A 57,671-nucleotide genomic window follows, 5' to 3' on the forward strand; every position below is an offset into this window, starting at 1 on the left:
ACTGCACTGGTTACGGTGTGGGAGAGTAGGACATCGCCGGACAAAAATTGAAGACAGTAATGGCGGCCCCCGCCCGACGAAGAAACTTTCGATCGGGCGGCGCGGGCCGCCATTACTGCGTTTGCGGGCCGGTTCGGGGCGACCACAGCGCGAGGGGAGGTTTACTTCGTCCGCCAGCAGGTCGTCCACAACCCCCCACCCCTTGTTCGTGATCATGCAAAGTGTCCCCGGGGACACTTTGCATGATCACGAACGAAGAAGGGGAGAGGAGGGAGGGGAGAGACGGCGGGGTTCCTTGTCTTCCAGCAAGTTTTGATGAGGTAGTACCGGCTTCACCCGGTAGCGTGAAGCTGTGGAGTTGGTGATCGCCCGTAACCCCGACCCGGACAGCCGCTTGCCCTACCTGCTACGTCTTCCCCTGGGCGAGGGACTGGTGTTCGCCACGAAAGATACGTGGCCTCGTACCAGTGGGCTGTACTGCCACCCGTTACCGCTGGAAGCCTGGCCGCTCGACGGCACTCTGGACGAGGTCGAGAAGGTGAAGCTGCGGGTCTGTGACCGGCGGGGAGCAGCCATCGACATCGTCGCCGACCGTGCCCGCGAGAGCCGCACCCAGATCGTGTTCACCCACGCCCGTGGCCGGCAGATGGTGTTCTGGCAGTCACCGCGCACGCGCAAGCAGTCCCGGCCCGATGTGCGTACCCCGACAGCCCGCGCGGCCGGGATCAGCGAACTCGAGATCCTGGTCGACGCCCACGAGAAGTACCCGTACAAGTTCCCGCAGCAGGCGGTCACGACTACCCGGCAGGCACTCACCTGCGGCGACTATGCCATCACGCTGAACGACCGGCTGATCGCGGCGGTCGAGCGCAAGACGATGGCCGATCTGATCGGAAGCCTGACCGGCGGACGCCTCCGGTACGCCCTTGCCGACCTGGCCGCACTCCCGCGGGCTGCGGTGGTGGTCGAGGAACCCTACTCGAAGGTCTTTGCCCAGGACCGGGTGCGGCCGGCGCTGGTGGCCGACGGCATCGCGGAGCTGCAGATCGCCTGGCCCGGTGTGCCGATCGTCTTCTGCGACACCCGGAAACTGGCCGAGGAATGGACGTATCGCTGGCTCAGCGCAGCCCGGGTCTGGGCCGAGCAAGAGGCTGCCCTGAACCCGGGACCCGCGCCGGAATCGGAACGGGAATCGCAGTCTGATGAGCCGGAGCCGTCCACGAAGGCACTGCGCGCCTGGGCCCGTGGCCAGGGGATGGACGTACCCGATCGAGGCCGGCTGCGCCCCGAGGTCCTGGCCGCGTGGCTTGCCGCCCGGAGCCCGGCGCCCTGACCAGGACGAAATTCCGGAGACCGGACGCCCGGGCGACCAGTAGCGTTGATCCGTGACCGAATTGCACACCTCCAGGCTGATACTCCGTGACGTCGCGCGCACTGATGCTGCCAACGTGCACGGTTACGCAAGTGACCCCGAGGTCTGCCGGTACGTGGCCTGGGGTCCGAACACCCCTGAGGACAGTGAGGCGTTCGTGCGGCAGGAGCTCGCCGTGCTGGCTGATCCGGGGCGCACCTCGTTCAACAAGCTGGTGACGATCGCCGAGACGGGTGAGGTGATCGGCGCGGTCGAGTTGCGCATCCTCAGCACGGCGCACCGACGGGGCGAGTTCGGGTATGTGCTGCGCCGTGACGAGTGGGGCAAGGGCTATGCCACCGAGGCGTCGCGGGCCTTGGTGCGCTGGGGCTTCGAGCGCTTCGGCCTCGAAAGGATCTCGGCGACCTGCGATCCGGAGAACAAGGCCTCGGAGAACGTGCTGCAGAAGGTCGGTCTGCAGTACGAAGGGCGCATGCGTCGTCACCTGAAGGTCCGCGACCGCTGGCGGGACTCGCTGATGTTCGCGATCCTGTCAGACGACGACCAGCCGGCCGGCTGAGCCGACCGGCTGAGGATCGGGGAAGTTCCGTGCGGTCACAGCGCACGGAACTTCCCCGATCAGGTTTATCCACACCCCGTCCCGGAGCCTCTCCGGGACCGGCATCCTGAAGAGATGCGGGAGCCGTGGGTTGCCCTGAGCGAGATTCAGCAGGGGGTGGTGGCCCGGTCGCAGTTGCTCGGCCAGGGCCTGTCCGCCCGACAAGTTCGGCGCCATGTCGACAACGGTCGATGGCAGGTGTTGTGGCCCGGTGTGTACGTCACTCATTCGGGGCCGGTGCCCGAACTGACGAGAGTGTGGGGCGCTGTCCTGTACGGCGGGCCCGGTGCGGTGGCCGGACCGCATGCGACGCTCGGGCTGGCCCGCCTCTGGCCTGGACATCGCGGCCCTATCGATGTTTGCGTGCCCCATGAACGCCGAGTACAGGCACGCGCGGGCCTGACGATTCATCGAGTGCGTGACCTGGCCCGGCGCGCACGACGCACGCTGAACCCGCCTCAGCTGCGCATCGAGCACGCGGTGCTCGACGTCGCGGATGCGGCCGCTTCCCCGGAAACTGTCTGCGACGTTGTGCTGAGAACGCTGCAGCGTCGGCTCGTCACGACTTCGCTGGTCGCAGATGGACTGGCCGCACGCCCACGGCATCGGTGGCGCCGGCTCGTCACCGAGTTGCTCGCGGAGTTCGCCGACGGAGTCCACTCCCCACTGGAGCGCCGATATCTACGGGAGGTGGAACGCGCCCATCGGCTGCCCCGAGGCGTGCGCAATCAGCTCGAACTCAGCATCGACGGTCGGCGGCGGTATCGCGACGTGCGCTATGAGAAGTGGCTGCTGGTGGTGGAACTGGACGGCCGGGAGGCGCATCCGGTGGACGAAGCATTCAGGGACCTGCGCCGGGACAACGCTGTGGTCGCCGGGGGAGAGGTGGTGTTGCGTTATGGATGGCGTGATGTCACGGCCCACTCCTGTGAGGTGGCGGCTCAGGTAGCCGCCGTCCTGGCGGTGGCCGGCTGGCGAGGAAGCCCGTCCCTCTGTGGTGCCTCGTGCCGGGTCAGGCAAGATCGGGGAAGATCGGTGCGGTGATAGCGCACGGATCTTCCCCGATCCGTCTGCTGATCCGCCGGGAGCGCTGATCACGTCAGCGGCGGCGGCACGGTCGAGCTCTCGATGATCGAGAACCCCCGCCCGCGCAGCCGCCGCTTCTCGTCGGCCAGATGGGTGAGCAGTCGGTCGCGGGTGCCGCGGGAGTGGGAGACCACCAGCCGGGAGGCGAGTTCCGGGTCCCGGGCGACCATCGCGTCCACCATGCGCAGGTGTTCGTCGCGGGCCTGCAGACGCGACTGGGCGGTGCGGACCTCCAGCCAGCGGGTGCGGCTGAGGCGGGTGAGCACGTCGCGCATGCCGTCGGCCAGGAAGGCATTGCGGGACAGCCGGGCCAGCGCCACGTGGAAGTCGCCGCCGTCGCGCAGACCGGTCTCCTCGTCGTCGTTGTCACGGTGGGCCGCGGCGAGATCGCGCAGGGCGTCGAGCTCTTCGGCCTCGGCGCGCTCGACGGCCAGCACCACGGCCGCGGACTCCACCGCCTCGCGGTACTCCATCACCGCGCGTACCTCGGCCAGGTCGATGGGCGTGACCTGCCATCCCCGGCCCTCGCGCCGGGTGAGGCCCTCGTTGGCCAGGCTCATCAGAGCGGCCCGGATCGGGGTGCGCGAGGCGTTCAGCATCGATTCCAGCCCGCGCTCGCTCAGCTTCTCACCGGGCATGAGCTCCAGCGACAGGATGGCTGCGCGCAGGGTCGTGTAGGGCGTGGCGTCGGCTGTTGCCACGGCGAACTCCTTTGGTATACCAATTGGGTACACCTAAACGGTACCGCAAGAAGGAGCTCCGATGGCCACCCCTCTGCCCACCGAGACCGTGCCCCGCGCTGCCTGGCGCATGCTCGGTCTCGGCGTGGCCGCGCAGGCCGCCGGAACGCTGCTGGTCAGCACGCCCGCCTACCTGATTCCTCTGCTGCACGTCGAACGCGGGCTACCCCTGGCCCAGGCCGGACTGCTCGCCGCCGCACCCACTTTCGGGCTGGTGCTCACGCTGGTGCTGTGGGGCGCCCTGGCCGACCGGGTGGGCGAGCGCTGGGTGATCGCCGGCGGTCTGGCGCTGACCGCGGTGTTCGCCCTGGCCGCGGCCCCGGTGAACGGGCTGTGGTCGCTGGCGGCACTGCTGGTGCTGGCGGGGGCCGCGTCGGGGAGTACGAACTCGAGCACCGGCAAGGTCGTCGTGGGCTGGTTCCCGCGCTCGCGACGGGGGCTGGCGATGGGCATCCGGCAGATGTCGCAACCGTTGGGTGTGGCCGTGGCCGCGCTGGTCGTGCCGCCCCTGGCCGGGCGGTACGGCACCTGGGCCCCGCTGACGCTGGCGGGGGTGCTGACGGGGGTGCTGGCGGTGGCGTGTGCGGTGGGGATCGCGAATGCGCCGAATCCGGTGCGTCAGCAGAGATCTTTCGAGCAGAGGACGATGCCGGCACCCGTCAGCGGGCGGGAACCGAGCGGAAATGCGTCCTCAAGCAAGAAAACCCAGCTGCACCCACCCGCGTCCACCGTCGACGAGAACCGGGACCTGCTCGCCAACCCCTACCGGAACAGCCGTTTCCTGACGCGGATCCACCTGGTGTCGATCCTGCTGGTGGTGCCGCAGTTCACGCTGTCGACCTTCGGGCTGGTCTGGCTGACCGCCGGGCAGGGCTGGAACGCGACGGCCGCGGGGGTGCTGATCGCCGCGGCGCAGTTCTCCGGGGCGATCGGGCGGATCCTGATCGGCTCGGTGAGCGACCGGGTGGGCAGCCGGGTCGGAGTGCTGCGGGTGGTTGCGGTGAGTGGGTTCGTGGTGATGCTGGCGCTGGCGGCAAGTGGTTCTCTGGACCGGGGTTTCGTGACCGGGGCGGCGATGGTCGCGGCGACGGCGGTGAGTGTGGCCGACAACGGTCTGGCCTTCACCTCGGTCGCGGAGGCGGCGGGGCCCGCCTGGTCGGGACGGGCTCTGGGCCTGCAGAACACGGGTCAGTTCGCGGCGGCCTCCCTGGTCGGGCCGGCCGTCGGAGGGCTGATCGCGCTGGTCGGCTATCCGGTGGCCTTCGCGGTGGTCGCGTTGGCCCCGTTGCTGTCGATCCCGGTGGTGCCGGCCCAGGACCAGCACCGGGCCGGTTGACGCATTTCTTCAAGGTTCTGCCCGGCCGGTGCCCTAGCTTGGGGCGCATGGCAGAGATACGGAGCGATTTCGAGGTCACCAGCTGGGACGCGGAGGTCTACCTGGAGCCTTCGGAGGGTGAAACCGGGCCGTCGATGAGTCAGGCCCTGGTCGGGAAGACCTTCACCGGGGTGATGGCCGGCACCAGTGTGGCGCGTGTGCTCACGGCGGGGGCGGCGACCGGACAGGGGTACATCGCCAGCGAGCGCTTCGAGGGCACGATCGACGGCCGCGCGGGCACTCTCGTCTATCAGCACGGCGGGATCATGGACGGCGACGACGGTTCTACTTTCGGCACCCTGATCCCGGGTTGTGGCACGGGTGAACTCGAGGGACTACGGGGCTCGATCCGCTTCTGGCACGACGACCAGGGTGCCACGGTGACGTTGCTCCTCGAGTGATGCCTGATTGGTCCCCGACTGATCCTGACGTGTTTAGGCTGACCGCATGCTGGTGCGTCGCGCGTACGTCGAGAATGCCGATCCGGAACGGTGGCCCTACACGATTCCGGCGGTCGGGGACCTGGCCGAACACGGCCTGACGTTCCGGAAACCGATCACGTTTCTGGTGGGGGAGAACGGCTCGGGCAAGTCCACGGTGGCGGAGGCGCTCGCGGAGGCGTTCGGGCTGGATCCGTACGGTGGCAAGGCGGGGACGAAATATGCCAGCAGCCGGGAGAAGTCACAGCTCGGTCAGGTGCTGAAGCTGACCACGTCGCTGGCCGGGCAGAACATGATGAAGGGCCCGCGCAAGGAGCGCAGCGGATTCTTCCTGCGGGCGGAGACCGCGATGACGATGATGTCGACCTACAGCGACGTGCCGGGGTACTGGTCCGGGCAGACCGACGAGATGAGCCACGGTGAAGGCTTTCTCACCGTACTCGAGGCAATGTTCGCCCGGAAGGGCTTCTATGTGCTCGACGAGCCGGAGTCCGCGTTGTCGTTCAACTCGTCACTGCGGCTCGTCGAGCTGTTCCACCGGCTGGGGCGAGCAGGTGCCCAGGTGGTCTGCGCCACGCACTCGCCGATCCTGGCCTCGACGCCGGGAGCGGCGATCTACGAGTTCAGTGCGAACGGCCTCACCGAGGTGGCCTGGGACGACCTGATGGTGGTCGACCACTGGCGGCGGTACCTGAATGATCCGCAGGCGTACCTGAGACACCTGCTCTAGATGGCTCCAGGTGGTTCTAGGGAGCACCCTGCCAGGTGATGGGCCGGTCGAGCGTCTCCGGGTGTTTTCTCTGCGCGTAGACCAGGTACTCCTGCACGTGCTCACCCATCGCCTCGGACGCCTCGTCGGGCCGGGACCCGGCGATCGCCTCGTAGATGCGGTGATGCGCGCGCAGCACGACCTGGCGGCGCCGCTGCGGTTGCTCGGTGCTGCGGGTGACGTCCATGGAGCCGGCCATCGCCTCGACCAGGAACCCGAACAGCGAATTGTCGCTGGCCCAGGCGATGCCCTGGTGGAAGCGCCGGTTCGAGTCCAGGTAGGCCTCCGTGTCGTGCAGGCCCGCCTCCATGTCGACGAGCGTCTGTTCCAGTCCGGCCAGCCCTTCGGGCGTGATGCGCTCGGCCGCCAGCCGGGCCATCAGGGGCTCGAAGGCCGAACGGGCCTCGGCCACGACCCGGTACCGGGCGCTGTCGAACTGCAGCACCAGGGCCAGGGTGGTGGCCAGGTTCTCGGCCGTCGGCTTCTGGATGACGGGCCCGCCACCCGGGCCGGGTTTGAACGAGAGCACCCCCTGCAACTCGAGGAATCTCAGGGATTCCCGCAGCGTGCCGCGACCGGCGTCGTACGAGTCCATCATCAGGCGCTCCGGCGGGAGTTTCTCCCCAGGGCCCAGCCCCTGCTGTTCGATGTCCCGCACGATGCGCTGCGCCAGGAGCAGCGCAGTCTTCTGCGGCTTCGTCGAATTGCTGTTCACCACGATTGGTATGGGCTCCTTCCCCGATCGGTGGATCGTACTGCTTCCGTACCGATTGCCGGTTCTGGGTGCATGGTGCAGATTCCGTGCGGTGCGCCCCTGTACTGGCGAAAATGACTGAACCGACGGCCACCTCGCGCCGGACGGAGCGGTGCTCTAGAACCGGTGGATGAACGGGATCGGCTACGACAACCTCAGCGGGCGGCCACCGGGGGCGCTGCTGACCGCACTGACCCGGATGTCGCGTCGCGTGCGCTCGGTGCAGGACCAGGTGGTGCCGTTCGCCCGGGCCTGGGGCGAACGCAACGCCCGGGAACTGGCCCAGGGGACCGGGCCGTTGTGGGTGGCTCTGGGCGACAGTATGACGCAGGGGATCGGTGCGCCCGCACCCGAGCTCGGGTACATCGGGCAGCCGGCTGCTGACCGGCCTGATTTTCGGCTGCTCAACCTGTCTTTCAGCGGGGCCCGGACGCACGACGTGATCGGCAGGCAGTGGCCCGCCGCGCTCGAGGTAGCGCGTGCGCACGATCTGCCGATCGGCCTGGTCACCCTGCTCATCGGCTCGAACGACTTGCTGCGGGCCGATTTCCGGGCAGCCCTGCGGACCGACTTCCCGCGGTTGCTGGACCTGCTGCCGCCCGGTTCGGTGGTGGGCACCCTGCCGAACCCACGCCCAGCGGCCCACCGGCTGAACGCGGCCGTCGACGCCGCCGCCTGCGCGGGCCGGGTACGGGTGGCTGAGCTACGGCATACGGGTACCGGCTGGGCCTGGCGCGGGCGGCTCGCGCCCGATCTCTTCCGTCCGAACGAGCACGGGTACGCGGTGCTGGCGGGGGCGTTCGCGCGGGCGATCAGAGGTCTTCCGGGGCCGTGACAAGACTGTCGGTGCGGCCCCCTACTGTGGGGGCCGATCGAGCGGGACACGTGGTTTTTCCGGAAGGGTGAACATATGGGTGGCGGTGGCTGGCCCCTGCTGCGCCGGGCGCCGGGGCGCATGCTGCGCAGCGGTTCACTCGCGGTGATGATCACGGTGAGTGTGGCCCTGCTGGCCGGGCTGGTGGCGGCCGGGCCGTTGTTCGGCCGGGCGACCGCGGCCGGTTCGCTGGAGCGCAAGCTCGCGACCGTGCCGTCGAACACCCAGCTCACCCGCCAGGCAGCGCTCGGGGTCACGGTGCTCGGGCCGTTCGCGTCGGCGGCCGAACCCCGGGTCACGAACATGGTGGACGAGGTGCCCTGGCTGGGCGAGCCGATCACCTCGACCTGGGCGTCGGCGTGGCAGCTCGACGACGCGCAGCCGACGCCGTTCCTGGCCGTCGGCCAGAGGCGACGCGAAGCCGTGCTCTGGTACCGCACCGGCGCGGTCGAGGCGCTCGACGTGGTCCAGGGCAAGCGTGGGGCCCAGGGCATCTGGCTGCCCGACAACGTGGCGACGAGCCTGCGTCTGGAACCGGGCGACACGTTCCGCGCCGGAAAGACCATCCAGGGCGGAGACATCCTGGGCTGTGCCGGTAACGGCACCGTGGCGCAGGTGCCGGGGATACCGGCCAACACCTCGGCCCCGGTGAAGCTGGCGGGCACCTACCGCACCGGCGCCGACGGCGCGCTGCCCACCGGTTCGTACTTCTCGTCCATCGCGTCCCTGTTACCGGGCGACCCGCTGGGCTGCCCGACGCCGGCCACGCTGATGATCGGCGACCGGGAGAGCGTCGAGACCGCGCTCGCCGCCGCACAGGAGACGCCGACCTGGACGTACTCCGCGTCGCTCGTCCCCGCTGGGCGCACCCCGCAGCACCTGGAACAGGCGGCCGCCGCGGCGCAGCTGCTGAAGGTGGCAGGGGCCGACCCGAGCAGCGAGCTGACCGGGCTGCTCACGGGCGAAGGGGCGATCGGCCGGGTCGAGACGGCCCTGCCCGAGCTGCAGACCCAGGCCGAGGCCGATGCCCGCACCGCCGCCGAACAGGGTCGAGGCATTGCCTACGCCGGTGGGGCACTCGGGCTGGCCGCGGTCGTGGTGGCGTTGCAGGCCCTGGCCCAGCGCCGCCGCCGCGAGACGGAACTGCTGCTCGGCCTGGGCACGCCCGTGCCGGTGGTGATCGGTGCCGGGGCACTGGAACTGTTGCTGCCGGCCGTGCTCGGCGCGGCCGTCGGCGGGGCCGGGGCCTGGCTGGCGTTCTGGCAGTTCGGTCCGCAGAGCGAACTGGGGCCCGGCGCCGTGCGGGCCACGGTGCTCGCGGCCGGGTTCGTCGCGGTGCTGACCCTGGTCGCCCATGCCCTGGTGACCCTGCTGCAGACCCGCACGATCGCGCGGAACCTGGCCGGGCTGAAGGTGTCCCGGGGCGGAGGGCCCTGGCTGCCCCTGCTCACCGGTGCCACCGTGCTGGCGGTGGGCGCCACGCTGAGCCGTGACGGCAACAGCTCGTACACCGACCCGCTGGCGGCCGTGCTGCCGATCCTGGTGCTGGCCTGCGGGTGCGCGCTGGTGGTGCGTCTGGCCGTGACGGTCGCGGGTCTGTTCGGGCGGTGGCGGGCCGGTTCCCCGGCCCGGGCTTCCCGCGGGCGTGCCCCGACGTCGCCCGACCGGCTGGTGCTGCGGGGGCTGCGGAACACCGGGGTGGCGGTGGCCGACCTGGTGGTGGTGCTCGCCATCGGGATCGGCGTGCTGGCCTACGGTCTGGTGTCGGCGAACGCCGTGCACGCCTCCGCGCTGGACAAGGCCTCGGTGATGGCCGGGGCGAACAGCGCGGCCCGCATTCCGCATTCCTACGACCTCGGTGGGGGAGAGGGCCCCACACCGGATCTGCCCGCCGGGCGTTCCGTGGTCTGGAGGGCCACTGGTCAGCTGCGGCCCGACTACGTCACGGTCGACGTGCTCGTGGTCGACCCCGCGGGCCTGCGCCGGGCCGCCAGCTGGGGTGAGGGGCCGGAGCTGGCGGAAGCACGGACCGCGCTAGGCCTTCTGGAGTCAGAGGGGACGGGCGGCTCAGGCGGTGAAGCCTCGGGCCGCACAGTTTCGGGCAGCGCCGTTTCGGAGAGCGGTAGCACGAGCGCCGATGCGCGGAACGCGACGGTTCCGGCCGTCCTGGTCGGGGTGGACGCGAACAGCGCCGGGGCGACGGGCAGCGGCGGCACCGTGCTCATGGGGGCCGACGAGATCAAGATCGGTGTGCGCGGTTCGGTGAAGACATTCCCCGGCACCGGGCGGCCGACGATCCTCTTCGACGCAACCTCACTGTTCGCCTCGTTCGACGCCCGCAACCCCAACCTCGACCCGGCGCGGAAGGGGATCAGCGAGAGACAGGGCACGTTCGCGACCTGGGTGTGGTCCCAGGAGTCGCCCACCTCGCTCGACCGTTATCTGGCGGACCGGAACATCACGGTGACGAGCTCCCGGTCGCTGGAGGAGTCGCTGGCCACGCCGGTGCTCACGTCCAGCGGCTGGGCGGCGAGCTATCAGGTGGTCCTCGGGGCCGCGGCCGCCGCCCTGGCCGGGCTGTCGGTCGTGGTGGCCGTGGACCGGCGGGTCGCCCGCGCGGCCCCGGTCGACCTGGTGCTGCGGCGGTTCGGCCTGCGCCGCTCCCGCCTGATCCGTTTGCGGGCCACGGAACTCGCGCTCACCTGCCTGGGGGCGCTGGCCGCCCTCGCACCCCCGTTCGCCCTGATGCTCGTGTTGCTACCCCGTCTGGTCGAGCCCGGGCCCGACCTGGCCCCGGCCATGGGCATCCGGGTGCCGCTCGGGCCACTGGCGCTCAGCGCTCTGGCGGCTGCCGTCGTCACCGTGGTCGCCGTCATGGTCGCCGCCCGGCGCTCGGCCACCCTGAAACCTGCCGAGGTGCTGCGCGATGACCAGTGACGACATCACCGCCGGGTTCCGTAGCGTGGTGCGGATCTACCAGGCGGTCTCGGGTGAGGTGCACGCCCTGCGGGGTGTCGACGTGGACTTCCCGCGCGGCAGCCTGACCGCCATCGCCGGGCCCTCCGGCGGTGGGAAGAGCACACTGCTGTCGATCCTGTCCCTGCGCGACCGGGCGAGCGCGGGCACCGTGACGATGTTCGGCACCGACGTCACCCGCGCTCGCGGATCGGTACTGAACGGATTGCGCCGCAACGGTATTGCCTGGGTTCCGCAGCGTCCGGCGCACGGGTTGTTCCCGCACCTGACCGCGATGGAAAATCTGCGGCAGGTCGCGCGCACCCGGGGCCGCACGCAGGGTCTGGCGCCGGGGGCGGTGCTGGAGATGCTGGCCCTGTCGCACCGGGCCGACGCCCGCCCGGCCCGGCTCTCCGGCGGTGAGCAGCAGCGCCTGGCCGTCGCCGCCGCGCTGACCCACGCCCCCGACCTGGTGGTGGCCGACGAGCCGACCGCCGAGCTGGACGACGACAACGCCGGCCGGGTCATCGCGGCCCTGAGGTCGATCGCCGCCGCGGGCACCACCTGCGTGCTCTCGACCCACGACTCCCGCGCCCTGCGTCTTCTCCCGCGGGTGCTGCACCTGCGGCACGGGGTGCTCTCGGCCGAACGCTCGGGCACGGAGCTGCACGAGGAGTCGGGCCGGGCGCGCACCGCCGACGCGGTCATCGACGGCGCCGGGCGACTCCAGCTGCCGCCCGAGGCCCTCCAGCTCTTCCCGGGCCGGCGGGCGAGGGTGCGCATCGAAGAGGGACGGGTGATTCTGCAGGCGCCGGAGACGGTTGTGCCGGGGGACGGAGCGGAGGGGGCGTCATGCTGACCGTGGAGAACGTCGGGCACGGGGTGCTCGACGGGGTCGACCTGACGGCCGGGCCCGGCCTGCTGGTCGCGCTGACCGGGCACTCGGGCTCGGGCAAGTCCACGTTGTGTCATCTGATCGCCGGGTTCGAGCGGCCGGAGCGGGGCCTGGTGCTGCTCGACGGCACCCCCACGGCCGACCTGACCGACTGGGCCCGGATCGCGGTCGTGCCGCAGCGCCTGGCCCTGCTGGCCGAGCTCGACGGGGTGGAGAACCTGGTGCTGCCCGCGCTCGCCGCCGGTCACCCGGCCGCCCCCGACCGGGCCGCCGAGCTGCTCGACCGGCTCGGGGTCGGGGTGCTGGCGGGCCGTCCGGTCGGTGGGGGATCGATCGGGGAACAGCAGCGCGTCGCGGTGGCCCGGGCCCTGCTGCCCGGTGCCCAGCTCGTCGTCCTCGACGAGCCGACCGGTCACCAGGACGACGAGAACGCCCGCCGCGTCATCGATACCGTGCTCGACCAGGTCGGTCAGGGCACGCTGGTCGTCACCTCGACCCACGACCCGAGAATGCTGGAACACGCGTCCCTGACCCTCGCCCTGGGCACCGGCTCCTGAGCTACTAGGCCAGGTCGAGCTCGTCCTCCCGCACGTCGATGTTCTTCGACGTCGGGCGGTAGGCGGCCATCCACTCGCGCAGCATCTCGACCCGGGAGCGGTTGGCGTCGTCGCCCAGCACGATCGGCGGGTCGTTGTAGGCCACCGCGTCGGACGAGCGTCGCAGCTTGATGTAGAGGTTGGACGCCTCGATGGCGTAGCGCTCCATGTCGTCCTGCAGCGCACCGATCACCGTGATGTTGCGGTCGCGGCCGATCCGTTCGAACAGAGCCACGGCCTCGCGGCGGTGCTGCTTGCCCAGGTTGCGGCCGAGCTCGTCGAGGATGAGCAGCAGCGGCCGGTCGTTACCGCCGGCCAGGGCCGAGGCGCAGACCAGTTTGACGGCCTTCTCGTCCATCTGCGCGGTGTTGGCCCGCAGGTTGTAGCTGGACATGCGCTGGTTCTCGGCCCGGCGCCAGCGGGGCGTCAGACTCCAGCGCCACGGCTTGTCCGGCTCGGTCGGCGGCTCCGGCTCCGGGTAGTCCAGCCCGGCGCCGTACCCGCCGTACTCCCGGTCCAGCCGGTCGAACTCGTCCGCGACCAGCTTCAGCTTGGCCTTGATGCCCTGGGCCAGGACGGAACGGTGGGCGCGGGTGGTCTGCTCGGACTCGGACAGGCCGGCCCGGGCGGCCTCCAGGTCGGCGCGGCGCTGGGCCCGCTGCTGGTCGATCATCGCCTGGTCGTGCGCGTCCTGCTGCGCGGTGACGTCCAGGTGGGTGCGCAGGGCCCGCATCAGGTCGGGGATGAGAGGCACCTGGGCCTCCAGGGTGCTGCGCCGCCAGTTCTGCTCGAACACCAGCTCGCGCAGTTCGGCCGGGTAGTCCTGGGCCGCCGTGCTGTCGGGGAAGCAGCGTCGCAGAACGTCTTCCAGATGGTTGGAGACCAGGTTGTTCCACTCCGTGGTGCTGCGCCGCTGCTCGTCCTCGGGCAGTGTCAGCAGGTGGTCCCCGGCCTTGCCGGAGGTCGCGCCCCAGGCCACGGCCCGGGCGTCGACGTCGACCGCCTGCAGCTCGGCCTCCAGCTTCTCGGCGATCTCCTCGGACTTCTTCACCTCGGCCCGGCTGCGGGTCACCTCGCCCCGCAGCGTGTTGATCTTGTCCAGCCGGGTCTGCCGGTCGACGGCGGCCCGGGTGTGCGCGGCCTCCGCATCCTCCAGCGGGCCGAGCAGTTCCTCCAGGGCTTCCTGCAGCTCACCGGCCTGCTCCCGCAGCCGCTCGATGTCGACCTCGGCGTCCTCGACCTGCTGGGCCGCCTTGGCGCCCTCCAGCCGGGAACTGGCCGTGACCAGCTTGGCCCGGGCCCGTTCCAGGGCCGTGCCGATCTGCTCGAGCATCTCGACGGTCAGGGCATGCTGCTCGCGCGCCGCCTTCACCCGGGCGTCCCGCCCGGTCAGCGGGCGCTCGAAGCCGGCCACGACGATCACACCGGCCGTGTCGTCCACGTGCTGATGCCGTGAACCGGCCCGCGATTCAAGGGCCTTCAGGAAGGTGGCGAGACCGAACTCGTCGGTGGTGCTGCGCGGGAGATCGTCGGACGGCTGACCGTCGGCCAGCACGATCATCGAGCCCGGTTCACCGGCCAGGGCGTCGCGGGCGGCGTCGGCCTGACCGGCCGGCACCGCGACCGCGTGACGGTAGGGCACCAGCCGGGGCTCCCAGACCGCCCGCTCCTTCTCGCCCAGATCCAGCACGTCGACCACGCTGGCGACCGGGATCCCGGCCTTCTGCAGCAGTTTCAGCTGCTGCGCGGCCACGTCATCACCGGCCTCGGCGGCCTTCACCTGCTGCGCGGCCGACGCCACCGCGTCTTCGGCGGCACCGCGGCGGGAGATCACGGCCTCCAGCGCCTCCTGGGCCGCGGCCACCTCCTCGCGGGCCCGGGCCACGTCCCGGCCGTCGGCCGCGCGGGCCGCCTCTTTCAGGTCACGCAGTTTCGCGCTGAGTTCCTCGACCTGCCGCAGGTTCATCCGGGCCTGGGTGTCGGCGTTGCTCCGACGCTCCCGCAGCTCGTTGCGTAGCCGCTCGGTCTCCCGGAAGGTCTCCTGCAGGCCGTCGTCGTTGCCGAGTTCCTCCATCCGGGCCTCGTTCTCGGCCAGCTGCACGCGTGCCTGGGCCTGTCCGCCGCGCACGTCGCCGAGGTTGGTGCGCAACTGGGCCAGCTGTTCCAGGCCGTCCACCACGTGCCGGGCCGATCGCGAGCGCCAGGCCTCGCGCGCCTCGCCGAGAATGTCCCGGGCCCGGTCGCGGCGCTTGATCCCGGCCTCGACGCCCTCCATCTCGCGCTGCCAGGTGGACAGGTCGTGCTCGGCCTCGGCCACGTCGGTGCGCCGGGCGTGCTCACCCGAGCGCAGCGCCTGCTCCTGCTCCAGCTCGCGGTCCAGCCCGGTGAGGGTCGCCACGGCGTCGAACATCCGCCACGGCGACAGCTCGTTCAGGGGCTGGGCCAGGAGGTTCGCCGCCGGCGACGCGCGCACCGACGTGGACAGGAACGAGACACAGCGCACCTGGCCGCCATACAGCACCCGGGCCAGCCGGCCGGCGTGGAAGTCGTCCCGCCCGTTGGAGTGCGGCAGCCGGTTCCACAGCGCCTCGACCCCGGCCGCGCGCTCGGCGTCGTTCGCGCCGTAGGGCACGTGCAGCCCGCGCACCCAGCGCAGACTCAGGTACGGCGACTTGCGGTTGATCCGCAGCCAGACCGTCAGCGCGCCGGCCTCCAGTTCGTCCTGGGTCTGCGACGCCGGGTCGGCGAACACCCCGATCACGAAACCGTGGTCGGCATTGGCCCACTTGGCCTCCTGGGCCGCCAGTTCCGCCGTGAACAGCAGCTCAGCCGCACCCGGGGCACCACCGGCCAGTCGCCACTGCTCGTCCGCGTGCAGCAGGCTGAGCGCCGCGATGAACGACGACTTCCCCGCGCCGTTGGAGTCTTTCGGTCCCTGCCCGGCCACGGTGATGAGCCCGCCGTTGGTCAGCGGCACCGGGTGCGCCGACAGCCGCGAGATGTCGACCATCTGCACGCCGACCAGCACCCGGGGGCCGACGATGTCGGTCGGGTCGTTGCGGTCGATCATCGGTGGCGTGCTCACGAGTTCTCCTGCGTTTCAGCTGTTTCAGGTTCAGCGGGACCGGGTTTGAGGACGCCGTCCTCGGACGGGCGCGCTCGTCTCGCCCGGATCGCGGCGGCCAGGGGGGTGTCCGCACCGGCCGCGAGAATGAGCTCTTCCTGGAGGCGGCGACGGGCCGCGGGGGTCAGTCGCGCGAGCTGCGGTCCGGGCAGGTAGGACGCTCCCGCGTTGGTGTTGCTGCTCCCGCGGGCCTGGTGCGGACGCCGGTCGGGTGCTATCTGCACCAGCCCGGACGCGCGCAGTCGGGCCAGCCCGGTGCGGACCGCGGTGCGCGGGAGCCGGGAGTAGCGGTTCAGTTCCTCCACCGAGGTCGGCTGGTTCGAGATCCAGGTGTCCTGGTCGATCAGGCCCTGGCTGCGCGGGATCGCCACCGAGTGGATGAGGATCAGCACGAACACGGCCCGGTCGACCAGGGGCAGAGACGCCAGCATCTCCTCGGACAGCTCCCGCGCGATGTCGTCGCGGTAGCCCGACGTCCACAGGTGCGGGCCGACCTTGACCAGCGTGCGGCCCAGCGGGTGCAGCATCTGCTGCAGCGCCCGGCGCAGCGTGGCGTCGCGCAGGGCCAGCATCTGCGACTCGTGCAGCGGTTGCCAGCTGTGCTCGACGGCGGCGTAGGCGGCCAGCACCTCGTCCCGGTGCCGCTCGGACAGGTCGGCCACGGCCGAGGTGAAGGCGGGATGCATCTCCATCTCGCTCACGCCGGATCACCCTCTTCCCCAGGGCGCACCGAGGTGAGGGCCTCACCGACGTGCTCAACCGCGTCCTTCATCTCGGCGTCGGCCTCACCTTCGTGATCAGCCGGCGCCGGGGAAAGGTTCGCAACATCACGAACAGAGGTCTCGGGCTCTTCGGGAGAGTCCTCCTCGGGCTCTTCCGGGGGCGGCAGGCTGCGGTAGAGCTCACGCAGCACGGTGAGGTCGGCGTTGACCCAGGTGCCGCAGCGCGGGCCCAGACGCACGACGCGGCGGTCGTCGTCCCACAGCACCCAGCCGCCGCCGTTCAGACGGCGGATCGCGCCGGTCGCGGCGCGGTTCAGCACCGATTCCTCCCGGTCGCCGAACGTGCGGTAGACCGACAGCACGGTCTCCCAGTCGACCTCCCGTCCCGGCCAGATCGGGGCCTCCGGATCGGTCCAGCAGCAACGGACGACGGCGGCCAGCATCCGCGCGGTGTCGTTGGGCTGCTCGATCGTGGGCCCGTTGAAACCCATTTCGTCGAGTACCCAGGGCCCGGCGGTGCCGGGGTGCGCGGGGAGCAGCCAGACCTCGTTGGCCTGGGGCTCGAGCAGACGGAGAAAACCGTCGGGAGCGGGGGTGCCGGCCTGGTGCCGGGCGGGGCCGAGCGCGCGGGCGCGTGCCCACCACAGGGCGGTGTCAGCGGTGTTCACGCGTTCCCCGACCCCACGACCCGGCCGAACATCCCGCCCGACACCCACGGCACCGCCGCCTCGGGATCGACCCGGAAGCCGTCCGCCCAGGTCAGTTCCGCGTCCACCTCGGGGGAGTGGTGGGAGGCGACCAGCAGGGAAAGGGTGCGGCGCCCGTCCATCCAGTCCTGTGCGTCGTCGAGCAGCTGCGCCACCCCGACCCGGTCGCGGTGGGCGAGCACCCGGTCGGTGAACTCGCGCAGGTCCCCGTCGCCGGCGACCGGGCGGTCGGTGGGGGCGTCGGTGTCACCGGTGGGACGCGGCGGTGGCATCCGGACCGGGCCCGAGCTCGAGGCGTTCTCCACGGCCAGGGCCATGGTCTGCGGTGAGAACCAGGGGGCGACGGCGTCGAAGACCTGCCCGTCGAGCACCCCGGCCAGAGTCTGTGCGTCGGAGGTCCGGGCGAAGCTGCGCCAGGTCTCCACCGGCAGCAGACCCAGCGCCCGGGTGGAACCGGCCTGCTCGATCAGCCGGGCCGCGGCGGACTCGCTGGAGTCGGCGTAGGCGGCCAGGGCGGTGCGCAACTGGGCGCACTCGCGATCGAGTTCGGGCCACCGGTGCAGGGCCTGGGCGTGCACGTCCTCGGCCTGGCTGATCAGGGCGCGGTTGCCCCACAGCAGCTCGGCGTGCTCGCGTAGTTCCTCGACCGGGCTGGTGGTGGTGAGGCTCGAGAGCTGGTTGGCCATCAGGCGGAACACGCGCGAGAGCCGGTTCACCGAACCACGGCCGTCGTCGGCCACAGCTCCCGGGGAGCGGATGCTCAGACCTTCCAGAGCCAGCAGCTGGTGCAGCTCGCCCTGGCCACCGGCGGCGGCCAGGCGGCGCAGGAACAGCAACATCACGTAGGGCGCGAACGCCGCCCGGTGGAATCGCTCGCCCGGATGATCGACGACGCGGGTGATGGCGCCGTAGCCCCGCAGGACCTCGAACCGGCGGGTCACGGAGGCGGGATCGTGGCGCCGGCAGGCCGCGACGGCCGACTCCAGGGTCAGGCCCTCGTTCCCGGCATCGGCGAACGCCGCGAGGATCGCCTCGTCGATGTCGAGCAGGTCGACGTCGTTGATCATCGCGCCGTGCTCACGGGCCAGGACGGAGAAGACCTGACGGTAGATGCGCAGGACACCGGCCTCGGGAGCCAATTCCTCCAGGGAGAGTGTGGTGGGGCCGTCAGTCACCCGCCGACCCTACGGCAGGCGGTGGCCGGGCCGGAAAAGCGCGGGATGCGGCGCACGAGGGGGAAGGTCGGATCACCGGGCTCCGGAGGGTCGCTTTCCGGGGCCCGGCGATCGGACCGGTGCGGGGAGAGCTCAGCGCAGGTTGGGGCGGCGCCGGCGCCGCCAGCCGGTGCGCGGGAAGTCGCAGTCCGCGGCGGAGTGCACCTGCAGGAAGTGGGCCCCGTCGGTGTGCAGCGGGCAGGCGACCTCGGGGTCGGGAACGACGAGACCGCAGGCGGCCTTGGCACAGGCGCAGCTCGCCTCACGGAACGGGAACATGCCGGGGCGCGAGAGGCCGACGTGCCAGACCTGCTCGACGGGGACGGCGGGGGGTGCACCGGGGGGAGAGACGTCGTGCTCGGCGGGCACGGTGATCATCGAGGTCTTGTTCGTGGTGGTGGCGCGTCGTCGAGCCGGGTAAGGCATGGCCAGAGACATGAATGAACCCTTCGCGCTTGCTGCACTGGGGACCGTCGCCCGCATTGATCGCTGCGAGCCAGAAGAGCGTTACACCTCGCTTGACTTGGATTTTGTATCAAATTACGGCAGGCCTGACGAAAGACGAACTGAATTTCACCCTCGGCGACGAGGATGTCACCAGTCGTATGGTTTCGGACTCGGACCGTATGCAGGACGGCGAACTCGCCTGTCCGATGGTTAAGAGAGTCCCAAAATCCCTGGCCGAGCGGTCCCGCGGCGATCCGGACCGGGGTGCAGCGTCGGTTCGGGTGCCTGCGGTTCGGGTGTCTACTGCTCGAGGCCGGCGAACCCGGTCTGCCAGGCGGAGAGGGCCCGGTCCAGATAGCTGATGAGATCGGCGTCGCGGCGGGCGACCCACTGGTCGAAGGCGGCCCGGCACACCCCGAGCGCGCTGAACCCGATGGCCTGGGGGATCAGGTCGTCGGGCTGCTGGCCGAGGCGGCGGGCGGCGAACTCGGCCAGGGCCCCGGCCCAGCTGTCGTAGTGCATCGTCGAGGCGGCGTTGAGGGCCGGCACGTTGGTGACGACCTCCATGCGGGCCCGCAGGCTGGCGACATCGTCCACCCCGTAGTGGTTGGCCGTCAGCACGGCCTGCTTGATCGACTCGGTGAGGGACTGCCCGGCCGGGGCCTCGGAGAGCAGCCGGTGCAGGGTCTGCACCTCGGCGTCGAACTCCGACCAGAGCACGTCGGCCTTGGTGTCGAAGTAGCGGAAGAACGTGCGCCGGCTGACCCCCGCCCGGTCGGCGATCTGCTCGACCGTGGTGGCCTCGAAACCGTGCTCGGTGAACAGTTCCAGGGCGATGCGCTCGAGGGCGTTGCGGCTGGTGGCGCGGGGGCGGCCACTGCGGGGTTCAGATCGTGCCGGAGACCCCGTTGACATCTGTGCCGCACACTCCCTCGTGGTCGTGGCACGCCGTACGTGCCCTGCGGGGCCATCTAACCACCGGGGTGCTTGGTCAGGGGTGTCACTGCAGGTCCCGGCCCGAGTGGGACGGAACCTCTCCGCGCGGGCGGCCGGCCGGACCCCGGAGCCTGCCGTCAGCCACCCTTGACGCTTACGGCACGCAGTGTCATAAACTCGCCCGGACAAAGTCGTTAACCGTGGACGAGAGGTCGTTTCGATGAACAACACGAGCGCTCCCCAGAACGTCGTCGAGGGTGTCGAGGGCCAGAACGCCACGAACGTCGAGGAACTGCTGGTCGAAGAGGTCTCCATCGACGGGATGTGCGGCGTCTACTGATCGGCGCGAGGCCGTGACGACGCAGACCAACCGCATGTCGGTGCCGCCCCCGGCACCGGCCCCGGGCCTCGACCTGGACCTGCTGGACAGAGCGTGGGAGCTGCACCCCAGTGTCTCCGTGCGGCCGGAACCCTTCGGGGCCCTGATGTACCACTTCGGGAACCGGCGCCTGTCGTTCCTGAAGACCCGTCAACTACTGGACGTCGTCAATGGTCTGGCCGCTGCCCCGGACGCGCGGTCCGCGTGTCTGGCGGCGGGGGTCGACCCGGCCCAGCTCCCGGTCCTGGGCCGGGCCCTGGCCGCGCTCGCGGCGGGTGACCTGATCCGCCCGAGAACGACCTCGCCCGCGGAGGACACCGCATGACTGTGCTCGCATCGGCCACCCCGGCCGGTTTCACCCCGAATCCGTCGGGCCCGCCTCCTTCTCCGGGTCGCCTGGTCGACAAGTTCGCCCTCGGGCTGGACGCGCCGATCTGCCTGACCTGGGAACTGACCTACGCCTGCAACCTCGCCTGCGTGCACTGCCTGTCGAGTTCCGGCCGGCGTGATCCCCGCGAGCTGTCCACCGCCGAGGCCGAAGCGGTCATCGACGAACTGGAACGGATGCAGGTCTTCTACGTCAACATCGGCGGCGGCGAGCCGACCGTGCGGCCGGACTTCTGGCACCTGGTCGACTACGCGACCGAGCACCACGTCGGCGTGAAGTTCTCGACCAACGGCGTACGCATCAACCAGGAAGTCGCGGAGCGTCTGGCGACGTCCGACTACGTCGATGTGCAGATCTCGCTCGACGGCGCGACCGCCGAGGTGAACGACCACGTGCGCGGTACCGGCAGCTACGACACCGCGATGCGGGCCATGCAGAACATGTATGACGCCGGCTTCACCGGGTTCAAGCTGTCCGTCGTGGTCACCCGCCAGAACGTCGACCAGCTCGACGAGTTCAAGGCGATCGCCGACCGGTACCGGGCCCAGCTGCGGCTGACCCGGCTGCGTCCCTCGGGCCGGGGCGCCGATGTCTGGGACGAGCTGCACCTGCTCGCCCCTCAGCAGAAGCAGCTGTACGACTGGCTGGTGGCCAACGGCGACCAGGTGCTCACCGGTGACTCGTTCTTCCACCTCGCTGCGTTCGGTGGCGCCCTCCCGGGGCTGAACCTCTGCGGTGCGGGCCGGGTCGTGTGCCTGATCGACCCGGTGGGCGACGTGTACGCCTGCCCGTTCGCGATCCACGACGAGTTCAAGGCCGGGAACGTCCGTGACGAGGGCGGTTTCAAGAGCGTCTGGCAGACGTCGGACCTGTTCCGGGAACTGCGTCAGCCGCAGGACGGCGGCGCGTGCACGTCCTGCAGCTTCTTCGATTCCTGCCGGGGCGGCTGCATGGCGGCCAAGTTCTTCACCGGTCTGCCGCTGGACGGGCCGGACCCCGAGTGCGTGCGCGGTTTCGGTGAGAGCGCGCTGAGCGCGGTGGAGGGCGTCGTCCCGAAGCCGAGCCTGGACCACTCGCACAAGAACCCGCTGCGCAGTCAGCAGAAGAACACGAAGAAGCCGGTGGCGCTGACCCTCGGCGTGCGCCCGGCCATCGGGGTGGTCTCCGCCCCACCGGCCCGGGGGTGCGACGAGAACCCGCTCGCCGGGTTCGATCCTGGGATCGAGACCGGATCGGGCAGGAGCTGACGGGACGGGGAGGGTTTGCCTGATCACGAAAGATTCTGCTGGTGATCAGGCGATCCCTCCCCGAGGGTCGCGGGGACCCGGCCACATCGTCCTCCATCGACCCTGAAACCATGGTGACCGTGAGCACTGACACCCCCGACGTAGCGCAGACCCGTCACCGGGTCGCCTCCCACCTGGTCGGCCGCGAGCACGAGCTCGAGCTGATCCTGTCCGCCGTGGCGGCCGGCCGGGACCTCGTGCTCGAGGGTCCGCCCGGCACCGGCAAGACCACCCTGCTGCGCGCGATCGCCGACGAGTGGGGCATCCCGCTGTTCTACGTCGAGGGCAACGCCGACCTCACACCGGCCAAACTCATCGGGCACCACAACCCCGCGCGGGTGCTGAAAGAGGACTACACGGAAGACAATTTCGTGCCCGGTCCGCTGCTCGAGGCAATGCGGCAGGGCGGCTTCCTCTACCTGGAGGAGTTCAACCGGGCCCCCGACGACACCCTGAACACATTGCTGGCCGCGCTGGCCGAACGACGGATCACGGTGCCGCGGGTGGGGCAGGTGCGGGCCGTGCCGACCTTCCGGCTGATCGCGTCGATGAACCCGTACGACAACGTCGGCACCACGCGGCTGTCCACGTCGATCACCGACCGGCTGTGCCGTCTGGCGGTCGGCTACCAGGCCGAGGACGCCGAGATCGGCATCGTCGACCTGCGCACCGAGGCCGGTGGCAAGCTCGGTGACCTGCTGGTGCGCGACGCGGTCTGGGTGAACCGGGCCACACGCCGCCACCCGCACCTGCGCCAGGGCAGCAGCGTGCGCGGCGCCATCGACATCGTGCTCGTGGCCAACCAGCTGGCGGCCATGCGCGGCGTCGGCGCGGCAGCCGACGCCACCACCCGCCTGGACCCTGAGAGTGCCTACCCGCAGGTGGTTCTCGATTCGATGACGGTGGCGCTGTCGGGCCGGATCCACCTCGACGAGGCGGCCGACACCACCCCCGAGCGCGTCGTGCGGGAGATCTGGGAAGACCGGTTCATCCTCACCCCGGCCGCGGCCCAGCCGGGTTGAAGAGAAGACGCGGCGGACTCCCCGGTCGGGAAGCCGGGTGACCCGCGCAGGCCGCGCCCGAAGCGTCCTCTCCGGCGTCGTCCCAAAGCCCTGACCGCCGAGCCGATGGTGTTCAGTATCGGCGAGAGCGGTGGCGGGCCGGTGCTCCAGGCCCTGGGACGGGGGACGAAGGCGTCGGCGAAGGCCTTCGCCCAGGGTTCCGGAGGGCCGGGGGAGACGGACGACGCCGGCAGGGTGGTGCCGCTGGAGCAGGACGGCGATCCGGTGGAGAACGAGGTCAAGCAGCGCGCCCGGCAGATCGCGGCCCGCCTGTCGCTGCACCGGCCGCCCCACGGCACCGGGCGCCGGCGCGGTACCGGCGAACTCGTCAGCGTGCGCTACCGCGAGGGTGCCGACGACATCGATCTCGACCGCACGCTGGAAGTGCTGGCGGAGAAGCCCTTTCCGCAGGACGAGGACATCGTCGTGCGGGAACGGGTGCGCCGTCGGCGGTCGGTCGAGCTGGTGGTGGACGTGTCCGGTTCGATGCGGGGCGAACGCATCCGCACGGCCGCGGCGACGGTCGGAGCGCTGGCCGGGGAACTGGGCAACGACGACGTGGGCGTGATCGCGTTCTGGTCGGACTGCTCGATCCTGCTGCCGATGGGCAAACCCTTCCTGGCTCAGACTCTGCTCGACGACCTGCTGAAACTGCCCGCCCGGGGGCTGACCAACGTCGGGTTCCCGCTGCAGCTGGCGGCGGCCGAGCTGTCACGCCGTCCGAATCCGGAGGCCCGGGTGCTGCTGCTGTCGGACTGCGTGCACAACGCCGGCCCCGACCCCCGCGGCCCGGCGGCGTTATTGCCCCGGCTCGACGTGCTGCTCGACGCCTCGGGGGAGAAGGACGAGGAACTGGGACGCGAGCTGGCCGCGGTCGGGCGGGGAAAGATGTTCGTGGTGCGTGACCACCGCCAGGTGGCGCCGGCGCTGTCGTCGATCTTCCGGTCGTAGGGGATCCTCCCTTTCCTCCGTTCGTGATCACGGAAGGGTTGGGGGTGCTCTCGGACCTGCTGGGTGTCGGGGAAGTGACGCGGCGTAGGGTCTGGATCCGTGCCGTACTTCGACCTGGCTGCCATGACCAGCCCGCAGATCGCCGAGCACGCGGCTGCGGACGGCATCGTCGTCATCCCCATCGGCTCCACCGAACAGCACGGCCCGCACCTGCCGCTGGGCACCGACCGGGACGTGGCGCTCGCCGTCGCCCGGCGCCTGGCCGAGCGGATGCCGCAGGTCGCGCTCGGGCCGGCCGTCGCCTACGGGTCGAGCGGTGAGCACGCCGGGTTCGCGGGCACGATCTCGATCGGCCAGGACGCGCTGGAGTTCATGCTGCTGGAGCTGGGCCGGTCGGCGGGGGAGACCTACCGGCGCCAGGTGTTCGTCAACGCGCACGGCGGCAACGCGGTGCCGGCGGTGAAGGCCGTGCGGAAGCTGCGGGCCGAGTCGCGCGACGTGCTGCTGTGGATGGCCACCGTGGACGGGGACGCGCACGCCGGGCGCACCGAGACCTCGATGCAGCTGGCTCTGCAGCCGCACCTGGTCCACCGGCGCCTGGCCGAGCGGGGCAACACCACGCCGGTGCGGGAACTGATCGACCGGATGCGGGCCGGCGGGGTGCGGGCCGTCAGCCCCAACGGTGTCCTCGGTGACCCGGAGGGGGCGACTGCCGAGGAGGGTGAACGGCTGATTCAGCGCCTCGTCGACGGATTGCACACGCAGGTCCTGGCCTGGGACCCGCCCTACGGCAAACTGGGAGCCTAGAGTTGGGCCCGTGACGACGACGGGAGTGCCAGTGGGTTTCCGGGTCGAGCTTGACCCGGAGGTGGTGATCAAACCGGACGGAACGGTTTTCGGCGGTTCGCCGGCCCGGCTGTTCCGCCTCAACCCGGCCGGCCAGGAAGCGTTCTCGCAGCTGAGATCGGGCGTCGTGGGAAGTCCCGCGGCCTCGGCCCTGGCGCGTCGCTTCGCCGACGCCGGCGTGGTGCATCCCGTGCGCCAGGGACTTCCGGACGACGACGGCCGGCGTCCGGGGCGGCAGGGCGTGGTCACGGTGATCGTCCCCGTCCGCGACCGGGCCCCCGAGCTCGACCGCTGCCTGAGCGGTCTGGCCGCGTCGTCGCAGCAGGCGGTGGCCGAAGTGATCGTGGTGGACGACGCCTCGCTCGACCCGCAGGCCGTCGCCGCGGTGGCCCGCACGCACGGCGCCCGGCTGCTGGTCCGCACCGTCAACGGTGGCCCGGGCCCGGCCCGCAACCTCGCCCTGGAGTCGGTGAGCACCCCGCTGGTCGCCTTCCTGGACTCGGACTGCCTGCCGTCCGCCAGCTGGATCGACGACCTGGTGGGGCATTTCGACGACCCTCTGCTGGCCGGGGTGGCTCCCCGGATCGTTGCCGGCGGGCATGCGGGCGACACCCTCGCCGAGCGCTTCTCGCAGGCCCGGCCGGTGCTCGACCTGGGCGGACTGCCGGCCCGGGTGGCACCGCTCAGCCGGGTGTCCTACCTGCCCACCGCGGCCTTGATCCTGCGCCGATCCGCGCTCGAGGAGATCGAGGGGCCAACCGGTTTCGACGAGGATCTGCGGTACGGCGAAGACGTGGACCTGGTCTGGCGGCTGCTCGAGGCCGGCTGGCGGGTGCGGTACGACCCCACCGTGGAGATCGGCCACGAGGAACCGGCCGGGTGGAAGTCACTGCTGCGCAGGCGCTTCGCCTACGGCACCTCGGCGGCGAAGCTCGAGGAACGGCATCCGGGCAAGGTGGCGCCGCTGGTGATGGTGGCCGCGCCGGTCTCGACCGTGACGGCGTTGCTGGCCCGGCGCCCGCTGCTGGCCGCCGCCACGTTCGCGGCCGGCTACGCCGATGCCCACCACGCCCTGACCCAGGCCGGCACCACCAGCGACGACCTGCTCAAGCCCTTGGCCATCGGCGTGCGCGAGACGTTCTTCGGCATGGGCCGCTGGTCGTCCCAGTTCGCCCTGCCACTCCTGCCCCTGCTGCTCGCGCTCCCCGGCCGTCACCGCAAGGGCCGCGCGCTCGCGGCGCTGGTCCTGGTGCTGGCCTCCCCGGTCCGCGAATGGCTGAGGCTGCGTCCGGAGGGTATCGACCCGGTGCGCTGGAGCATCGCCGTGCTGCTCGACGACGCGGCCTACGGCGCGGGGGTCTGGGCCGGCAGCGTCCAGGCCCGCCACCTGCGCGCGGTGCGGCCGAGCTGGAAGTGGCGCCTGCTGGGATCGGTCACCTCAACCCCCACCCCCAAACCTTCGTGATCATGCAAAACCTCCCCAGCGTTCTAGAACTCTGAAGGCGACAGTTCTAGAACTCCGGGGAGTGGGGGCACCTCCCGGCCGAAGGCTGGGGGATTTGCATGATCACGGCGAAGATCTTGGTTTGTTGATCTCACGCACACGGTCTGGGGGTCAGCTGAGCTCTTCGGCCCGGTCGCGGACCTGCTTGGCCTCGTGGTGGCGGCCGAGCTTCTCGTAGACGTCACCGGCGGCGTTGAGCACCTGGCCGAGGACGTCGGGGTGGTCGGCCAGGATCTCGATCGCCTGCTCCATCAGGGGCAGGGACTCGGCGGGGCGGTCGTGGTTGAACAGGACCCCGGCGGCCAGCATCAGCGCGCGCCCGCCCGGGACTTCCTCCTCGATCGTGATGAACTCCTGCGCGGCCTGTTTCGCGACCCGCACGGCCTCGTCCGGGTGTTCCCCGGCGATCGCCCGGGCCAGGGAGTCGAGCAGGTCGGCGTGCTCGAACGCGGCGGCCGGGTGGTCGTCGGCGGCGGCCTGGGCGGCGCGTTCGACCGCCTCCCGCAGCACCTCGGCGGCCCGGTCGTCCTCGTCGGCGAGACTCAGTGACCGGCCGTGCATGTGCATGGCCCGCACGAGCCACATCGGGTCGTCCTCCTCGAGGTGGCGGGCCGACTCGACCGCACCGGCCATCACCGCGATGCCGTCCTCGTCACCGGCGTCGGTCATCAGCTCGCCCAGCGCCAGCGCCGCCCGGGTGGCCAGCAGCCAGTCCTCGTCCTGGGAGGCCAGGGCGACCGCGTCGCGGTAGGCCTCCAGTGCGTCCTGGTACTCCTGCATCGCCACGCAGCCCTGGCCGATGCGGCGCAGGGTCTCGGCCCGCTCGGAGTCGGGGGCGCCGGTCGCGATCTGGCGGCGCAGCACCTCGCGGGCCTCTTCCACGCCCTCCTCGGCGCGGCCCAGGGCCTGCAGCAGGGAGCCGAGTTCCAGCCGGGCGCTGAGCTCCTGCGGCAGCTCGGCCAGCGCGGCCTCGCGGATCGCGATCCGCCAGCGCTCGATGGCCAGGTCGGCCTTGGACGCGTCCTGGGCCAGATGGGCGCCGAGAATCGCGGTGGTCGAGGCCCATTCGCGGGCACCCAGGCGCAGGCCGATGGCCAGGCTGGCATCGGCGGCGGCCAGGCCGGCGTCGAACTGGTCGTCGGCCCCCAGCAGCTGGGCCTTGGTGCGCAGCAGCGCCGCGCGCCGGCCGCGACCGCGGCCCTTCTCCAGGTCGGGGTCGGTGAGCGCGGTCTCGGTCAGGGCCAGGGCGGCGTCCAGACCTTCGTTGCCGGCCACCTCGAAGATGCTCGCGAGAATCTCGTCGCTCTCGCCCGCAGCCTCCAGACGCGCCTTCAGCCCGGCGATCTCGGCGATCTGGGCGGCTGTCAGCGGCTCCCCGCCGGGGGCGTCGCCGAGCGACTCGACAGCGGTCAGCACCTGGCGGGCCTGGCCGCGCTCGTCCATCGACAGGAGGTCGGAGACCAGGATCAGGCGCCCGTCCAGGTCGTCCGGCAGCGCGGCGGGCGCGGCGTCGGTGCTGACCCGGGTGGCGCCGATCGGCAGGTCGTACGACGTTCCGGCGAGCTCGTCGTCGGCGGCCAGGCGGGACTCGTACCAGCCGTTGCCGTTGCGTTCGTCGAACTGCGCGCCGAGGGCGGCGGCCGCCTGACGGGCCGCGTCTTTCAGATCGGTCACGGTCCAGGGCCCGTCGTGCTCCCCGAGGATCGGGACCAACTGGGCGTCGGAGGCGGCCGCGACGGTCTGGGCGCCGGCCCCCGCGCGCTGCGCCGCACCGAGCAGGACCGAGGCCGCGGACAGCGCGTCGAAGTGGGCCTGGGCGTTCAGCCCGTCATGCACCAGCCAGTTCAGGTGCCGTTCGAGGATCTCCAGGCCGCGGGCCTCGTTGCCGGTGACGGCGCAGAACCGCAGGTGCTGGGCGATCATCGTGAGGTGGTCGGCGTTGGTGCGGGCCATCCGGTAGCCGCGCAGATGCATCTGCCGGGCCTCGTCCAGCCGGCCCGCGCGCAGCGCCGGCAGCAGGGCCTGGGCGATCGTGTTCTCCGGCTCGTCGCCGCAGGTCATGCCCTGCTCGAGGATCTCGTCGGCGAGCGCCAGCCCGTCCGCGTCCTTGCCGATGGCGTAGTGGTACTCCGCCTCCTCGGCCCGCACGCAGGTCTCGCAGTGGCTGTAGTTGTCGCGGGGGGTGCGCTTCAGCTCGCCGAGCCAGGTGCCGGCCTCGTCGAGACGGCCCTGCCCGACGGCAGCCTGGAAACGGGCCTGCAGCACGCCGGAGAGACCGACGCCCTCCTTCAGGTACTGCTGCTGCATGGCCTCGATCGCCGAGTCCACGTCGGCGATCGAGAACAGCGGGCTGCCCATCAGCGAGCTGACCACGTGTTTGTGGTACCAGAGCAGGTCGAAACCGCCGACCTGCAGGGGGAACTTCTCCGGGTCGGCGGCGTTGCGGCCCACGCACCAGGCGAACGCCGACAGCTGCGCGTCGGTGTCGCCGAGCATGCTCGCCGAGGGAAGGAGCCGCAGCCGGGCGGTATAGCCCTGCTCGTCCAGCCCGTGTTCGTCGGCCAGCGCGATCGCCTCGTCGATCAGGGCGCGCTCGGCCGGCCCGAAGGGCGTGACGTCGATCTCCTCGAAGAGGGTCTCGATGCGGTCCTCGACGCTGTCCATTTCCCTGGAAACTCCTTGACTGTGAAGGTGACGGTGGGTGCTCGGCCGGTATCAGCCGAGGTCGTCGATGAATTGCAGGTCGCCGAAGTGATCCTGCCTTACCCGCCCGACCCGGGCCGCAGCCGCCCGGGCGGCGGCCGGTCGTTCGAGCCTGTCGTACACCGAGACCAGGCTGATCAGGCACTCCAGCAGCACTTGCGGCCGGTCGTCGAGCAGCGGCTCGGCCTCCAGCAGCAGGGGCAGGGCCTGAGCGGGGCGGGCGGCGCCGTCGAGCAGGTGGGCGGCCAGCAGCAGGGAGCGCCCGGCCTGCCCGGCGGCCTGCACGGCGAGGAAGGCCGAGGCGGCCTCACGGGCCAGCCCGACTGCCTCGTCCACCCGCTCCGGCCCGGCGTCGCCGACCGTGCGGGCCAGGGAGTCGAGGATCTCGGCGTGCTCGTGGACCACGGCCGGGTCGAGGGTGGCGAACGGGTCGGATGCCTCGCGCAGGGCCTCGCGCAGGACCATCTCGGCCTGTTCGACCCCGGCGATCTGGGCCAGGGCCTGGCCCAGCAGGTGTTCGGCCCGCACCAGGGTGAGGGGGTTGCCGCGGGTCTGCCGCGCCGATTCCACCACGCCGGCCAGCACGTTCAGTGAGTCCTGGTCGCGCCGGGCGAAGAGCAGCTCGCCCAGGGCCAGGCCGTAGCGGGTGGTCGCGGCCCAGTCGCCGGCGGTGGAGGCGAGGGCGACCGCGTCGCGGTAGCTGTCGCGGGCCCCTTCCCGGTCGGCCGGGTCGGACTGGGCGGCCAGGGCCTGACCGAGCAGGAAGTAGGCCTCGGCCAGCTCACCGGCCGGGGCCCCGGCGGCCCGCAGCAGCGCCAGGGCCTCCTCGATCTCCACCGTGCCCTCGTCCGCCTCGCCGGCGCGGCACAGGGCGGCTCCCAGTTCGAGCCGGAAGGCACTCTCGCCCGGCAGTTCTCCGGCGGCGGCCTCGCGCACGGCGGTGCGGCAGTATTCGACCGCCGCGTCGTTGTCGCCCAGGGTGGTGGCCGTCAGCGCCGCCAGGCGCGCGGTGGTGACGGACTGGTCGCGGTCACCGAGGGCGAGGCTGATCTGCAGGGCCTCGGCGGCGCAGGCCAGGGCCAGCACCGGCTCGTCCGAGGCCAGGCGCTCGGCCTCCGACTTCAGGTGAGCCGCGCGCGTCCGCAATTCGGTCTCCTCGCCCACCGGGGGCCCCGCGCTGACCTGGGGGGCGGACCGGGTGGCCAGGGGCACGTCGTAGTAGCTGTTCAGCAGGTCCAGGTCGCGCGCGAGCATCCGGGTCTGGAAGTCGTTGCCGTTGCGGGCGTCGAACTGCGCCGCCAGCCGCCCTGCCCGATCCCGCACGGTGACCGTGAGATCGCGCACGGTCCAGCCGGTTTCGCGTTCGCCGAGAATGCGGGTGAGGCCGATGGCCGACGCGGTGCGCACGATCTGGTCGCCGGCGCCGGCCCGTACGGCGGCGGCCAGCAGGACCCCGGCCGCCGAGAGCACGTCCAGGTGGCCCCGTGCGTTCAGGCCGTCGTGGGTCAGCCAGCGCAGGTGCTGCTCGAGGATCTCCAGGCCGCGGGCCTCGTTACCGGTGACGGCACAGAACCGCAGGTGCTGGGCGATCATCCGGAGGTTGTCCGGGTTGGAACGGGCTTCCCGGTAGCCGCGCAGGTGAGCCCGGCGGGCGTCGTTCAGGCGCCCGGCGCGCAGCATCGGCAGCAACGCGTTCGCCAGGGTGTTGGCCGGTTCGCTGGCGCAGACCAGGTCGCGGGTGAGGATCTCGTCGGCCAGCCGCAGCCCGGCCTCGTCGTGGCCGCACGCGTAGCGGAACTCGGCCTCCTCGGCCCGGGAACAGGCCTCGCAGTGGCTGTACGCGTCGCGCGGGGTGCGCCGCAGGTCGGCCAGCAACTCGCCCGCCCGTTCCAGACGGCCCTGCCCGGTCGCGGCCTGGAACCGGGCCTGCCAGACCGCGGAGAGCCCCACGCCCGCCAGACGGTAGGCGGACTCCATCGCCTCGATCGCGAAGTTCACGTCGGCGCGGGAGAACAGCGGGCTGCCCATCAGGGCCCCGACCACGTGCTTGTGGAACCAGAGCAGGTCGAACTCGCCGACCCGCAGCGGGAACCGCTGCGGGTCGGCCTGGTGCCGGCCCACGCACCAGGCGAACGCCGACAGCTGCGCGTCGGTGTCACCGGTGCGGTTGGCCGACGCCAGCAGGCGCAGCCGGGCGGCGTACCCCAGCTCGTCCAGCGTGTACTCGTCGGCCAGCGCGATCGCCGCATCGATCAGGACCCGCTCGGCGGGGCCGGACGGGGCGGAGTCGATCTCTGAGAGCAGATCCGCGATCTGCTCCGGCAAACCCCTGTCCATGCCCGTGCCGCTCCCGGTGAGTTCGTCGTCGTCGTCGAAGAAGAGAGCCTGGCCTGTCTGGCGTGGTCTGGCGTGGTCTGGCGTGGTGCGTGTTACTCGCTCTTCGGCTTCTCCGCTTCCTTGAACCCGCGCATCTGCTCCGACAATTCCTCGGCCGCCTTCGCGTCTTCGGTGCGGCCCAGCTGGGCGTAGGTCGCGGCCAGGATGTCGAGGCAGCCCACCAGGTGCTCGGGCTCGGCGGACAGTACCGCGGTGGCCCGTTCCAGGAGCGGCACGGCCTCGGCCGGGCGGTCGGCGGAGGTCAGCAGCCGCGCACCCAGGGTGAGCGAACGGCCGGCGTCGACCTTGCCGCCGATGTTGGAGTACGTGTCGGCGGAGTTCTGTGCGCACTCCACCGCCTCGTCCAGCCGCTCCGGCCAGGCACCGCTGATCAGCACGGCCAGCCCGTGCAGCACCGCGGCGCGGGCGGCGCTGACGGCAGCGTGCTCGGACGCCGGCGGGGTGGAGGACAGCTGCAGCGCCTCCTTGAGGGTCTCCTCGGCCCCCTCGACGTCACCGGCCCGGCCGCGGGCCCGGCCCACGCGGTTCAGCGAGTCGATCAGGCCGAGCAGGTCACCGTGCGGCTGACGGGGCGGCTCGACGATGACGATCGGCTCACCGGCGGCGGCCTCGGTCAGCGCCAGCCGGTACAGGTCGGCGGCCTCCTGGTAGCGGTGCAACTCCAGGGTGGCCTGCGCGGCGGTGCGCGAGAGCTGCACGCAGAACCCGTGGGCGCCCAGGTCCAGACCGATACGCAGGGCGTCCTCGGCCGTGTTGAGCATGTCTTCCAGTCGCCCGGCGCCGGCCAGGATCCAGGCCTTGGCCCGCAGCAGCGCCGCCACCTGGCCCCGGTTCAGGCCCTCGGCGGCCAGCGCATCGTCGACGACCTGGACCACCTTCAGCGGCTCCATGTCGTCGGGCACCGCGACCACGGGGGTGAGGGCCTCGTCGAGCTCCGGAGGGTTCTCGCGGCGGGCCCGGGCGGCCGCGAGGCGCTCGTTCTGCTCGTCGGTGAAGGTGGCCTTCAGCAACATGCGGCGCGTCGCGATCAGGTCGAGCAGCTGCCCGGCCAGACCGAACTCCTCGAGGACGAGGAGGCACTCCACACGGTCGAGAAGGACGTCGGTGTCGATGGACCGGGGGGACTTACCGGCGGGCGGCCCGTCGGTCCGGTTCTGGCTCTGCGTCGTGTTCATTGATCAGTTCTCCCCGGGGGCATCCGGCATGTCGCCGAGATCAGCGCCCAGCCCGGCACTCAGGTGCACGATGTCGGTCAGAGCGTCGGTGAGCGAGGCCCGCTCGACCGCGCGGAGGGGGCGGTGTGCAGCCAGCAGGGCCTGCACATGTACCACCCGTACGGTACGGGCGAGCAGGAGATCATCATCGCTCTCGGCCAGTGCCCGAACCAGCCGATTACGCCAGTTCAGGCAGAGCTGGCCGGCAGCTCCGACATTCTCACCCTCACCATCTATCTGGTGCTGCGATCTTTGTGAATCCTGAGCGTCGTCGATGCGTTGCAGGATCGACGCCCACATGCCGCTCCCGGCCTCTTTGGCCCGCTGGCGCTGCAGCCGGCGAAGAACCCCGGCGTCGGCGATGTGCAGTGCGGGGAGGGTGTCGGGAGCGAACGACCGCACGAGAACCGTGCAGTCGAGATCTTTCAGCGCGGCCTCGGCCCGGGCCTGCAGGCGCTGCGCGGACGGGCGCTCGGCCAGCGGCGGCACGTCGAGCGAGGCCAGCTCGTCGGTGATCGTGACGGTCTCGACCACCGTGCCGGGGATCAGCTCGGGCAGCCGCCGCAGGATGTCGGAGTCGTAGACGTAGCCGCCGTTGATCACCGGCGCGTCCGGCCGGGCGATGGCCGCGATCTGGCGGAACTCGTCCACCGTCTCGGCGAAGCGCAGGGGGGCACCGCGGCGCAGCAGCTCACGGTAGGTGGTCTGGCCGTTGCTGGTCTCGATCGGCAGCCAGGGCACGATGAAGCCGGCCAGCTCGTCGTCGTGCAGCACCAGCGAGCGCAGCGCCAGGTGGTGCACGCCCAGGAAGGTGCTCAGGCGCACCGGGTCGCGGTTGGCCAGGGTGGCCACCCAGCGGCGCAGCGCGGCGCCCAGTTCGGCCCGGGTCTCCTCGAGCGCGTCGTCCTGGATCAGCGACTCCCGGCTGGCCGTGGGGCGCAGCCCGGAGGTGTCGACCACGCAGCGGGCGAAGAACGCCCATTCGGGCAGCAGGTCGTCGGTGCGTTCCGACAGCAGCATGCCGCGCAGGTAGACCCGGGTGGCCTGGCGGGCGCCGGGGGAGGGGGCGAACGGGAGGACGAACGCGGTGCCCCGGGTGCCGGTGGCGGGCACGTGCAGGGGGATGGCGTCGAGGGGGTCGGCGCCGATCAGCTCGCGCCCCAGCGCCATCAGCTCGGGGGTGGCGTGGGTGAAGGGCTGTGCGAAGAGCGGTTCGCCGCTGACGATCTGCTCACCGCCGCCGGGCAGGTCGACCCGCACCGGCACCGGCAGGTAGGCACCGTAACGGGAAGCCAGATCGAGGACGCCGGTGGGCGAGGTCAGCTCGCCGTCACCGGCCCGCGGGCGCAGGCGCACCTGCGTGCCGACCGCCAGGCCGCCCGCGGCTTCGACCTCGGACTCCAAAAGCTCTCTGACCGTAAATGTTCCGTCGGCGCTGCCGACCCACTCGACCGGCGGCTCGCCGCCGGCGCTGCGGGACAGCACCCGGATGTCGTCGCTCACCATGAAGCAGCTGAGCAGGCCGATGCCGAACTGGCCGAGCCGGTCGGTGCGGGGCAGGTCGAGCACGTCGCGCTTGGAGCTGCGCCCGACCGTGGCCAGCAGCTCGCCGACCTCCGCCGCGGTCAGGCCGATTCCGTTGTCGGTGAAGACCAGTTCGCCGCCCGGGGTGTGGGCCGGGGTGATCCGGATGGCTCCCGGAGGCGTCCCCGGCATCCCCTCACGCGCCGTGATCGCATCGACACCGTTCTGCAGCAGTTCGCGCAGGTAGACCTGTGGGCCGGAGTAGATGCTGCGGCTCAGCAGGTCGACGATTCCCCGCAGGTCGACCTGGAACGGCCGGGAGGCGGGCGGCGTCGCCTCGGCCGGGGTTGGCTCGGGGATGGCAGGCACCTGCGAAAGCCTAGGGGGTCGCAGGGGTTTGTCCGAAACCGCCGGGGGTGTGAAATCCGCGGGTTTTCTCTCACTGATCCGTGACCGGTCCTCACGCAGCGCTCCCGGGCGGTGAAATGCCCCCGGAAACCTGTGCTTCCGGGGGCACCTCGAGCAGCGGATCAGGCGGGCCCGACCGCCTTCGGCGCCGGGGTGGCCCCGAGGGAGCGGGTGAAGCCGGCGGGGACGATCAGGTCGTCGGGGGTCAGGTCGTGGATCGAGGAGTGACCGAGACCCAGCACAGCGGAGTCGATACCGCCGCGCAGGATGTCGATGACGTTCTCGACACCGGCCTGGCCGTTGGCCGCGAGGCCCCACAGGTACGCGCGGCCGATCATCACGGCCCGGGCGCCCAGGGCGAGCGCCTTGACCACGTCGGAGCCGCGGCGGATGCCGCCGTCGAGGACCACCTCGATGTCGTGCCCGACGGCCTCGGCGATCGCGGGCAGCGCCCGGATCGACGCCGGGGTGGCGTCCAGGTTGTTACCGCCGTGGTTGGAGACCGAGATCGCGGTGACCCCGGCGTCCACGGCGCGCCGGGCGTCGTCCACCCGCATGACGCCCTTGAGCATGAACTCCCCGCCCCACTGCTCACGCAGCCAGGCGATGTCGTCCCAGGTGGGCAGCGGGGTGCCGTACCACTCGCCGTAGGCGCCGAAGAAGGTCGGCGCCGGGCCGCCGTCCGGCGGGGCCAGGTTCGGCGTGGTCAGGTCGGGGATCTTCCGGGTGCGGCCGAACTGGTACAGCCACTTCGGCCGGATCAGCACCTCGGGGGCGAACCTGATCGCCGTCCTCAGGTCGATCTTCGAGGGGATCTCCGGGGAGCCCCAGTCCCGGCCCATCGAGAACGACCAGTCGGTGGTCAGGATCAGGCCCTTGGCCCCGGCCGCCCGGGCGCGCTCCATGCGCTGCACCAGGACCTCCCGGGTACCGACCCAGTACATCTGGAAGAACGTCTTGTCGTTGACCGCGGCCACGTCCTCGATCGACCGGCTGGCGAACGAGCTCAGCCCCATCGTGATGCCCCGCGCGGCCGCGGCGCGGGCGACGGCGACCTCACCCTCGGGGTGCACGGCCTGCACCCCGGTCGGGGAGATCATCACCGGCAGGGCCAGGTCCTGACCCATGACCGACGTGCTCAGCTCGCGGGTCTGCGACAGCCCGGCGACGTGCGGGGCGAAACCGAGCTCGCCGAAGGCGTTCATGTTGTCGTCAACGGTCAGACCGCGCTCGGAACCGCCGACCAGCGCCATGTACACGGAGCGGGGAAGCCGCTTCTGGGCACGCCGGTGCGCCTCGGCGACCGTCTCGAACCACGGGTTGGCCATCTGTGTTCTCTCCTCTTCGAGAGGCGGAACGGAAAAGCGCTGATCACGTGATCGACCGCTGGAACTGCCCGCCGGACCCGGAACGTCATATTGGCACGTAGTGACAATATAGCGGGTGTGATCCTTCACCGGTCGCCCGCAGGCTCTGCCGTTAGGGTTCAGGCGTGCTGAACCCCTGGGCTCGCAACCCCTGGTTCGAGAGCGTCGAGGAGGCCCGGCGCAGGGCCGCCCGGCGCCTGCCCACCCCCGTCTACCAGGCACTTCTCGCCGGTTCCGAGCGCGGGCTCACCCTCCAGGACAATCAGCGGGCCTTCGCCGAGCTGGGATTCGCCCCGCACGTCGCCGGCCTGGCCCGGACCCGTTCGCTCGGCGTCACCGTGATGGGGCAGCCGCTGTCGATGCCGGTGCTGATCTCCCCGACCGGTGTGCAGGCCGTGCACCCCGAGGGGGAGATCGCGGTCGCCCGGGCCGCGGCCGCCCGCGGGGTCGCGATGGGGCTCTCGTCGTTCGCGAGCAAACCGCTCCAGGACGTGGTCGCGGCCAACCCCGCCACGTTCTTCCAGATCAGCTGGACCGGCTCCCGCGACCACCTGAGGGCCGGCGTGGAGCGGGCCGCCCGGGCCGGTGCCGCCGGGCTCGTCCTCACCCTGAACTGGTCGTTCTCCGAAGGCCGGGACGCCGGGTCACCCCGCATCCCCCTACGGGTCGACCTGCCCACCGCGATCCGTTCGGCCCCCGCCGTCCTGCGGCGCCCGCGCTGGCTGCTCGACTGGGTGCGCGCCGGGGAGCTGCCCGACCTGAGGGTGCCCAACCTGGCCGAACCCGGTTCCCCGGTCCCCACGTTCTTCGAGGCCTACGGCGTCTGGAAGCAGACCCCGCCGCCCACGTGGGACGACGTGGCCTGGTTGCGCTCGCAGTGGGACGGGGAGTTCATGGTCAAGGGGATCACGCGGGTGGACGACGCGCGGCGGGCGCTCGATGCCGGCGCCACGGCGATCTCGGTGTCCAACCACGGTGGGAACAACCTGGACACCGAGCGGGCCCCGGTGCGCAGCCTGCCCGCCGTCGCTGCGGCGGTCGGGGATCAGGTGGAGGTGCTGCTGGACGGTGGCGTCCGGCGCGGGTCGGACGTGGTCAAGGCCGTGGCCCTGGGGGCGAGGGCGGTGATGATCGGCCGCGCGTATCTGTGGGGCCTCGCGGCGAACGGGCAGACCGGGGTGGAGAACGTGCTGGACATCCTGCGCGGCGGCATCGACTCCGCGGTGCTCGGTCTGGGTCGCAGCTCGGTGCGGGAGCTCTCACCCGACGACCTGGTGATACCGCCCGGTTTCAGCCCCTGAGGCCGGCGGGAGCCTCAGGGGTCTCAGGGGTCTCAGTGGTCTCAGGGGACGACGGTCACCGGGCAGGTCGCGTTGCGCACCAGGTGCACGGCCAGGGATCCGACGAAACGATGGCCGGCCTGTTTCGAGGCGCCCACGATGATGGCGTCGGCCCGGCGGTCGGCGGCGATCTGGTGGAGGGCCTGGAACGGGCTGCCCGTGCACTCGATCAGCTCGGCGTCCAGCGGGGGGCCGGGGTCGTCGGCGAGCATGGTCATCTCCTTGCGCAGCTCGGCGGCCACCTCGTCCTCCGCCTCCTCGATCGCGGCGGTGCCCGTGCCCGGGGCGAATGCCGTCATCGTGCTGAGCTGCCGCACGTAGACCATGATCAGGTACGCGTGGGAGCGCCGGGCCAGGCCGACGGCGTAGGCGCGGGCGCGCAGCGAACTCTCCGAGCCGTCGACGCCGACCAGCATGGTGAGCCGCTTGGGGGACGCCTCGCCGGGGGCGCCCGGAATGTCCGAGCCAGACATGGGCACAACTCTATCCGGGTGGGCGGGTCAAGAATGTCGTAGGCGCCGGGTACAACAGTGGGTATGAGAACCAGGCCGGTGATCCTGCATCTGGATCTTGACGCCTTCTTCTCGGCCGTCGAGCAGTTGCACAAGCCCTCACTGCGGGGAAAGCCGGTCATCGTGGGCGGAACCGGTCGCCGGGGAGTGGTGGCGACCGCATCGTACGAGGCCCGTACGTTCGGGATCGGCTCGGCGATGTCGATCTTCGAGGCCCGGCGCCGCTGTCCCAATGCCGCCTATCTCACACCGCGCTTCCAGGCCTACCGGGCGGCGTCGAGGGTGGTCATGGCGCATCTGGCCGAGGTGTCGCCGATCATCGAGCAGGTGTCGGTCGACGAGGCCTACGTCGATCTGACGCCCACCGCGCCCGGTATCGACGTCGCCGGCGTCACCGAGCTGGCCGAGGGCATCCGCCGTCGCATCCACGAGAGCACCGGGCTCACCGCGTCCGTCGGGGCCGGCACGAGCAAGCTCATCGCCAAGATCGGGTCCGACCTGAACAAGCCCGACGGCCTGACCGTGGTCGCGCCCGGCGCCGAGCGGGAGCTGCTCGCCGCGATGCCCGTGCGCAAGCTGCCCGGTATCGGCCCGGCCACCCAGGATCGTCTGCACAAGTACGGCATGCACACGATCGGCGAGGTGGCCGCCGTGTCCGAGAAGGAGATCGTCGGCATTCTCGGCAAGGCCCACGGCAGTGCCGTGCACCAGCACGCCCGGGGCATCGACAACCGGGAGCTGGAGCCTGAGCGCGACGCCAAGTCCGTCTCCGCCGAGGAGACGTTCTCCACCGACCTGACCGACCGCCGCGAGCTGATGGCCCATGCCCGCCGCATGGCCGGCCGGGTGGTGGGCCGCATCACCCAGGACGGTCTCTGTGCCCGCACCATCACCATCAAGGTGCGCAGCTACGACTTCAGCACCATCACCCGGTCGTTCACCCTCGACCAGCCCACCGACTCACTGAGCAAGATCATGGCCAGCATCCGCCAGCTCCTCGACGCCGTCGATGTCAGTGACGGCGTGCGCCTGCTCGGCGTCGGGGTGGCCGGTCTCACCGACTTCGCCCAGACCGACCTGCTGGCAGATCTTTTCGGTGATCAATACGAAGAGGCGGACGAGTCCGGTCAAGTCGCGGAGCCGGTTGCGGTGGTGGTTTCCGCCAGCGGGCCGGTTCCGGCCGGCCCGCTGCCCCACGATCCCGTCGAGGTTCAGGAAGTGCACTCGTCCAGGGGTTTTGGCTGGACCGCCGATCTGGACGACGCGCCGCCCGACACCTCTGAGGTGCCGGACTGGCGTCCTGGGCAAGACATCGTCCATGCCGAGCGGGGGCCGGGATGGGTGCAGGGGGCGGGCCTGGGGCGGGTGACGATTCGCTTCGAGGGGCCCCACACCCCTCCGGGGCCGATCAAGACCTATCGGGTGAACGATCCGGCCCTGAGCCCGGGAGAGCCGCCCGTCTGGCAGCGGCAGGAGGAGGCGGTCGGCTGAGAACACCTCGTACGGCGACTTCGGGCGGCGACTTCATGCCGACGCTCCGGATTCACCGATGAGTTCTGCCCGGCGGCCCGGTCTACCAGGATGTACACGCCGCCCTAGCCGCCTGGAGACCTCCCGTGACCACCCCCGAACACCCCGGCCGCATGTTGTTCCTGAACATTCCGGTGGCAGACCTCGAGCGGAGCAAGGCGTTCTTCGCCCAGCTCGGGTTCAGCTTCGACCCGCACTTCAGCGACGACACCGCCGCCCGCATGCTGATAGGCGAGCAGGCCAGCGTGATGCTGCTGAACCACGAGAAGTTCGCCCAGTTCTCCCGGCTGCCGATGGGTGACGCCCGCACGCACGCGCTGGCGCTCTACTGCTTCAGCGTGTCGTCCCGCGAGGAGGTCAACACGGTCGCCGAGGCCGCGCTGGCCGCGGGGGCCGTGGAGGCGGACGGCCTGGAGGACTACGGCTTCATGTGCTCGCGCAGCTTCTTCGACCTCGACGGCCACGGCTGGCAGGTCATGTGGATGGACCCGGTGGCGGCCCAGGAGGGTCCCGCGCAGTACGCCGCCTCGATGCCGGCCTGACCCGGCGGAGCTGCTGTCCGGTCCGGGCCACCGGCCCAGTACATTGACCGGATGAGCAGCACGGAACGCGAAATCCTCACCTGGGACCTGTTCGGTGAGGCCAGCCGGGAGCTGGCCCGGGACATCGCCGAGAGCGGGTTCCGGCCCGACATGGTGATCGCTGTGGCCCGGGGCGGGCTGCTGCCGGCCGGGGCGATCTCGTATGCCCTGGGTGTGAAGGCCGCGGGCACCCTCAACGTCGAGTTCTACAGCGACATCGAGGAGACCCTGCCCGATCCGGTGGTGCTGGAGCCGCTGCTCGACACCGATGCCATCGTCGGCAAGAACCTGCTGGTGGTGGACGACGTGGCCGACTCCGGCCGCACGCTCGACCTGGTGCTGGAACTGCTGCGCCGGCATCAGCCCGCGCAGGTGCGCTCGGCCGTGCTCTACACCAAGCCGCGCACCATCGTGCAGCCCGACTTCTCCTGGCGCGAGACCGACCGGTGGATCAACTTCCCCTGGTCGACCAAGCCGCCCGTTGTGGCCGGCGCCAAGGTCGGCGACGGCGAGCAGGCCCCGGCCGTCCCCTGAAGGGGTGGCCCGGGTCAGATCTTCGGTGGAGTGTCCACCGTGTCGCGAGAGACGGTGCGTGATCCTCTGATCTCATAGGGTCATGGCGCAGAGATGGGCACAAGACACGACCGCCCGGGCCCTCAGGCCCGTGCTCACGGTGCTCGACCGGCGGATCGAGCGCCTGGCCCGCAGACGGGCCCGGCAGGTTCTCAGCGAGAACCTCGGTGAGAGCACCGAGGTTCTCGACCTGCGCACCGAGATGCTGCAGCTCCGTACCGAACTGGAGAAGATGCGCGCCCAGGCGCGCACCCCCGGTTACGCGGTCGACCTGCTGCTCGGGTCGCAGGGCCGCCGCAGCACGCGCCTCATCAGTGAGGAACGCCTGCGGCAGCTGGCCTCGCAGATCGCCGAGGCGACGAACGCCCCCGACGCCTACGGGCGCGTGGTGCAGGCCTACCGCACACTGTTCGAACTGGAGCTGCGGGGCGTGGGACGTCTCGCCGGAGGTGCGCCCAACATCCTCGGCAAGCTCGCCACCACGCCGCTGCTGAACCCACCGAACGGTGAGATCCTGGAGATCGGAACGCTTTTCGGTCTCTTCTCGGGTGGCATGGCTCGGCAGATCAGCCGCATCGGCCTGAGCTACCAGCTCACCATCATCGACCCGCTCGCCGACGTGCAACTACAGGTCAAGGAGCTGAAGGCCGACACCTCCGGCTCCCCGGTCACCGAGACCGTGGTGCGCGAGAACCTGTCCCTGGCCGGCGTCGACAGCAAGAGGCTGCGGCTGGTGCGGGGCTTCTCCGAGGACCCGAAGGTCCAGGCCCAGGTAAGCGACCGCAAGTACGGCGTCATCGTCATCGACGGCGACCACTCGGCCGAGGGCGTCGCCAACGACCTGCGCTTCGCCGAGAAGATCGTGGCGCCGGGCGGAATCGTGGTGCTCGACGACTACGGCGACAAGAACTGGCCGGGCGTCGAGCAGGCCACCAGGGCACACCTGGCCGGTGACACCCGCTTCGAGGTCGCCGGGGTGGTGGCCACCAGCGCCTTCCTGCGGGCCGCCCCGGTCGCCCCGAAGAGCAAGAAGGCCGCATCGGTCACGATCCCGGAAGCCCGCACGGCCGATCTCACCGAGCTGGAAGGCCAGAAGCAGCAGCGGTGACCACAGAATTGAGGACGCGGATGGGCACACAGGTGCTCACCGGCGTCCTCAATTCTTTTGGTGCAGTTGGGCGGTCACGATCTCCTGGCCACCCCCCGGCCGCCCGCAGCCACCGGGCCGCTCAGCGGCGCCAGAAGTCGAACTGGTCGCGACCGGGCCGGAAACCGGCGGCCTCGACCACGTCGACCGCCAGCTCGAACTGGGCCCCGACCCGGTACGGCACATGCGCGTCACTGCCGAACGACACGGCCTCGCCGCCCTCCTCGTACCACCAGCGCATCAGCTCGACCGACCAGAGCGGGCTGCGGGTGTTGATCTCCAGGGCCCGGCCACTGGTGGCGAGCGCCCGGAAGACCGTGCGGTACTCCTCCTCGAAGAGCGCCTCGTCGTACGGGCGGGCGCCGGTGGGCCAGTAGCGGCGCGGGAAGTCGCAGTGCGCCAGCACCTGGAACACGTCGGAGCCCTTGATCAGGTCGAGCAGGCCCTCGAAGTACCGGCGCATCGCATCCTCGGGAGCCACGCCCAGGGCGAAGACCCGCTCGGGCGACAGGATGCGGCCCTGGTACACGACCGAGTGCAGGGAACCCAGCACCCGCTCGAACACGCCCGAACCCAGCACCTGGGCCACACTGCCGGCGAAGAGATGCGGCTCACCGGTCTCGATGCCGGTGAGGATCCGCAGCTGTGGGTACTTGTCCCGGCATTCGGCGATCGTGGCCTGGTAGGCCTCGACGTCGAGCGGTTGTACGCGCTCGCGGTGCGCGAGCGAGATGTTCTGCGTCCCGTTGAGGGGAGGCAGGTCGTCATGACCCCACGCGGTGAAGTCGACGTGCTCGGTGAACGCGATGGCGGGCAGGCCGAGCTCGACGGCCTTGGCACAGGCCAGTTCCATCGAGCCGTTGCTGCGGGTGTCCCAGCTGAACTGGGAGTGCACATGATTGTCGGGGGGAAGCATCGCCACGATTGTCTCATCGCTCTTCCATGACATGAGCTTGACCGTCCCTTCCCGGTGGCTTGAACTCCCGGCCCCTAGATTCACGCTTTCTGATACCGCCTGATACCTCCCGATGTCGCGGTCCTGTACGAGAGTGAGAACGACCTTGCCCAGCATCAACCTCCGGTCGGGGCGGGTCCGTGCGGCGCTCGCCGTCACGCTCGGCGCCCTGGTCGTCGTGCCGGTGGCGGTGAACTCGCTCACCCCGGCGGGTGCCTCGACCCCGGTCTCCGCGGCGGGCCTGAAGATCACGGTGTCCGGTCCGGCCACGGTGACCGCCGCGAAGGCCTACCCGGTCACGGTCACCGGTGACGACCGGGTGTGCGGCGTGATGGAGGGCACCACCAACCAGATCGACAGGACGAAGCCCTACCGCCTGACGTTCTCGCCGAAGAACCTCTCCGCGGGCCCGCACAAGCTCTCGATCGCCGCGATCGGCTGCTCCGACACCAACAGTTTCCCGGTCTACGGCAGCGTCACCAAGGCCGTGACGGTGCCGGTGCACGTGGAGAGCTACAGCCGCTGGATCGCCCCGGCCTCCTCCACCGCCGCCGACCGCAAGCTGGGCCTGAAGGTCACCACCGCGAAGGCCGGCGTCACCGTGAAGCTGATGCGGGGGTCGAAGACCGTCACGTCACTGGGCAGCCGGTCCACGAAGGCCGCCACCTACAGCTGGAAGCCGGCCGGTGTGGCCAAGGGCGACTACACGCTCGCGGTCACGTCGGGCGGCAGCACGGTGAGGATGCGTACGAGCATCACGAACGGCTGGGCCCCGATGCAGGCGCCGTTCCCGCGCTGCAAGACCCTGACCTGGCGCTACGACGCGAGCGGGGAACCGGCCCGCGCCGACGGCATCGAGAAGGACCTGCGCGGCGCCTTCACCCGGGTGTCGAAGGTGACCGGCCTGAAGTTCAAGCAGGTCAAGAGCGGTGGCACGATCAAGGTCGACTGGGGTGGGTCCGACCGCTTCCCCGACGGCGGCAACGACGCGGCCGGGGTGGGCGGTTCCACGGTGAGCGGGGGCAAGGCCGTCTCCGGCGGCCTGACCCTGAACACGGCCTCCACCTGGGTGGGTGCGGCCGGCTTCGGTCACGACGCGAACGACTTCCCGGCCCGGGGCGGGCTGATCCTGCACGAGCTCGGGCACGTCCTCGGCCTGGGGCACGTGACCAGCAAGAAGGCGCTGATGTACCCGGTGTCCAGCAACGGTTCCCCGTCCACGCTGACGGCGTACGAGAAGGCCGGGCTGAAGGCGCTCTACCCGGCCTGCTGATCTGTGGTCAGGGCGCAGAATGACGGGGTGGACGACACCCTCCTGAGCCCTGCCTTCGAGTCCCTCGTCGATCTGGTCTCCGACGGTGGGGCGGTGGTGCTGAGCGGCGCGGGGATCTCCACCGACTCGGGTATCCCGGACTACCGGGGCCCGTCGGGAGCCCTGCGCCGCCACACCCCGATGACCTTCCAGACCTTCATGAAAGACGCCTCGGCGCGCCATCGGTACTGGGCGCGCAGCTACCTGGGGTGGCGGCAGATGAAGCGGGCCCGGCCCAACGCCGCGCACCGGGCGGTGGCCGGGCTCCAGGCCCAGGGACTGCTGGAGGGCGTCATCACCCAGAACGTCGACGGTCTGCACCAGGCCGCCGGTGCGACCGGGGTGATCGAGCTGCACGGTGGCCTCGACCGGGCGCTGTGCCTGAACTGCGGGGCGGCCGTCTCCCGGGCCGACCTCGACGTGACTCTGCGGGCGGCCAACCCGGACTTCACCGTGCAGGCCGAGGCGATCAACCCGGACGGCGACGTGGACCTGCCCCAGGAGGCCCTGGACGGATTCGTCATGGTCGCCTGTGAGCACTGTGGGGAGGGGCCGCTGAAGCCCGACGTGGTGTTCTTCGGCGAGACGGTGCCGCGGCCCCGGGTGGAGGCCTGCTTCGGGATGGTCGACCGGGCCGGCTCGTTACTCATTCTCGGATCATCACTCAAAGTGATGTCGGGGTTCAGGTTCGTGCTGCACGCGCGCAAGCTGGGTATCCCTGTGGCGATCGTCAACCAGGGGGAAACCCGGGGCGATACGCACTGCGACATTCGCATTGATGCCCCTTTGGGCGTTCTGGTGCCTGCGCTGGAGCGGACCCTGGCGGCAAAGTGCATGATCAAATAGCCCGATCGGTCACTTCGTGCTCGTCCGAGCGGGTAGGTTGACCTCCGCCGACCGGTTGACAGTCGGTGCCCGACCTCACCATTCGTAGTCGCTGATCGACGGTCTCGCAGTCACTGAAAGCCTTCCGTCGCCGCCGCTGAAGAGAGCGAGAGACGCAGTTGCCGAGCACCGTTCCTGATGCCCGACGTTCACGCCTAGTCACCAGGAGCATCCGGCTCCTGAGTGTCGGAGGCCTTCTGGTTCTCCCGGTCGCGGCCGGTTCGATCGCGCCCGCCGGAGCCAGCGAGCAGCGGGCGGCCACGGCTGTCACCCGGGACCCCGACGCGATCGGCGCGATCACGCCCAACGGCGTGTTCCAGCCGGACCCGGGCCTGGGCGCCTCGGACTACCGGGCGGCCGCCGCGAAGGTCAGCATCAGCGGCCCGGCGACGATGACGAAGAGCGCCACCTACACCGTCAAGGTGACGGGCTCGAGGAAGGTCTGCGGCATCATCGAGCAGTCGGTGCCGCGGCAGGACATGAAGAAGCCGTACACGATCCCGGTGACGCTGAAAGACCTGAAGGCCGGCAAGACCCGGGTGAAGGTCTACGCCGTGGGCTGTTCCACGACCAACAGCTACCCGGTCTACGGCATCGGCTACAAGACCATCAACCAGCCGGTGCACGTGAACAAGGTGACCCGCTGGATCGCCCCGACCTCGGAGAAGAAGGCCGACCGCACGCTCAGCGTCTCGGTCACGGCGGCAAAGGCCGGTATCGGCGCGCGGGTGCTGAAGGGCTCTCGGCTCGTCAAGACCCTGCCCACGAAGAAGTCGAAGAAGGCCACCTTCACCTGGGCGCCGGGCCAGGCCGCGCCGGGCAGTTACACGGTCGCGGTCAAGGCCGGCGGCACGACCGTGAAGCTGGCCACCGGCGTCACCGACGGCTGGGCGCCGATGAACTGGCCGTTCGCCCGCTGCAAGACGCTGACGTGGACGTACAACGCCACGAACGAGCCGGCCCGGGCGCAGAACATGGTCGTGGACATCAAGGAAGGCTTCCGGCAGATCACCGCGGCCACGGGCATCACGTTCAAGCGGGTCTCCAAGGGCGGCACGATCGGCCTGACCTGGGCGGGCAAGAAGCACTTCCCGGACGGTGAGACCGACGCCGACGGCCTGGGCGGATCCACCGGCAACGGCACCGTCGCCACCAAGGGCTCCGTGTGGTTCAACACCGCCTCGCGCTGGGTGGGCGACCCGGGCTTCGGGCGCTACGACGGCGTGCCCGGCCGCGGCGCCCTGATCGTGCACGAGGTCACGCACTCGCTGGGCCTGGGTCACGTCACCGACCGGGCCGCCCTGATGTACCCGATCTCGGGCGTCGGGTCGCCGACCACACTGACCCCGTACGAGATCGCCGGCCTCAACACGCTGTACAACGCGAAGTCCTGCTGATCAGAGGGCCTTTGACCGAAGGATTTCAGGGCTTGTCTCCGGGGCGTCAACCGCCCCGGGACATGCCCTATCTTTAGGTTCCGTGTCCAAGGTATTGACAGCTCTCCCCGTCGGTGACCGAGTCGGAATCGCCTTCTCCGGTGGTCTCGACACCTCCGTCGCCGTCGCGTGGATGCGCCATCACGGCGCCGTCCCCTGTGCCTACAGCGCCGATCTCGGTCAGTACGACGAGGAGGACATGGCCTCGCTGCCCGGCCGCGCCCAGCAGTACGGCGCGGAGATCGGCCGCCTGGTCGACTGCCGCGAGGCGCTCGTCGAGGCCGGTCTGGTCGCCCTGATGTGCGGCGCGTTCCACATCCGATCCGGCGGCAAGGCCTACTTCAACACCACGCCGCTGGGCCGGGTCGTCACCGGCACGCTGCTCGTGCAGGCCATGCAGGAAGACGGCGTCTCGATCTGGGGCGACGGCTCGACCTACAAGGGCAACGACATCGAGCGCTTCTACCGGTACGGCCTGCTGGCCAACCCGGCGCTGCGCATTTACAAGCCGTGGCTCGACGCCGACTTCGTCAACGAGCTCGGCGGCCGCGCCGAGATGTCGCAGTGGCTGACCGAGCACGACCTGCCCTACCGCGCCAGCAAGGAGAAGGCGTACTCCACCGACGCCAACATCTGGGGCGCCACGCACGAGGCCAAGACCCTCGAGCACCTCGACGAGTCCCTCGAGATCGTCGAGCCGATCATGGGTGTGAAGCACTGGGACCCCTCGGTCGTCATCGAGACCGAGGACATCACCGTCCAGTTCGAGCACGGCCGCCCGGTCGCGATCAACGGTGAGAAGTTCGACTCGGCCGTCGACCTGGTGATGAAGGCCAACGAGATCGGCGGCCGCCACGGTCTGGGCATGTCCGACCAGATCGAGAACCGGATCATCGAGGCCAAGAGCCGCGGCATCTACGAGGCGCCCGGTATGGCGCTGCTGTTCATCACCTACGAACGGCTCGTCAACGCCATCCACAACGAGGACACGGTCGACTCGTACCACACGATGGGCCGTCGCCTCGGCCGTCTGCTGTACGAAGGCCGCTGGCTCGACCCGCAGTCGCTGATGCTGCAGAGCAGCCTCACCCAGTGGGTCGCCCGCGCCGTCACCGGTGAGGTCACCGTGCGCCTGCGCCGCGGCGACGACTGGACCATCGTCAACACGGCCGGCCCGAACCTGAGCTATCACCCCGACCGGCTCTCGATGGAGCGCACCGAAGACGCCGCCTTCGGCCCGGTCGACCGGATCGGCCAGCTGACGATGCGCAACCTCGACATCGCCGACTCCCGCCAGAAGCTCGAGCTCTTCGCCGGTCTCGGCCAGCTCGAGGGCCAGGCCCGCATCGTCGGCGAGCTGGAGCCGGGCGGCGCCGAGCGGATCAGCCGCAACCGCGATGCGGAGACCGACGTGGTCCTGCTCGACCAGGCGGCGATGGAATCCGGAAACGACTGAACTACCCCTGAAGAGGGGACGTTCGCGGGCACCGACCCGTGGACGTCCCCTCTTTTTCTGGTCGGGTTGCGCTGAGCAGCCCCGAGGGTTCATGATTCTCCCGTGATCCTTCCTCTCGTGATTGCCGAGATTTCCCCCGCTCGATGAGCGACCCGGACGCGGCTGGTTCCGCGATCCTCGACCCGATCTGGGCCACGGCCCATCTCGAAGCCCGCCGGGCCGGTGTGCCTTCCACCATGGTGGATGCGGCTACCGAGCATCGGCTCGCCGGTGACTGGCGTCGTGCTTGTGCGGCCGCTGCGGTTGACGTGCGGCTGGACCTGGCCGACATCCGGAAACGGCACGGGCCTGACGTTCATCGTCAGATACTGGCTGATCTGCGATGTTTCGCGCCGGACCTGTTGCGGTGGCATCTGCCGCGCAGTCTTCCGGGTGGCGGGCCGCAGAAGGGCCTGGTGCTGATCCTCGCCGAATACCCCGGCGCCGGAGCGCTGGTCGTGCGGACGCCGGGCGTGCACTGGGCGGCGGGGGAGCGGCTGGTGCTCGAACTGGCGGAGCCGCCACCGGTGGGCCGACGCGCCGACCGGTGGCGCATCGTCCATCATCGGTATCTGTGGGACGCCGACCGGTCGGGTGAATATGCTTCGCTGACAGTAGATTCCGACTCGGTGGTGCAGGCCCAGGATGCGGGTGATTTCGCCGGGGCCTGGCGGCTGGCCGGGATCGACCTGCATCCGGGCGAAGGATCGCGGATGCTGCGTCATCTGCGGGTGAACCTTCCCCGGTTGCTGGGCCTTCGGGAGACGGTGGCCCTGCGGCCGGGCGCCGGACTGGCCATCGTTCTGCAACCACGCCGAAAAGGACCGTACGCCTCGGGAGTCGACGCGTACGTCACGTCGGCGATGGCGGCGGCCCGGTTGCCGGTGCTGCCCCGGCCGGCCTGGTGCCGGCCGCTCGACCACGACCTGGTCCGGCTCGGGCTGGCCACTCCCATGCAGCTGCATCCGCTGGTGCGTCAGGCCTTTCGTGGTGATCCGGTCGCGGCGGGGGATTCCGTGCAGATCGACTGCCGGGGGCGTGCCCACCGGGTGCGCCGCGAGAACGGCCGGTGGACGGCCCTGGACCACGACGACCGTCAGGACGAGGCCGAGCGGTTCCTGATCGGTCTGGGGGCGGTGGTTCTCGGATGTCATCAGGTCATCGCCGAGCTCGAGCACGCCCACGTCGTCGAGAAGGAACGCTTCGCAGCTGTTCCCCGCTATCGCTCGGCGCTGGCCGGGGTCCTGACCTGGCCGGCGCCCGACGGCCTGTCTCTCCAGGGTTCCGGCACCTTCCGGGCCTCTCCGGTTGCCCGGGAGACCGAGGCCGGTCGGACGCCCCGTGGACGCCATAACACCAAACCCTTGACCGGGCGTTACCTTCCGAAACTTCGAAAGGGAGCGTGCTGCGAACCCTCAGACGACGAATGGTGATGCAGATGAAGACCGCCGATACGTTGATCCGCCTCACCCGGGAAGCCTCCAGTGAACCCGGGACCGATCCCTACCTCAGCGCCATGGCCCTGGCCGTTCAGGCCGATCTTCCCGTACTGCTCTGGGGCGCGCCGGGAATCGGTAAGACCGCGACCCTGGAACGTCTGGCCGACGACCTCGGTCTGCCGCTGGAGACCGTGGTCGCGAGCGTCCATGACCCCACCGACTTCAACGGTCTGCCCGTTCCCGGGGCGGACCCGGCCCGGGACGGTGTGCCGATGGCGCCGCCGGACTGGGCCGTGCGACTGCACCGGAACCCGGTCGGGGGCCTGCTCTTCCTCGACGAGCTGTCCTCCGCCACCCCGGCCGTGCAGGCGGCCCTGCTACGGGTGGTGCTGGAGCGGAAGGTGGGCAGCCTCGCCCTTCCCCACCAGGTCCGCGTGGTCGCCGCCGCGAACCCGCCCGAGTGCGCGGCCAACGGCTGGTCGCTGACCCCGCCGCTGGCCAACCGTTTCGTGCACCTGCCCTGGCGCCACGACCCGGCCGTGGTGGTCCGAGGGCTCGGGGGCTGCTGGCCGCACATCAGCCCGCCGCAGCTGGATCCCGGCCGGCTGGAGGCCTCCGTGGCCCGGGCCCGGGCGGCCGTGGCCGGATTCCTCACCGTGCGCCCCGATTACACCCATCGCCTGCCGAAGGACGACGCCGGCCGAGGAGGTGCCTGGCCGTCGCCGCGGACCTGGGAGATGGCGCTGCGGCTGCTGGCTTTCGGGTACGCGAGCGAGGTCGACCGGGAGACGATCTCGGTGGCGCTGCGCGGAACGGTCGGCGACGGCGCTGCGCTGGAACTGCTGGCCCACCTGGATCGGCAGGACCTTCCCGACCCGGAAGACGCTCTTCTGATGCCATATTCGTTCGACGTTCCGGAGCGCGGTGACCGGGTGCAGGCGGTGTTGCAGTCGGTGGTCGACGCGGTGTCGCGGCGCAGCAGTCAGGAACGGTGGATCGCGGCCTGGCGGGTACTGGACCGGGTGGCGCAGGTGCGACCGCTCGACCTGGTGGCCGCGAGCGCGTTGCAGCTCTCCGCGATGCGGGCACCGAACTGGCCCGCCCCGGTGGAGCTGACCACGATGCGGGGTCTGGCCGACCTGCCCGGTCTGGTGAAGCTGTCGCGGTCGCGGGAAGAGGCGGGTGCCTCCTGATGGACCACCAGAAGCTGCTGGCGGCCAGACTTCTGGCCGTCCAGGCCCATCCGTATCTGGCCGGTGCCCTGTTCGCCATGACCATCGTCCCTGATCGTCAGCTCTTCACCATGGCGGTGGACCGCTACTGGCGCTGCTACGTCTCGCCCTCGTTCGTGGAGACCTGTGACGTGGGTGAACTGGCCGGGGCCTGGGTGCACGAGGTGAGTCATCTGCTGCGTGATCACCATGCTCGGGGCGACGACCTCTGGGAGCGTTCACGGGCTGGGCGCGGCTCGCCCGACCCGTCCGTGACCTACGCCAGGACCCTGGCGGGAGGCTCGTGGCTGGATGCGGACAACCCCGGTCGAGAGCGCCTGCGGATGAACATCGCGATGGACTGCGAGATCAACGACGACGAGCAGAGGCAGCCGGGTCCCGGCGGAATCCGGCTACCGGCAGGCAGTCTCGTACCCAGAAAGTTCGAGATGCCGGAGGGCCGACCGTTCGAGGGTTATCTGCGAGAGCTGCCTGCCACCGTGGTGAACGGCTACCTGGCCTGGCTCGACTGCGGTTCCGGGGCGCACGGAGGGGATGCGCCCTGGGACCTCGGCCCGGTCGGCGGGCACCCGCTCAGCCCGGCGGAGGCCGAGGTGATCCGCATTCGCACGGCCGAGCAGATCAAGCGTGGCCGGGGCCGTACCCCCGGTCGCTGGAGCCGATGGGCGGACGAGGTCGGCCGGCCGAAGCAGGACTGGCACCGGATTCTCGGGGCGGCGGTGCGGGCGGGACTGGGCAGCGGGGGCGGATCGGGCGACCACACCTTCAACCGGCCCGGGCGCCGGTCGGCGGCCCTGGGCGGGCGGGTTGTGCTGCCCGCCCTGACCCGGCCCACCCCGGAGGTGGCCGTGGTCATCGACACCTCCGGCTCGGTCAGCGACAACGAGCTCGGCTCCGCCCTGGCCGAGACCGCCGGCATCATCAGCGCGGCCGGCGGGCGCCGGGTCACCGTCTACAGCTGTGATTCGGCCGTGCAGACGGTGCAGCAGGTGGCCTCGGCCCGGCAAATCACCCTGGCCGGGGGCGGCGGCACCGATCTGCGCCGGGGTATCCGCCGGGCCCTGGCGGCCCGGCCCGTCCCCGACGTTCTGGTCATCCTCACCGACGGGCACACCGGCTGGCCGGAGAGCGCGCCGCAGGTACCGGTCGTCATCGGGGTGTTCGGGCCGGAACCGGCGCTGGGCGACGACGGTGAGTGGCGCCCGAAAAGACCACCGGCGTGGGCCCGGACGATCCGGATCGGGTGAGTTACCGGTCGAGCCGCCGGGAGATGTCCGGTACCAGGGTGTCGAGCAGCCAGTTCCCCGAAAGCAGGCTGGGGCGGTCGAGGGCCTCCCAGTACGGGAGATCGGGATCGGCGGGGAGGACCAGGGAACGGCCGTCGCGGGTGGCGGGAAGGGCGGCGAAGCGCTGGTTCTTGGTGACCGCCTTGGTCCCGCTCCTGGTCACCGTCCCGTCTCCGTTGCGGGGGACCGCGTCGGGGTTGTCGGAGTAGGTCGCGTCGACGACGATCAGGTCGGCGTCCAGGGTCGTGAAGTTCTTGGGCGTGAGGCGCATGTCCGTGACGTCTTCCAGCTTGGTCTTGTTCGCCTCGTCGACCAGCGCCGGGTTCACCCGGAACCCCAGATCGAGAAAGAACTGCATCCGGGCGATGGAGGAGATCTGGGCGAACCAGCTGGTCTCGAGCTTCTGCGCGAGAGAGATCGTCTTCCCGTCGAACTCGGGATGCTCCCGGGCCACCGAGACCGCTCTCGTCTTCAGGTCGTCCAGTAATTCTTCACCCTGCCGCGGTACCCCCATCGCCCGGGCGACCAGCATGGTCTGCTCCTCCAGGTCGGGGGAGCCGAACTCGCCCATGCCCTGCGGGGCGCTGATCACCGGAGCGATCTTCGTCAGGCTCTTGTAACGCTCCGGGTCGCGGTCGAGGTCCGTGTCGATGATGAGGTCAGGGTTCAGCTGGGCGACCAGCCGGCTCTCGTCGTCGTCCGCGTTCATCTGCTGGCTGGGAATGAGCTCCGGCGTGGAATCCAGGTGCTCGTTCGCCCACGGCCCGCTGCCCCGATTCCCGAACTGTTGCCAGCCCTTCATCGCGACCGGGGTGATCCCCAGCGCCAGCAGGGCGTCCGCGTCCCCGTACCCCAGCGCCACCACCCGCTCGGGCTGCTTCTCGATCGTGATGTCGCCGTAGAAAGTCTTGACCGTGGCCGGAAACTCGGCGGCCGGTGCCACCGTCACCGCCGCCGGCCCGGCGTGCCCCTCCACCGGCTTCGCGTCGGACGTGCAGGCGGCGAGAGTCCCGGCCAGGACACCCACGGCGAGAACGACCAGGACGCGATATGGGCGATTCATGCCTCGAAGGGTAGTTCAGCGCCGGACCGGTACCAGGGGCCTGTACCCGCGGTGCTCACCAGCCGGTCGCGTCCCACAGCTTGATCGTGCCGTTTTCCCCGGCGGTGGCCAACCGGGTGCCGTCGGGGCTGAACGCCACCCCCGTTTGCCAGCAGGTGTCAGCCGCCAGGGTCACCAGGGATCGGCCGGTGACCGGATCCCACACCCGCACCGTCTCGTCGTTGGAACCGGTGGCCAACCGCCGGCCGTCGGGCCGGAACGCGGCCGCGTTCACCTGGTCCTGATGGCCGTTCAGAGCCGGTCGGGGCTGGTCGGTGACCGGATCCCAGACGGTCACGGTGGCCTCGCCCCGTCTCAGCGTGACGAGCCGTCGGCCGTCCGGGCTGAACAGCACGGTGGTTACGGAGCCCTGGCCCGGCAGTCGGCGCGGCGGCCCGCCGGGCCACGGCCAGGGCCACAGGGTGACTCCGCCGTCGTGGTCACCGGTCGCCAGTTGGGTGCCGTCAGGGCTGAACGTCACCACGTTGCTGCCGCGCTGGGGCTTGGGCGTCGGCTTGCCATGGGCGACGGTGCCGAAGTCCGACCGGGGCCACCAGGGCCGTGACCGCCAGTCGGCGGCCTTCCAGACCCGCAGCGAGCCGTCGCCCCAGACCGCTGCCAGCTGGGTGCCCTGTGGGCTGAACGCGACCTCGGCCGCGCCCTGCCACGGTTGCCGGGTCCGCACGCCCCTGCTCCCGAGCAGGCCGCCGGTAGCCGGGTTCCACACCCGCACTTTCTTGTCGGCCGAAGCGGTAGCCAGCAGCCCACCGTCCGGGCTGAACGCGACACTGCTCACGTACAGCCGGGAACTGGCGGCCAGGGTGTGCAGCAGTTGCCCGGTGGCCGCATCCCACAGTTTCACCGTCTGGTCCCCGGACGCGCTGGCCAGCAGGGTGCCGTCCGGGCTGAAGACCACACTCGTGACGAAAGCGGTGTGCCCGGTGAGGGTCAGGACCGGGACGGGCTGGGGTTTTCGTCCTTGGGCCATGGGGTCATTTTGTCCGGCGAATTTCCGAATCTCAAGGACACCCACGGCGAGAACGGCCAGGATGCGATAGGGCGATTCAGGCCTCGAAGGGTAGTTCGGTGCCGGTCCGGGGCGAGCCGATCGGGTGATGCGGCGGGACGGGCTCATGGTCGCGACGGTGATGCCGATCGAGCTTGGGATGGACCGGTACTGGAAGGCCTACCTCGGCAGCGGTCTCCTGATCATTGCGGTGTATCTGTTCTTCCCGGAAGGGATTCCCCGCGACGTCGTGTACGGGGTGCTGGGCCTGTCCAGCGTGGTGGCCATCGCCGTCGGTATCCGCCTGCACCGGCCGCTGCGGGCCCGGGCCTGGTGGGCGATGGCGTTCGGCCAGCTGCTCTGGGTCGCCGCCGACACGTTGTTCAGCTGGTACGAAGACGTCGCCCACACTGACGCATTCCCGTCTCCGGCGGACGTTCCGTACCTGATGGCCTATCCGGTGATGTCCGTGGGCTTCGTGATTCTGTTGCGGGCCCGGCAGCGTCGGCGTGACCTGGCGGAGGTGATCGACAGCGGGGTGCTGACCGCGAGCCTGGCCCTGGTGTCCTGGGTGGTGCTGGCCGCCCCGATCGCCCGGGCCACCGATCTGCCGCTGCTGGAACGGTTCGTGGGCGTGGCCTACCCGGCGGCCGACATCCTGCTCCTGGCCGTGCTGATGCGCCTGGTCATCGTGCCCGGCGCCCGCACTCCCGCCTTCCGCATGCTGGTCGGCGCCGCTTCTGCGCTGCTGGTGGCAGACGCGGGGTACGCGGTGCTCATCGCCAGCACGGGTTACGAGAGCAGCGCCCTGGACCTGTTGTGGCTGAGTTCCTACGTCTTGTGGGGGACCGCCGCGCTGCATCCCTCGATGCGTCAGCTGTCCGAGCCGAGTGAGCAGAACGCGGTGCCGTTCACACGCCTGCGCCTGGCCCTGCTCACCGTCGCGGTCCTGCTGGCCCCGGTGACACTGATCGTGCAGTTGCTCTCGGGAATCTCTCCCAGCGTGTGGGCGGTGGCCCTGGCGTCCATCGTGCTGTTCAGCCTGGTGGTGATACGCATGAACGCGGCCATTCAGCAGGTCGTCGTCTCCACCGCGCAGCGTGAGCGCCTGCAGGACGACCTCGCCCACCAGGCCGCCCACGACTCGCTGACCGAACTGGCGAACCGGGGGCGTGCCCTGGAACTGATCGAGGCCGGGCTGCACCGAGGTCAGCGTTCCGGGGGACTGGTGGGCCTGCTGTTCATCGACCTGGACCACTTCAAGGCGGTCAACGACACCCACGGTCACCGCGCCGGGGACGATGTTCTGCGCGAGACCGCCGTGCGGATGAAGCGTCTCATCCGCGCCGGCGACACCGTGGGTCGGCTGGGCGGTGACGAGTTCGTGGTGCTCATCGAGTCACTGGCTTCCGAGCGGGACCTGATCGACCTGGCGGAGCGTCTGGTGGCCAGTATTTCGGCACCGATGGACGCGGCCGGTCAGAGTGTGGTGATCGGCGCCAGTATCGGGGTTGCCATCAACCGGGACGGCGGGACCGACGCCGCGGGGTTCTTGCACGAGGCCGACGCCGCCGCCTACCGGGCCAAGGCCTCCGGTCGCGGTCGGGTCGAGGTCTTCGACGAGTCCCTGCGCCGCCAGCTGCACGACCGGGCCGAGCTGGAGCAGGCCATCCGTGACGGCCTGCCCGCCGGCGAGTTCCTGCTGTACTACCAGCCCGTCGTGGACATGGCCACCGCCGCCCTGCAGGGATACGAGGCGCTCCTGCGATGGGAACGTCCAGGGCACGGCCTCGTGATGCCGGACGCCTTCATCCCCACGGCCGAGCAGTCCACCCTGATCTGTCATCTGGGCCGCTGGGTCCTGGACGAGGCCACCCGCCAGTTCGCCCACTGGCTCGCGGAGGGAGAAGCGGGCGCAGAGGACGACCTCACGGTCGCGGTGAACATCTCGGGTCGCCACCTGGCCAGTGCGAGCATCGTGCCGGACGTGAAGAACGCCTTGCTGACGGCGCACCTGCGCCCGGAACGGCTCGTCCTGGAGATCACCGAGACCGTGCTGCTCGACGAGCCGGCGGCCGCCCCGCACCTGCGGGCGTTACGGGAGCTGGGGGTGAAGATCAGCATCGACGACTTCGGCACCGGCTACACCTCGATCGGTCAGTTGCAGTACCTGAACGCGGACACCCTGAAGATCGACAGGAGCCTCGTGGCCTCCAGCCGTCCGGGCGCCGCCGAGCTGGTCGAACTCGTCGTCCGCGCCGCCCACGCCTTTGGTCTCAACGTCATCGCCGAGGGTGTCGAACGCGAGGACCAGGTCCCCGCCCTGCAACGCGTGGGCTGCGACTCGGCCCAGGGCTATTGGTTCGCCCGGCCGCAGGCGACGATGGGCGCCCACCCGTCCCCGGTCGATCCATCGTCGAGGCAGTGAAAAGCGATATTGCACACGATGCACTCACAATATCGCTCGCAGGACTGGTAATTTCGCCATCCTCGTCCTTCCTTGATCGCAGGAAGACGACCGGAGGTGGCCCAACATTGGTAGTGCTGCTGCACCACGAGTACACGGCAACGGCGGTAGAGATCCTGCCTTGGGGAGTATTGGCCAAGACAGCGGACGGAGAAAACATCCTGATAGACGTCACTAAAGGTTGCGAAGGATTGTCGGTCGGTGACCAGGTGGGCGTCGTGATCTTGGATGATGCCCGGCGTCCCTTTCGTGGTAGTTGCCTGGCTGCCGATGTGGAAATTGGACGGAGCTTGCGCCGAGAGACGGAAGGCGACGTTTAGGATTGGTATCTCTGCCCCGAGGCAAGTTTCTTCACGGCACGGTGGTGGCGCATCGCGATCGTCACGGTATTGACGTGGAGGTCGCATTGCTTCAGCCGGTGGTGCGGGCCTTCATCGATGCCGGGCTGATCGTGGACGGGCGTCGTCTGATGGCCGACGAGTTCCCGGCGATCGGCTCGGAGATACAGGCCATCGTCATTGAGGATTATCCCGGCCGGGACGAGCTCCGTCTGGACGCCAGACCTTCCGTGGTCACGGGTGTTCCGGCTCCGAAGATCGATGCCACCGTCGCGGGAGTCGGCCGACCGGTTCACCATCTGCTCGGCCTTCCTCGGACGCGTGGGCTCATCGAGTACGTGGAAACACTTCAGGTGCTCATCGGTAGGTCTGCCGTCGTCCACGAGGTACAGGCCGATGTCCCTGAGCATGGACCGGTCTTCGCGGTGATCTTTACGCGGGCCCCGGAAGCCGGTTGGACGACCGCATTCAGCTACGGTCTGTCGCAGATCTCCGGTGAGCAGGGCCGTAGCCGGGAAATCGCTCTCGTGGTTCGTTCCGAAGACCCGGATTGGGGCTTCGTACCTGCGCGGGTGGTGAGCGTGCTGCGAGGACGACTTCCCTTCGCCGAGGGCCGCACGCTCGAATACCGGGAGCCGTGGGCCAGGGACAGCAGAATGAATGGCTTGCTCTTCGCGCCTGCGGCGGGCCACTATCCAGGTCTCGCCGATGTCGCGGGCCGGCCGATCGAGATGCTCGGTGCGTATCCCCTTCATGGCTCGGAGCTACGGCTCATCGCCGAGTATGGCGCCGATCGCTTCCTGAAGCTTGTTTCTTCCCCTCTGGATCCGAACCGGAACGTCGTCCGAGAAGTGAAATGAAGTACGACACCTTCATTGCTACTTCGGTGGGGCGTGTGGACAGGCTCTCGCCCCGGAGCCGAGCCGCGATGTTCTGGTTGGTCGGATCCGGGCTTCGGGCAGGTCTGAGCGATGCGGAAGGCCTGGGGCAGATTGGGAGCGAGGCGGAGCATGACTGTTCCTCTGGACGATTCTGAGCTCGAAGAGATCGAGGTGCTGGCTTCGGTAGCCACTCCCGGTCCGTGGTTCGTCCGGTTCCTGGATGACGACTCCGCGATGAATCTGGTTGCGGTCAGTACGGTTCCGGACACTGGCAAGGGGGAGAGGTGGCCGGATTACGAGAACGGCGAGATGGTCGCGGCCACGTTGGTCCAGCATCCGCGGTACGTGGATAGTGCGGATGGGCAGTGGGACGAGAACGCGGCTTTCATCGCGATGGCTCGTGAGGCGGTGCCTCGGTTGGTGGACGAGGTGAGGCGGTTGCGGGGTCTGCTCGGGGAGGCCGGCGAACGGCTGTCGGGATAGTGAAACCCGTTACTCCGAGCGGAAATCCGGAGAATGCCG

At 70.4% G+C, this 57,671-nt stretch carries 50 protein-coding genes (1 of these 50 running past the window's edge); 32 read left to right on the forward strand and 18 right to left on the reverse strand.

The genetic code is table 11. The annotated features are described in order from the left end of the window. The first annotated feature begins 352 nt into the window (after window positions 1-352). The 3 genes from QSK05_RS34295 (at window position 353) to QSK05_RS34305 (ending at window position 3,014) form a co-directional block, all read left to right on the forward strand. Window positions 353-1,333, forward strand: coding sequence for an ERCC4 domain-containing protein (locus QSK05_RS34295; protein WP_285601576.1), 981 nt, complete (start codon window positions 353-355; stop codon window positions 1,331-1,333). A 52-nt stretch (window positions 1,334-1,385) separates the two neighbouring features. Then, window positions 1,386-1,931, forward strand: a complete 546-nt coding sequence (locus QSK05_RS34300; RefSeq protein WP_285601577.1) for a GNAT family N-acetyltransferase — start codon at window positions 1,386-1,388, stop codon at window positions 1,929-1,931. Between the two features lie 114 nt (window positions 1,932-2,045). Next, window positions 2,046-3,014: a putative endonuclease domain-containing protein gene (locus QSK05_RS34305; RefSeq protein WP_285601578.1), complete on the forward strand. Its 969-nt coding sequence runs from the start codon at window positions 2,046-2,048 to the stop codon at window positions 3,012-3,014. 50 nt (window positions 3,015-3,064) lie between these two features. Here the strand turns inward: QSK05_RS34305 and QSK05_RS34310 are convergent, their stop codons facing one another. Continuing rightward, window positions 3,065-3,757, reverse strand: a complete 693-nt coding sequence (locus tag QSK05_RS34310) for a GntR family transcriptional regulator (protein ID WP_285601579.1) — start codon at window positions 3,755-3,757, stop codon at window positions 3,065-3,067. A 61-nt stretch (window positions 3,758-3,818) separates the two neighbouring features. Here QSK05_RS34310 and QSK05_RS34315 point away from each other — a divergent pair, with 61 nt between their 5' ends. Genes QSK05_RS34315 through QSK05_RS34325 form a run of 3 tightly spaced genes read left to right on the forward strand, consistent with a single transcriptional unit; the run spans window position 3,819 to window position 6,341 of the window. Then, entirely contained in the window at window positions 3,819-5,132 is a 1,314-nt protein-coding gene (locus QSK05_RS34315; protein ID WP_285601580.1) for an MFS transporter, read from the forward strand. Window positions 5,133-5,179: 47 nt separating this feature from the next. Beyond that, complete coding sequence (locus QSK05_RS34320) at window positions 5,180-5,572, forward strand: DUF3224 domain-containing protein (protein WP_285601581.1); 393 nt, start codon at window positions 5,180-5,182, stop codon at window positions 5,570-5,572. Between the two features lie 46 nt (window positions 5,573-5,618). Beyond that, the gene (locus tag QSK05_RS34325) at window positions 5,619-6,341 is read left to right on the forward strand and encodes an AAA family ATPase (protein ID WP_285601582.1); all 723 of its coding nucleotides are present in this window, start codon (window positions 5,619-5,621) and stop codon (window positions 6,339-6,341) included. A gap of 16 nt (window positions 6,342-6,357) precedes the next feature. Here the strand turns inward: QSK05_RS34325 and QSK05_RS34330 are convergent, their stop codons facing one another. Then, a complete protein-coding gene (locus QSK05_RS34330; protein ID WP_285601583.1) occupies window positions 6,358-7,098 on the reverse strand; it encodes a FadR/GntR family transcriptional regulator in 741 nt (246 codons plus the stop codon). A gap of 166 nt (window positions 7,099-7,264) precedes the next feature. Between QSK05_RS34330 and QSK05_RS34335 the strand changes: the two genes are divergently transcribed. From QSK05_RS34335 to QSK05_RS34350, 4 genes are all read left to right on the forward strand, one after another. After that, window positions 7,265-7,969 (forward strand): SGNH/GDSL hydrolase family protein, encoded by a 705-nt coding sequence (locus QSK05_RS34335; protein ID WP_285601584.1) that lies wholly within the window; start codon window positions 7,265-7,267, stop codon window positions 7,967-7,969. A 75-nt stretch (window positions 7,970-8,044) separates the two neighbouring features. Then, window positions 8,045-10,945: a hypothetical protein gene (locus QSK05_RS34340; protein ID WP_285601585.1), complete on the forward strand. Its 2,901-nt coding sequence runs from the start codon at window positions 8,045-8,047 to the stop codon at window positions 10,943-10,945. Then, window positions 10,935-11,822, forward strand: a complete 888-nt coding sequence (locus QSK05_RS34345; protein WP_285601586.1) for an ABC transporter ATP-binding protein — start codon at window positions 10,935-10,937, stop codon at window positions 11,820-11,822. The genes QSK05_RS34340 and QSK05_RS34345 overlap by 11 nt, the downstream gene beginning before the upstream one ends. Then, a complete protein-coding gene (locus tag QSK05_RS34350; protein WP_285601587.1) occupies window positions 11,816-12,415 on the forward strand; it encodes an ATP-binding cassette domain-containing protein in 600 nt (199 codons plus the stop codon). The genes QSK05_RS34345 and QSK05_RS34350 overlap by 7 nt, the downstream gene beginning before the upstream one ends. A gap of 4 nt (window positions 12,416-12,419) precedes the next feature. Here QSK05_RS34350 and QSK05_RS34355 read toward each other — a convergent pair whose 3' ends face one another. The 6 genes from QSK05_RS34355 to mftR form a co-directional block, all read right to left on the reverse strand. Beyond that, window positions 12,420-15,539 carry a coiled-coil domain-containing protein gene (locus QSK05_RS34355; RefSeq protein WP_285601588.1) on the reverse strand — a complete coding sequence of 1,040 codons (3,120 nt, stop codon included), beginning with the start codon at window positions 15,537-15,539 and terminating at the stop codon, window positions 12,420-12,422. Further along, entirely contained in the window at window positions 15,536-16,270 is a 735-nt protein-coding gene (locus tag QSK05_RS34360; protein ID WP_352303660.1) for a hypothetical protein, read from the reverse strand. Before QSK05_RS34360 ends, QSK05_RS34355 begins: the two co-directional genes overlap by 4 nt. Before the next feature lie 5 nt (window positions 16,271-16,275). Next, on the reverse strand, window positions 16,276-16,968 hold the full coding sequence (locus QSK05_RS34365; protein ID WP_285601590.1) for a hypothetical protein: 693 nt from the start codon (window positions 16,966-16,968) through the stop codon (window positions 16,276-16,278). After that, entirely contained in the window at window positions 16,965-18,182 is a 1,218-nt protein-coding gene (locus QSK05_RS34370; protein ID WP_285601591.1) for a hypothetical protein, read from the reverse strand. The genes QSK05_RS34365 and QSK05_RS34370 overlap by 4 nt, the downstream gene beginning before the upstream one ends. A gap of 132 nt (window positions 18,183-18,314) precedes the next feature. Continuing rightward, window positions 18,315-18,659 carry a hypothetical protein gene (locus QSK05_RS34375; RefSeq protein WP_285601592.1) on the reverse strand — a complete coding sequence of 115 codons (345 nt, stop codon included), beginning with the start codon at window positions 18,657-18,659 and terminating at the stop codon, window positions 18,315-18,317. Between the two features lie 309 nt (window positions 18,660-18,968). After that, entirely contained in the window at window positions 18,969-19,583 is a 615-nt protein-coding gene (gene mftR / locus QSK05_RS34380; RefSeq protein WP_285601593.1) for a mycofactocin system transcriptional regulator MftR, read from the reverse strand. 241 nt (window positions 19,584-19,824) lie between these two features. Here mftR and mftA point away from each other — a divergent pair, with 241 nt between their 5' ends. From mftA to mftF, 7 genes are all read left to right on the forward strand, one after another. Then, on the forward strand, window positions 19,825-19,944 hold the full coding sequence (gene mftA / locus QSK05_RS34385; RefSeq protein WP_285601594.1) for a mycofactocin precursor MftA: 120 nt from the start codon (window positions 19,825-19,827) through the stop codon (window positions 19,942-19,944). A 13-nt stretch (window positions 19,945-19,957) separates the two neighbouring features. After that, window positions 19,958-20,308, forward strand: coding sequence for a mycofactocin biosynthesis chaperone MftB (gene mftB / locus QSK05_RS34390; RefSeq protein ID WP_285601595.1), 351 nt, complete (start codon window positions 19,958-19,960; stop codon window positions 20,306-20,308). Further along, on the forward strand, window positions 20,305-21,618 hold the full coding sequence (gene mftC, locus QSK05_RS34395; protein ID WP_285601596.1) for a mycofactocin radical SAM maturase: 1,314 nt from the start codon (window positions 20,305-20,307) through the stop codon (window positions 21,616-21,618). Before mftB ends, mftC begins: the two co-directional genes overlap by 4 nt. 110 nt (window positions 21,619-21,728) lie before the next feature. Next, a complete protein-coding gene (locus QSK05_RS34400; RefSeq protein ID WP_352303627.1) occupies window positions 21,729-22,679 on the forward strand; it encodes an AAA family ATPase in 951 nt (316 codons plus the stop codon). Window positions 22,680-22,784: 105 nt separating this feature from the next. Beyond that, complete coding sequence (locus tag QSK05_RS34405) at window positions 22,785-23,669, forward strand: vWA domain-containing protein (RefSeq protein ID WP_285601598.1); 885 nt, start codon at window positions 22,785-22,787, stop codon at window positions 23,667-23,669. A gap of 99 nt (window positions 23,670-23,768) precedes the next feature. After that, the gene (gene mftE / locus QSK05_RS34410) at window positions 23,769-24,476 is read left to right on the forward strand and encodes a mycofactocin biosynthesis peptidyl-dipeptidase MftE (RefSeq protein WP_285601599.1); all 708 of its coding nucleotides are present in this window, start codon (window positions 23,769-23,771) and stop codon (window positions 24,474-24,476) included. 10 nt (window positions 24,477-24,486) lie between these two features. Beyond that, window positions 24,487-25,980 carry a mycofactocin biosynthesis glycosyltransferase MftF gene (gene mftF, locus QSK05_RS34415; RefSeq protein ID WP_285601600.1) on the forward strand — a complete coding sequence of 498 codons (1,494 nt, stop codon included), beginning with the start codon at window positions 24,487-24,489 and terminating at the stop codon, window positions 25,978-25,980. 150 nt (window positions 25,981-26,130) lie between these two features. Here mftF and QSK05_RS34420 read toward each other — a convergent pair whose 3' ends face one another. The 5 genes from QSK05_RS34420 to mftD (QSK05_RS34440) form a co-directional block, all read right to left on the reverse strand. Then, entirely contained in the window at window positions 26,131-28,683 is a 2,553-nt protein-coding gene (locus tag QSK05_RS34420) for a tetratricopeptide repeat protein (protein WP_285601601.1), read from the reverse strand. Between the two features lie 51 nt (window positions 28,684-28,734). Then, window positions 28,735-31,059 carry a hypothetical protein gene (locus QSK05_RS34425; RefSeq protein WP_285601602.1) on the reverse strand — a complete coding sequence of 775 codons (2,325 nt, stop codon included), beginning with the start codon at window positions 31,057-31,059 and terminating at the stop codon, window positions 28,735-28,737. A 92-nt stretch (window positions 31,060-31,151) separates the two neighbouring features. Then, window positions 31,152-32,294, reverse strand: a complete 1,143-nt coding sequence (locus QSK05_RS34430; RefSeq protein WP_285601603.1) for a tetratricopeptide repeat protein — start codon at window positions 32,292-32,294, stop codon at window positions 31,152-31,154. 3 nt (window positions 32,295-32,297) lie between these two features. Then, window positions 32,298-34,226 (reverse strand): HSP90 family protein, encoded by a 1,929-nt coding sequence (locus QSK05_RS34435; protein WP_285601604.1) that lies wholly within the window; start codon window positions 34,224-34,226, stop codon window positions 32,298-32,300. A 161-nt stretch (window positions 34,227-34,387) separates the two neighbouring features. Next, window positions 34,388-35,593 (reverse strand): pre-mycofactocin synthase MftD, encoded by a 1,206-nt coding sequence (mftD, locus tag QSK05_RS34440; protein ID WP_285601606.1) that lies wholly within the window; start codon window positions 35,591-35,593, stop codon window positions 34,388-34,390. Between the two features lie 164 nt (window positions 35,594-35,757). Here mftD (QSK05_RS34440) and mftD (QSK05_RS34445) point away from each other — a divergent pair, with 164 nt between their 5' ends. Next, a complete protein-coding gene (gene mftD / locus QSK05_RS34445; RefSeq protein WP_285601607.1) occupies window positions 35,758-36,933 on the forward strand; it encodes a pre-mycofactocin synthase MftD in 1,176 nt (391 codons plus the stop codon). A 41-nt stretch (window positions 36,934-36,974) separates the two neighbouring features. Here mftD (QSK05_RS34445) and QSK05_RS34450 read toward each other — a convergent pair whose 3' ends face one another. Next, complete coding sequence (locus QSK05_RS34450) at window positions 36,975-37,445, reverse strand: universal stress protein (protein WP_285601608.1); 471 nt, start codon at window positions 37,443-37,445, stop codon at window positions 36,975-36,977. Window positions 37,446-37,508: 63 nt separating this feature from the next. On the opposite strand from QSK05_RS34450, the gene QSK05_RS34455 reads away from it, so the two are divergent. The 4 genes from QSK05_RS34455 (at window position 37,509) to QSK05_RS34470 (ending at window position 41,276) form a co-directional block, all read left to right on the forward strand. Beyond that, window positions 37,509-38,975, forward strand: a complete 1,467-nt coding sequence (locus tag QSK05_RS34455; RefSeq protein WP_285601609.1) for a DNA polymerase IV — start codon at window positions 37,509-37,511, stop codon at window positions 38,973-38,975. A gap of 125 nt (window positions 38,976-39,100) precedes the next feature. Beyond that, on the forward strand, window positions 39,101-39,556 hold the full coding sequence (locus tag QSK05_RS34460; RefSeq protein ID WP_285601610.1) for a VOC family protein: 456 nt from the start codon (window positions 39,101-39,103) through the stop codon (window positions 39,554-39,556). A gap of 51 nt (window positions 39,557-39,607) precedes the next feature. Next, window positions 39,608-40,129: a phosphoribosyltransferase gene (locus QSK05_RS34465; protein WP_285601611.1), complete on the forward strand. Its 522-nt coding sequence runs from the start codon at window positions 39,608-39,610 to the stop codon at window positions 40,127-40,129. Window positions 40,130-40,211: 82 nt separating this feature from the next. Beyond that, window positions 40,212-41,276, forward strand: a complete 1,065-nt coding sequence (locus QSK05_RS34470; RefSeq protein WP_285601612.1) for a class I SAM-dependent methyltransferase — start codon at window positions 40,212-40,214, stop codon at window positions 41,274-41,276. A gap of 121 nt (window positions 41,277-41,397) precedes the next feature. On the opposite strand, the gene QSK05_RS34475 is transcribed toward QSK05_RS34470, so the two are convergent. Next, entirely contained in the window at window positions 41,398-42,231 is an 834-nt protein-coding gene (locus tag QSK05_RS34475) for a PHP domain-containing protein (RefSeq protein ID WP_285601643.1), read from the reverse strand. Between the two features lie 133 nt (window positions 42,232-42,364). Here QSK05_RS34475 and QSK05_RS34480 point away from each other — a divergent pair, with 133 nt between their 5' ends. From QSK05_RS34480 to QSK05_RS34510, 7 genes are all read left to right on the forward strand, one after another. Continuing rightward, complete coding sequence (locus QSK05_RS34480) at window positions 42,365-43,543, forward strand: matrixin family metalloprotease (RefSeq protein ID WP_285601613.1); 1,179 nt, start codon at window positions 42,365-42,367, stop codon at window positions 43,541-43,543. 27 nt (window positions 43,544-43,570) lie between these two features. Beyond that, the gene (locus tag QSK05_RS34485; protein WP_285601614.1) at window positions 43,571-44,428 is read left to right on the forward strand and encodes an NAD-dependent protein deacetylase; all 858 of its coding nucleotides are present in this window, start codon (window positions 43,571-43,573) and stop codon (window positions 44,426-44,428) included. Between the two features lie 158 nt (window positions 44,429-44,586). Next, a complete protein-coding gene (locus QSK05_RS34490) occupies window positions 44,587-45,864 on the forward strand; it encodes a matrixin family metalloprotease (protein ID WP_285601615.1) in 1,278 nt (425 codons plus the stop codon). 82 nt (window positions 45,865-45,946) lie between these two features. Next, the gene (gene argG / locus QSK05_RS34495; protein ID WP_285601616.1) at window positions 45,947-47,359 is read left to right on the forward strand and encodes an argininosuccinate synthase; all 1,413 of its coding nucleotides are present in this window, start codon (window positions 45,947-45,949) and stop codon (window positions 47,357-47,359) included. A 143-nt stretch (window positions 47,360-47,502) separates the two neighbouring features. After that, window positions 47,503-48,831 carry a hypothetical protein gene (locus QSK05_RS34500; RefSeq protein ID WP_285601617.1) on the forward strand — a complete coding sequence of 443 codons (1,329 nt, stop codon included), beginning with the start codon at window positions 47,503-47,505 and terminating at the stop codon, window positions 48,829-48,831. A gap of 5 nt (window positions 48,832-48,836) precedes the next feature. Beyond that, window positions 48,837-50,030 (forward strand): AAA family ATPase, encoded by a 1,194-nt coding sequence (locus QSK05_RS34505; RefSeq protein WP_285601618.1) that lies wholly within the window; start codon window positions 48,837-48,839, stop codon window positions 50,028-50,030. After that, complete coding sequence (locus QSK05_RS34510) at window positions 50,030-51,316, forward strand: vWA domain-containing protein (RefSeq protein ID WP_285601619.1); 1,287 nt, start codon at window positions 50,030-50,032, stop codon at window positions 51,314-51,316. The genes QSK05_RS34505 and QSK05_RS34510 overlap by 1 nt, the downstream gene beginning before the upstream one ends. A gap of 1 nt (window position 51,317) precedes the next feature. Here QSK05_RS34510 and QSK05_RS34515 read toward each other — a convergent pair whose 3' ends face one another. Continuing rightward, complete coding sequence (locus QSK05_RS34515; protein WP_285601620.1) at window positions 51,318-52,418, reverse strand: ABC transporter substrate-binding protein; 1,101 nt, start codon at window positions 52,416-52,418, stop codon at window positions 51,318-51,320. 55 nt (window positions 52,419-52,473) lie between these two features. After that, window positions 52,474-53,445 carry a WD40 repeat domain-containing protein gene (locus QSK05_RS34520; RefSeq protein ID WP_285601621.1) on the reverse strand — a complete coding sequence of 324 codons (972 nt, stop codon included), beginning with the start codon at window positions 53,443-53,445 and terminating at the stop codon, window positions 52,474-52,476. Window positions 53,446-53,605: 160 nt separating this feature from the next. Here QSK05_RS34520 and QSK05_RS34525 point away from each other — a divergent pair, with 160 nt between their 5' ends. The 3 genes from QSK05_RS34525 to QSK05_RS34535 all read left to right on the forward strand — a co-directional run bounded on the left by QSK05_RS34525 (window position 53,606) and on the right by QSK05_RS34535 (window position 57,128). Then, complete coding sequence (locus tag QSK05_RS34525) at window positions 53,606-55,891, forward strand: putative bifunctional diguanylate cyclase/phosphodiesterase (protein ID WP_285601622.1); 2,286 nt, start codon at window positions 53,606-53,608, stop codon at window positions 55,889-55,891. Next, window positions 55,888-56,250 (forward strand): hypothetical protein, encoded by a 363-nt coding sequence (locus QSK05_RS34530; RefSeq protein WP_285601623.1) that lies wholly within the window; start codon window positions 55,888-55,890, stop codon window positions 56,248-56,250. Before QSK05_RS34525 ends, QSK05_RS34530 begins: the two co-directional genes overlap by 4 nt. A gap of 74 nt (window positions 56,251-56,324) precedes the next feature. Beyond that, window positions 56,325-57,128, forward strand: a complete 804-nt coding sequence (locus tag QSK05_RS34535) for a suppressor of fused domain protein (RefSeq protein WP_285601624.1) — start codon at window positions 56,325-56,327, stop codon at window positions 57,126-57,128. A 406-nt stretch (window positions 57,129-57,534) separates the two neighbouring features. Here the strand turns inward: QSK05_RS34535 and QSK05_RS34540 are convergent, their stop codons facing one another. After that, window positions 57,535-57,671, reverse strand: the final stretch of a protein-coding gene (locus QSK05_RS34540; RefSeq protein WP_285601644.1) for a cyclase family protein. The gene runs 664 nt beyond the window's last position; the window shows 137 of its 801 coding nt (coding positions 665-801); the start codon falls outside the window, past its right edge; its stop codon occupies window positions 57,535-57,537.

Source organism: Kineosporia sp. NBRC 101731 (assembly GCF_030269305.1).
Classification (GTDB): Bacteria; Actinomycetota; Actinomycetes; order Actinomycetales; family Kineosporiaceae; genus Kineosporia.

Excerpts from the sequence above, each read along its gene's own strand:
- QSK05_RS34305 (WP_285601578.1), top strand. The coding sequence starts at position 2,046 with ATGCGGGAGCCGTGGGTTGCCCTGAGCGAGATTCAGCAGGGGGTGGTG.
- QSK05_RS34315 (WP_285601580.1), top strand. The coding sequence starts at position 3,819 with ATGGCCACCCCTCTGCCCACCGAGACCGTGCCCCGCGCTGCCTGGCGC.
- QSK05_RS34320 (WP_285601581.1), top strand. The coding sequence starts at position 5,180 with ATGGCAGAGATACGGAGCGATTTCGAGGTCACCAGCTGGGACGCGGAG.
- QSK05_RS34325 (WP_285601582.1), top strand. The coding sequence starts at position 5,619 with ATGCTGGTGCGTCGCGCGTACGTCGAGAATGCCGATCCGGAACGGTGG.
- QSK05_RS34335 (WP_285601584.1), top strand. The coding sequence starts at position 7,265 with ATGAACGGGATCGGCTACGACAACCTCAGCGGGCGGCCACCGGGGGCG.
- QSK05_RS34340 (WP_285601585.1), top strand. The coding sequence starts at position 8,045 with ATGGGTGGCGGTGGCTGGCCCCTGCTGCGCCGGGCGCCGGGGCGCATG.
- QSK05_RS34345 (WP_285601586.1), top strand. The coding sequence starts at position 10,935 with ATGACCAGTGACGACATCACCGCCGGGTTCCGTAGCGTGGTGCGGATC.
- QSK05_RS34350 (WP_285601587.1), top strand. The coding sequence starts at position 11,816 with ATGCTGACCGTGGAGAACGTCGGGCACGGGGTGCTCGACGGGGTCGAC.
- QSK05_RS34360 (WP_352303660.1), bottom strand. The coding sequence starts at position 16,270 with ATGGAGATGCATCCCGCCTTCACCTCGGCCGTGGCCGACCTGTCCGAG.
- QSK05_RS34375 (WP_285601592.1), bottom strand. The coding sequence starts at position 18,659 with ATGTCTCTGGCCATGCCTTACCCGGCTCGACGACGCGCCACCACCACG.
- mftR (WP_285601593.1), bottom strand. The coding sequence starts at position 19,583 with ATGTCAACGGGGTCTCCGGCACGATCTGAACCCCGCAGTGGCCGCCCC.
- mftA (WP_285601594.1), top strand. The coding sequence starts at position 19,825 with ATGAACAACACGAGCGCTCCCCAGAACGTCGTCGAGGGTGTCGAGGGC.
- mftC (WP_285601596.1), top strand. The coding sequence starts at position 20,305 with ATGACTGTGCTCGCATCGGCCACCCCGGCCGGTTTCACCCCGAATCCG.
- QSK05_RS34400 (WP_352303627.1), top strand. The coding sequence starts at position 21,729 with ATGGTGACCGTGAGCACTGACACCCCCGACGTAGCGCAGACCCGTCAC.
- QSK05_RS34405 (WP_285601598.1), top strand. The coding sequence starts at position 22,785 with ATGGTGTTCAGTATCGGCGAGAGCGGTGGCGGGCCGGTGCTCCAGGCC.
- QSK05_RS34420 (WP_285601601.1), bottom strand. The coding sequence starts at position 28,683 with ATGGACAGCGTCGAGGACCGCATCGAGACCCTCTTCGAGGAGATCGAC.
- QSK05_RS34425 (WP_285601602.1), bottom strand. The coding sequence starts at position 31,059 with ATGGACAGGGGTTTGCCGGAGCAGATCGCGGATCTGCTCTCAGAGATC.
- QSK05_RS34430 (WP_285601603.1), bottom strand. The coding sequence starts at position 32,294 with ATGAACACGACGCAGAGCCAGAACCGGACCGACGGGCCGCCCGCCGGT.
- mftD (WP_285601606.1), bottom strand. The coding sequence starts at position 35,593 with ATGGCCAACCCGTGGTTCGAGACGGTCGCCGAGGCGCACCGGCGTGCC.
- QSK05_RS34450 (WP_285601608.1), bottom strand. The coding sequence starts at position 37,445 with ATGTCTGGCTCGGACATTCCGGGCGCCCCCGGCGAGGCGTCCCCCAAG.
- QSK05_RS34455 (WP_285601609.1), top strand. The coding sequence starts at position 37,509 with ATGAGAACCAGGCCGGTGATCCTGCATCTGGATCTTGACGCCTTCTTC.
- QSK05_RS34465 (WP_285601611.1), top strand. The coding sequence starts at position 39,608 with ATGAGCAGCACGGAACGCGAAATCCTCACCTGGGACCTGTTCGGTGAG.
- QSK05_RS34470 (WP_285601612.1), top strand. The coding sequence starts at position 40,212 with ATGGCGCAGAGATGGGCACAAGACACGACCGCCCGGGCCCTCAGGCCC.
- QSK05_RS34475 (WP_285601643.1), bottom strand. The coding sequence starts at position 42,231 with ATGCTTCCCCCCGACAATCATGTGCACTCCCAGTTCAGCTGGGACACC.
- QSK05_RS34500 (WP_285601617.1), top strand. The coding sequence starts at position 47,503 with ATGAGCGACCCGGACGCGGCTGGTTCCGCGATCCTCGACCCGATCTGG.
- QSK05_RS34505 (WP_285601618.1), top strand. The coding sequence starts at position 48,837 with ATGAAGACCGCCGATACGTTGATCCGCCTCACCCGGGAAGCCTCCAGT.
- QSK05_RS34510 (WP_285601619.1), top strand. The coding sequence starts at position 50,030 with ATGGACCACCAGAAGCTGCTGGCGGCCAGACTTCTGGCCGTCCAGGCC.
- QSK05_RS34515 (WP_285601620.1), bottom strand. The coding sequence starts at position 52,418 with ATGAATCGCCCATATCGCGTCCTGGTCGTTCTCGCCGTGGGTGTCCTG.
- QSK05_RS34520 (WP_285601621.1), bottom strand. The coding sequence starts at position 53,445 with ATGGCCCAAGGACGAAAACCCCAGCCCGTCCCGGTCCTGACCCTCACC.
- QSK05_RS34525 (WP_285601622.1), top strand. The coding sequence starts at position 53,606 with ATGCCGATCGAGCTTGGGATGGACCGGTACTGGAAGGCCTACCTCGGC.